This window comes from Arthrobacter sp. NPDC057388 (genome assembly GCF_042668165.1).
Taxonomy (GTDB): domain Bacteria; phylum Actinomycetota; class Actinomycetes; order Actinomycetales; family Micrococcaceae; genus Arthrobacter.
Genome location: NZ_JBHVBL010000009.1, coordinates 1 through 57,671 on the forward strand (window position 1 = coordinate 1; position 57,671 = coordinate 57,671).

Here is a 57,671-nt window from a genome sequence, read left to right on the forward strand (position 1 = left end):
CGCGGCGGACAGATCATTATCAAGACAAACCCTTCGCAAGGCGTCAGTCACACCCAGAGTCACACCGCAACACAAGCCAATTCCATCATTACTGTCAGACCCGGCTGACAAAGTAGTCCCATGGAAGCCATTGGGGAGCATGGAGCGGAAAGCGCGGCGGTAACGGGCGCCGCCGGCCTGCGTGCTGCTGCTCTGCTGCGCGGGCGCGGGCTGCGCAGCGTTCCCGCCGTGGCTACCTCCCCCGGCGCCTCTGTCGAGGGCAATTCCGACGCCGGTGCAGGGCCGGCAACCGCTGACCTGAAGGCCAGCCTGACCCTCCTGGATTCCGCGATCACCGCTGCCCAGGAGGAACTGGCGGCAGCCAACTTCCTGGAAGCAGCCGATTTCGCGGAGCTCACAGAGAAACTCTCACGCCGGATCGAATACCTTCAGCTCCAGGCTGCCGCGGCGGTGGAACGGACCCGGGCCGAGGCGATCAACGCCGCCGAGGCCGCCAACCGCGCCGCCGGCTGGACCACCGGCTGGGGCAATGAACCCGAAACCACCCCTGCCAGTGACACCGGCGAGAACACCCCCGCCGCCGTTCCGGCCGTGCCGGCGAGTGCCGTAACCTGGTCCCCGGCCGATGACGGGGCCCGGAACGCTGCTGATTTCCTCCGCACCCGGCTCCGGATCAGCGCCAGCGAAGCCCGCCGCCGCCTCACCCTCGCCCACGCCACACTCCCCCGCACCGGACTCGCGGGCCGCCCCATGCCGCCTGAACACGAAGAAACCGCCGCAGCCCTCACCGCCGGAATCATCTCCTCCCGCGCCGGAACCATCATCACCACCGCCCTGGACAAAGTCCGCCATATCCCCGACCCCGCCACGATCGCCCAGATGGAACACAGCCTCACCCAAACCGCGATCGACAACGACCACGACTTCCTCACCCGCATCGCCCTCCGCTGGATCGACGCCCTCGACCAGGACGGCACCGAACCGTCCGAAGAGAACCTCCGCCACCGCCAGGGCATCTTCATCCGCCCCAAACGCGGCGGCCTCTACCACCTCGAAATCCACGCCACCACAGACCAGTACGAAGTCCTCACCACCGTCATGAACACCGCCACCAACCCCCGCACCACCACACCCGACACCACCAACACCGAAACCGGCCACACCAGCCCTGAAGAGAGCAACGGCGTGAGCGGCGGCAGTGACAACACCGGCGCGGGTGACAACACCGGCGGCATATCTGAAGGCACCGACCTGGACGCGGCATTCAACAGCACCTACCTCCCGGAGCTGGACCGGCGCACCCTGGCCCAGCAACGCCTCGACGGGCTCGTCGGCGCCGCCAAGGTAGCCCTCGCCACCGGGACCCTGCCCAGCACCGGAGGACTCCGCCCCCAGGTCATGGTCACCGTCTCCTACAAAGACCTCCTCAACGGCATCGAAGCCACCGCCGCCCAAGGCCCCCGCTACCGCCGCAGCAGCCGGCCAGCAGACAGCCCCACACCAAGGACCATCAGCCAGCCGCCAAACACACCCGGCTGGCGGGCCACCGGCCCACAACTCCTCCCAGGCAGCTGGCAGATCAGCAATCCCGAACCGCCTGCAACCCCGGACAGGCAGCCCCTGGAACGAGCCGAACGCGACGGCCATAGCCAGCCAGACGCCGGCTTCTTCGGCAGCCCCACCGGCAGCGGGTCCTTCACCTACACCGGCCCGATCACTGCCTCCACCATCCGCAAGATCGCCTGCGACGCCGACATCATCCCCATCCTCCTCGGCAGCCAAGGACGCATCCTCGACGTCGGCCGCACCACCCGGATCTTCCCACCCCACATCCGCAAAGCCCTCAACGCCCGCGACCAAGGCTGCGCCTTCCCCAACTGCACCATCCCCGCCACCTGGTGCGAAGCCCACCACATCACCTACTGGTCACAAGGCGGACCCACCAGCACCGACAACGGCGTCCTCCTCTGCACCCACCACCATCACCTCATCCATAAAGAACAGTGGAAAATCCACATCAAAAACGGCGTCCCCTGGTTCATCCCGCCACCCCACATCGACCCCCGCCAACAACCCCGACAAAACCACCACCACAAAACATGAACCAGCGGATTGAACGGCCACGGGATTTGGCCTCAAGGAGCGGAGCTGAGTTCAATACGGGAACCAGGGTGAAAACGAAAGCGCCCGGCCCCCAAAAAAGTGGGGACCGGACGCTTCGGGTGAAACGTGGCGTGCACCGCCGCTAGGCGTCCTGCCAGCCACTGCCTTCGGTGAACGTGGCAACCAGTGTGCCCACACCCGCCTGAAGCGAGTTGGAGGGGTCCTCGTACAGGGAAGCCTCCGTTGCCCTGCTGTGCGTGATGAGCTGCTCCGCCTCCAGCTTCGCCTCCGGCACGGTGGCTCCGATGATCCCGGTGCGGGCCGGAAGCGCAGGGGTGTGCACTACCTCGGCGTTGGTTTCCGAGAGCGGGATGGTGGTCCCGGATTGAACCTCGTCGTGCGGGAACTCGAATTCGGCGTCGTCGGGGCCAGCGGGAATCGTGTACTCCAGGAAGTAGTTCATTCCCCCAGCCTTGCAGATAACCGGCGCACCAGAAACCCCGCCCCGCCGCTAACAGGAAATGAAGCGCGGCACTGTTCAAACACGGCGAACAAAAGTTCCGTTCCTACCGTCCCGCCGCGTATCCCTGGGCACCGCGCGGGTTCGCGGCAGCCTGGAGCACGCCCGTCCTGGGATCACGCACGACGGCGGACAGCCGTCCCAGCGTCCAGTCCCCTGCCCTGGTAACGCGGTGGCCCCGCGCCTCGAGCCCGGCGATAACGTCGTCGCCCAACCGGTCCTCCACCACTGCACCGCCGGGTTCCCAAGTGCGTGGCCAGAAGGACCCGGGCATCGACGTCGTATGGAACGCCGGGGCATCGATGGCCTGTTGCGGCGAGTACCCACCGACGATGGTCCGCAGCAGATACAGCAACTGCCACTGGTCCTGCTGGTCTCCGCCCGGCGATCCGAGCGCGGAAACGGCGGCGCCATCGCGCAGCACCAGCGTTGGCGTCAGCGTGGTTCGCGGGCGCTTGCCCGGCGTCAGCGTGGACGGCGTTCCAGTCTCGAGCCACGTCATCTGCAACCTCGTGCCCAGGCAAAAACCGAGCTCAGGGATTGCCGGCGAAGACTGCAGCCAGCCGCCGGACGGCGTTGCCGAAACCATGTTGCCCCAGCGGTCCACAACATCGATGTGGACCGTGTCGCCGCGCATTTCCCCGTTGGATGACACCGCCGGTTCCGCAGTACGGGGCCCGCCGGAACCCGTTTCGCCGAGCAAAGCTGCACCGACTGTTGGTTCGCCTACGCCGGCGGCGGCAGCAGCGGAACGGCCGCGGCTGGAAGCGGCCGGGCCCCCAAAAGCCGACGCCCCGCCGTCGTCATCCAGCGGCACCGGCGGAACGTACTCGGTACGAAGCGCGGGCACGTATGGCTCACGCCCGGGAACTGACCCCGGACGGAACTCGCGCGACGCTTCTTCCGTAATCAGCTCCCGGCGCGTCGCCGCGTACTCTTCCGACAGCAGGTAATCGAGTGGAACGCCGTCGTCACCGTAGTAGGCCTCACGGTCCGCCAGTGCGAGCTTCTGGGCCTCCAGAATCGTGTGCGCACCGAGTTCGGTGGACGGATCGAGGCGCTCGTCGTCGAAGCCGGCCAGGATCGCAAGCGTCTGCAGCAGGGCCGGCCCCTGCCCCCACGGGCCGGTCTTCGCGATCGTGTGCCCGCGGAACTCGAACGTGACAGGTTCCTCGTACGACGCGCGGAATCCGGCCATGTCTGCCATCGTCATGACGCCGCGGTGGTCGGTCCCGGACGAATGGCGGTGCGGTGTGTGAACACTCTCGGCAACGGCACGGGCCACGAAACCCTCGCCCCACTCCCGGCGGGCGGCATCGATGCGCTCCTCCCGGGTGTGCGCCGGCTGTGCGGCGAACGCCTCGCCGAGGCCAGCGCCAGCCTGCACCAGTTTCCGCAGCGTGCGGGCAAGCGCGGGGTTCCGGACCAGGTCGCCTTCCTCCGGGATGCGCCCCTCCGGCATCCACAGGTCGGCAGACGTGGGCCAGTGTTCCCGGAACAGCTCCGCTACGGCCGAGATCGTGCTGCAGACGCGTCCCAGGACCGGATGGCCGTCACGCGCGTACCGGATGGCGAAGTCCAGGACTTCGGCCAGTTCCCATGTTCCGTGATCCCTCAGCAGCAACAGCCAGGCGTCGACGGCGGCAGGAACCGCCGCGGCGAGCGCACCTGAGCCGGGCACGAGTTCCAGGCCTTCCGCACGGAAGTGCCCTACCGTCGCTCCCGCCGGGGCCGGGCCCTGGCCCATCAGGACCACAGGCCTGCCGGGGTCCGCCGCCGTAGTGAAGACGCCGGTCATGTCACCGCCGGGCCCATTGAGGTGCGGTTCCACCACGTGGAGTACGAAGGCGGCGGCTGTGGCCGCATCGAAGGCGTTGCCACCCCGCTCGAGCACGGCCTGCGCAGTGCCGGTGGCGAGCCAGTGGGTGGTGGCGGCCATGCCGAAGGTACCCTGCAGCGTAGGACGGGTGGTAAAAGTCTCCGGCCTCGTGAAACTCATAGGGGCTACTGTAGTCACCGGTTTCCGCCCCGCCCCGGATACGGCGCGCCCGACACGCTCGGAGGGACCAGCCGGTTACCCGCCCCGCACCAGCGCATTTGCCCTGAGTTGGCCTATTTGCGCCGTTAGCCTACTTGCCCAGGCCCGCCCGCCGCAGCGCTTCCGCCATGGCGGTATCGGCAGGAGCCGGCCGCTGGCCGGACTGCTTCGGCTGGCGCCGGTCGTTCCCCTGGTGCGGTGCCGGCTTTCCGCCCGCCTGTCCAGGATCGCCCATCCGGTTGCGTCCGGTTTCCCGGTTCCGGTCGCCGTCGCCGCCTGCCGCGCGGCCGGCGGTGCGGCCGTCTGCCCGCTTCTGGCCACCGCGTCCCCCGGCTGAACGGTCGCCAACGGACCGGTCACCGGATGAGCCGGATTCGTCGTCGAGCCTTAGCGTGAGCGAAATGCGTTTCCGTTCCGGATCAGCCTCCAGCACCTTCACGCGGACCACCTGTCCGGACTTGACCACCTCACGCGGATCGGCGACGAACCGGTTGGCGAGAGCAGACACGTGCACCAGCCCGTCCTGGTGGACCCCGACGTCCACGAACGCACCAAACGCGGCCACGTTGGTGACGGTTCCCTCGAGGACCATGCCCGGCTTCAGATCGGAAATCTTCTCGATGCCCTCGGAGAACGCCGCCGCCTTGAACGCCGGCCGCGGATCGCGCCCCGGTTTCTCCAGTTCGGCGATGATGTCGCGCACCGTGGGGAGCCCGAAGGTCCCATCCACAAAATCCGCAGGGTTCAGCCGTCCGGCGTCAGCCAGCGGAGCGAGCCCGCCCGCCCCACCCGAAGCTCGCGAGCCCGAAGCGCCGGAACCGCCGCCGACACCGGCCGCCGTCAGGATCTTCCGAGCCACCGAGTACGCTTCGGGATGGACGCTGGAGGCGTCGAGCGGCTCCGCTCCCCCGGTGATCCGCAGGAATCCGGCGCACTGTTCAAACGCCTTGGCACCCAGCCGGGGCACCTTCTTCAGCTCGCTGCGCTTGGCGAACGGCCCGTTCTCATTGCGGTACGCCACGATGTTCTCGCTCAGCAGCGGCCCGACACCGGCCACCCGGCTCAGCAGCGCCGGTGACGCCGTGTTCACATCCACGCCCACGGCGTTCACGCAGTCCTCCACGACCGCATCCAGGCTGCGGTCCAGCTTCGACGCCGTGACGTCGTGCTGGTACTGCCCCACGCCGATCGACTTCGGATCAATCTTGACCAGCTCGGCCAGCGGATCCTGCAGCCGGCGGGCGATGGACACCGCCCCGCGCAGGGACACGTCCATGCCGGGGAGTTCGGCGGCGGCGAGTGCGGATGCCGAGTACACGGATGCACCGGCTTCGGACACCACCAGCTTCTGCGGGGCCGGCGCACTGCTGCCGGCAGCCGAGGCAAGCTGTTTGATCAGTTCGCCCGCGAGCTTGTCCGTTTCGCGCGACGCCGTCCCGTTGCCGATCGCCACGAGTTCGACGGCGTGCTGCCGCGCCAGGCGGGTCAGCGTCGCCAGCGCCTCGTCCCACTTGCGCGCCGGTGCATGCGGATAGACCGTGTCGGTGGCCACCACCTTGCCGGTCTTGTCGACCACGGCCACTTTCACACCGGTCCGCAGCCCCGGGTCGAGGCCCAGCGTGGCGCGGTTTCCTGCAGGGGCGGCCAGCAGCACGTCCCGCAGGTTGGCGGCGAAAACGCGCACGGCCTCGTCTTCCGCATCCGCGAACATCCGCCCCCGCAGATCCGCCGTGAGCCGCGCCAACACCCTGGAACGCCACGCCACCTGCGCGGTCTGGAGCAGCCACGAATCGGCGGGCCGGCCGCGGTCGGCGACCCCGAGGAACCGGGCCACGGCGGATTCGTAGCGGGTGCGCGCGGCGGCGAGGGCTTCGTCGTCGGACGGATCAGCTTCGGCGAGGTCCAGCTCGAGGACGCCGTCCTTCTCACCGCGCAGCAGCGCCAGCACCCGGTGCGACGGCATGCCCGACGGCGCCTGCGAAAACTCGAAGTAATCCGCGAACTTCTGTCCTTCGGATTCCTTGCCCTTCTTCACCCGCGACACCATCCGGCCCTGTGTCCACAGCCGCTCGCGCAGGTTCTCCGCCAGATCCGGGTCCTGGGCGACGCGCTCCACGAGGATGGCGCGGGCGCCGGCGAGCGCGGCAGCGGCGTCGTCGACGGCGTGTTCCGTGTTCAGGTATTTGGCTGCCTCGCGCTCGGGGTCGAGTTCGGGGCGGTTGAGCAGGGCGTCCGCCAGCGGTTCCAGCCCCGCCTCGCGCGCGATCTGCGCTTTGGTGCGGCGCTTGGACTTGAAGGGCAGGTAGATGTCTTCGAGGCGGGACTTCGTGTCGGCGGCCACGACGGCGGCCTCCAGTTCAGGGGTCAGCTTCCCCTGGGCGGCAATCGCCTCCAGAACGGCACGACGGCGGTCCTCCAGTTCCCGGAGGTAGCGCAGCCGCTCGTCGAGCTCGCGGAGCTGGCCGTCGTCGAGCGTCCCGGTGGCTTCCTTGCGGTACCGGGCGATGAACGGGACGGTGGAGCCGCCGTCGAGCAATTCCACGGCCGCCTTCACCTGCCAGGGCTTCACACCGAGTTCGCTGGCGATCTGTTCCGCAATCCGGGCGGCCAGCTGGTCAGCCCCCTGGCTGCCGGCATGACCTGGCGCGGGGGCATCCTTCGGCCTGTTTCCGGCGGCTGGGGAAGGGCTGGGCGTGGGCGTGGCAGGGTGCTGCGGCTGTTGGGTCACCAGAACATTTTGCCCTACGGGAGCCCGTCTGGGGCGGCTGCGTGCGCAGGGGGCGGACCAAACCGCACTACCCACGGCCGTCCTTAAGTGGTGTAGTGACTGTATGCAGCGGGGGTCATCGACTGAGGCGGCACATCATGCAGGAATTGCTCATCATTCTTCAGGACGGCTTCAACGAGGATGAGGTCGCAATCACCGTCAATGGCAAGGAGGCCCGGTACGACCGCGACGTCACCACGCGGGAGCTTCTGGGCATGGCCGAGGAAGTCTCCGTGGAACTTCCGGCGAAGGGCGCAACGGTGGGGGTTGAAGTCACCAGCCGCAATCTCAGCGCCGAAATGAAGCTCCACGGCCGGCCGCGGAGCCTGCTGGTGTCCATCGAGGACGGCGAGCTCGTGCTCGAAGAGGGCACCGGCCGTGAGGCGTTCCTCTAGTACTTCCGGCTGGCCAGTTAGTCCGCCAGCGCCAGCGCCTCGTCCAGCACCTTCCCGAAGTTGGCTGCGTCGTGTGCGAACCGGCCGAGGAACAGACCCGATACCCCCTCCAGCGTAGGCAACAGGCCGGGCTTGGCGGAACCGCCGTAGATCACCGGAAGGTCCTGCAGCGCGCGGGCACCGAGCAGCTCCCGCAAAACACGTACGACGGCGGATACATACTCCGCGCTGGCGGGCTCGGCGGCGCCAATGGCCCAGACGGGTTCATAGGCGATGACTAGCCGGGCGGCCAGGTTCCAGTCGCCGCCGACCGCGGCCTCGATCTGTCCGTAGACGAACCGGGCGGCCGCTTCCGCGCCGGCGACGGTATGTTCTGCGGTTTGCGTGCCGCGCGTCTCTTCCCCCACGCAGAGCAGCGGGGTGACGCCGGCGCCGTCGGCCGCCCTGACTTTGAGCGCGATCATGGTGTCGTCCTCAGCGAAGTGCCGCCGTCGTTCGGCATGGCCGATCTCCACCAGTCCCACGCCCAGCTCGGCAAGCAGCGATGGCGACAGTTCGCCCGTCCACGGTCCGTCGGCCCAGCCGCAGTTCTGCGCGCCCAGGACCAGCGGCGACCCGGCGAGGATTTCCCCCGCCGCAGGGAGCACAGGGAAAGAAGGGATTACAAACGGGACCACCCGCCCGGCCGCAAGGGCCGGGCGGGTGTCCACCTGTTGGCGCAGTTCATCCAGCCAGCGCAGGCTGTCCCCATAGCCCAGGTACATCTTGGTGCTGACGCCGACGAAAGTCGTGCCGGGGTTCTTGATGGCCTGGCTGAGCTTGCTCACGGGAGTCCTGCCTTTGCTGGTGGTGCTGCGGCGCTGGTGCTGCGCCTTGGTTATCGTCTGCTGGCTACTTTTCCAGCACCGACTGCCGCTCGGCAGTGCCGGCGGTGCCGAGGGCGCCGGTGTCGAGCAGGTCGTCGGCCTTGTTCTTGAACTTTCGGGTGCCGATCATCATCGCCGCGGCCAGGAACGGCAGCACACCGAGGGCGTACACGCCCATGGTTCCGGTGTCCGAGGCAGTGACCTGGTTGACGGTGGTCCGCAGGATCGGGGCCACGAAGCCGCCCAGGTTGCCCAGCGAGTTGATGAGCCCGATGCCGGCTGCTGCGGCAGTTCCGGTGAGGAACGCCGTCGGGTATGACCAGGCGATGGGGCCGATGGACAGGAAGCTGCACACCGCGAGGGTGATGAACACGATGCCTACCGCCGGCAGGTGGTTGGCTCCTGCCCACGCGGAGCCGAAGATGCAGAGACCGGTCGAGATGAACAGGCCGGTGCCCCAGACGCGGCGGCGGATCACGGTGTTCGCTGCCTTGCCGATGAAGTAGCAGGCGAAGATGCCGAAGAACCACGGGATGGCGGCCATGAGGCCGACGGCGAGGCCCACCTTCTGGCCGGTCAGCTGGGACACCTGCTGCGGCAGGTAGAAGGTCACACCGTACACGGCGATCTGCAGGCAGAAGTAGATGATGGTGAAGTACCAGACACGGCCGTTCTTCATCGCTGCGAGGACGCCGCGCGGACCGGACTCTTCCTTGACGTTGTCCTCGAGGGCCATGACGTCCTGCAGGGCCTTCTTCTCTTCCTTGTTGAGGAACTTGGCCTCCTGCGGGCTGTTGATCAGGAAGAAGAAGGAGGCGATGCCGGCGAGCACGGCGAGCATGCCCTCGACGAAGAACATGACCTGCCAGCCCTGGACGCCGGGAACCTGGTCGCCGATGTTGATCAGCCAGCCGGAAAGAGGGGCGCCCATCATCTGGGAGAAAGGCTGGGCCAGGTAGAAGATGGCGAACATCTTGACGCGGACCTTGTTGGGGAACCAGGCGGCGAGGAACATGATGACGCCGGGGAAGAGCCCGGCCTCGGTCACGCCCAGCAGGAACCGCAGGATGACGAACGAGGTCTCGTCCTGCACGAAGGCGAAGCAGGCGGAGACGATGCCCCACGTGACGGCGATGCGTGCCAGCCACACCTTGGCACCGAACTTGGTCAGCAGCAGGTTGCTGGGAATTTCGAACAGGGCGTATCCGATGAAGAAGATACCGGCGCCCAGCGCGTAGGCGCCCGCGCTGATGCCCTTGTCCGCCTCAAGGGCGGCTTCGGCGAAACCCACGTTGGTGCGGTCCAGGAAGGCCACAACATACAGGATGACGAGCATCGGCATGAGCCGGAAGGACGCCTTGGAGATGGCCGATTTGAGAACCGGCGACTCCAACAGCTCCTTTGTAGCGGATGAGTTAGCGACAGTCATTCAAACTCCTCTTTGAGTAAAAGTGAGCAAATCAGGGCAGAGCAGATGGGTCCGTTCGGGACGAACGGATTCCCGGGTAATTCAGGGTGTTAAGGCAAAAATTCAGAGCCCAAAGGCGATAAGCAGCACCCCGGCGAGGCAGGCGAGGACACCGACGGCCAGGTAGATCTTGCGTTCCTTAGTCCACGAGCTAAGCATTGTGGTCCTTCCTGCTGGGTTTAGGGGGCTAGTGCATGTAGAGGCCGCCATCCACATTCAGCGTCTGGCCGGAGATGTAACCGGCGTCCTCGCTGATGAGGAAGGCGATGGCCGCGGCGATGTCCCGGGTGGAACCGACACGGTTCACCACGAGGTCCTTGACCAGTTCGTCCTTGCGTTCCTGGCTGAGGGTGCCGCCCATGATGTCGGTGTCGATGGGGCCCGGTGAGATGGCGTTGACCGTGATGTCGTACTCCCCCAGTTCGCGGGCGGTGGAGCGGGTCAGGCCGATCACGCCGGCCTTGGCCACGGAGTAGGGGGTCTTGGAGAACGTTCCGCCGCCGCGCTGGGCGGAAACGGAGGAGATGTTCACGATGCGGCCGATGCCGTTCTTCACCATGGACTCGGCGACACGGCGGGTGGCGTAGTGGACGCCGTTCAGGTTGATATTGAGCACGCGGTCCCACTCGGCAGACTCGAGTTCCAGGTACGGGACTGGCGAGCTGACGCCGGCAACGTTCGCGAGGGCCACGATTTGCGGCAGCTCCGCCTCGATCGAGTCGATGGCGGCACGGACCGACGCTTCGTCGGCCACGTTCGCACCCACGCCGTGGGCCTTCACGCCGTACTGGCTGGCGATCTCCTTGGCAGTGGCCTGGCAAAGGGCGTCATCGAGGTCGATGATGCCGATGTTCCAGCCCTGCTCCGCCAGGTAGTTGACGGTGGCCCGGCCGATGCCGCGCTCGGAGACGGCGCCGGTGACGATGGCCGTGCGCTCGGACGGAAAAGTGCTCATAAATGTGCTCCTTGGTGGTCAGGGACCGGTTGCTGCCGGGTGGAATTAGCGGCAGCAGCCGGTGAAATCTGGGCAGCACAACAGAAGGGCTGCTGCTTTGGGGCAGCGCCCGACTGCTGTGGTGCCTGGTTGAGAGGCAGGTGGCTAGCTCAGCTGATGGGCGCTCAGTTAATCGGCGCCGGGCCGAGTTCCTCGATGAGCTTCTGCATGGCAACGTAGGCCTTGTTGCGGTAGGCGATCAGCTCCGGGGTGCGCTCGGCGGGGACGTTCAGGAAGCCTGCACCCGACTTGGTGCCCAGCTTGCCGGCCTCCACGAGGTCCGTGAGGATCTTGGGGGTGGCGAAGCGCTCCGGGAAGTCGGTCTGCAGCGACTTGTAGCAGAAGTTGTAGACGTCCAGGCCGGCCATGTCGGCGATGGCGAACGGGCCGAAGAACGGCAGGCGGAAGCCGAAGGTGGTGCGGACCAGGGTGTCCACGTCCTCCGCCGTCGCGATGCCCTGCTCCACCAGCTGCGCAGCCTCGTGGAAGAGCGCGTACTGGAGGCGGTTCAGCACGAAGCCGGTGACGTCCTTGACCACTGCCGTTTCCTTGTTGGCGGAGTGGACCAGGTCGCGGACCGCGGCAACCGTCTCGGTGGAGGTGCCCTCGTGCGGGATGATCTCCACGCCGGGGATGAACGGCGACGGGTTGGAGAAGTGCACGCCGAGGAAACGCTCCGGGTTGGCCACGGGCTGGGAGAGTTCGGCGATGGAGATGGTGGAGGTGTTGGAGCCGATGATGGCGTCCGGACGGGCGGCCGCGCTGATGCGGGCCAGGGTCTCGTGCTTGATCGCTATGACCTCGGGCACAGCCTCCTCGATGAAGTCGGCGTCGGCAACGGCTTCCTCGATGTCCTTGGCGGCCCACAGGTTCTGCTTCAGGATCTCGGTGGAGCCTTCGGGGAACAGGCCGTCCGCCACGAACTGGTCAGACTCGGTGAGCAGGCGCTCGTAGTTCTTCTGTGCCACTTCGGCGGACACGTCAGCGAGGGCAACGCGGGCCCCGCCCAGGGCGAGGACCTGGGCGATGCCGCCGCCCATGTAGCCGGATCCGACGACGGCGAACTTGCGTGAGCTGGTGGGTGTTTCGGTCATGTTCAGTCGGCCTTCGTGTAGTCGGGTTCGTACGAGCAGATGGCGTCCACCTTGGCGGCGGAGGAGGAGTTCTCATCGAAGCGGTGCCCCAGCCATTCGCCCACGAGCTTCTTGGCAAGTTCCAGCCCGATGACGCGCTGGCCCATGGTGAGGACCTGGGCGTTGTTGCTGAGCACGGAGCGTTCCACGGAGTAGCTGTCGTGTGCGGTTACGGCACGGATGCCGGGGACCTTGTTGGCGGCGATGGCCACGCCAAGGCCGGTGCCGCAGATCAGCAGCGCGCGGTCTGCTTCGCCTTCGGCCACTTTGCGGGCGGCCGCGACCGCGAGGTGCGGGTAGGCGGTGGAGTCGTTGGCGGCGACCCCAATGTCCTCGACGGAGGCAACGCGCGGGTCTGCCTCCAGCAGCGCCTTCAGTGCTTGCTTGTATTCGACGCCGGCCTCATCGTTGCCGATGACAATGCGCCAGCCTTCTGTGGTGCTCATTCTGTTGCTCCGTTTCCGGCCGTCGAGGCCATGTGGGATGCGGCCGGTGTTGAGGCGGCCGTTTCAGATGCCAGGTAGGTGGCCACCCGCTCGGCAATCAGCCCGAACGAGATGGCACCGGGGTCCGGGTGCCCGAGGCTCTTCTCGGCCAGCGGGCGGGCACGGCCCTTAAGCGGGCGGAGGTCCGCGGTCTGCCGGGCTGCCTCGGTAGCCGCGGCAGCGGCGGCGGTGAGGGCCCCGCCCAGGGAGGTCCCGCCGTCGAACGCGTCCTTGAACGCGTCCCGGAACGGCAGGAGGGCGTCAACCATGGTCTTGTCCCCCGGCTCTGCCTTGCCGAGATCGGTGATGGCGTTGCTGAAGGCGGATACCGCGGCGGCCGCGTCCCCGGCGCCGTAGGACTCCCGGTTGCCGAGCGCGAGGCCGGCGGCCATCACGGCCGTCCCCCACAGCGCGCCCGAGGTGCCGCCGGCGCGTTCGCTCCACGCCTCGCCTGCGGCGGTAAGCACGCGCTCAACTGAGGCTCCTGCTTCCGCGTTCTGCTCACCGGCAGCGGCGGCGGCATCGACACCGCGGCGCATGCCGATGCCGTGGTCGCCGTCGCCGGCGATCGCGTCCAGATCACCCAGTTCCGCTTCATGTTCGACGACGACGTCCCGAACCTGGGCGAGGACGGCGGCTGCCAGCCGGCCCAGGTTGGCGGACGCCGCGGTTGCCTTTTCGGTGTCCGCTTCCGCCGACTCGTCGCTGCTGGTCAGTTCGCGGCGGGCGCGCGGCGCGGTGTTGCCCTTGCGGTAGGCAGGGGTGTCGGCGGGCGCGGACCAGTACTGCTCGAGTTCGTCGTCGAGCCACAGCAGGGTGAGGGAGAGCCCCGACATGTCCAGGCTGGTGACGAGCTCGCCGCATTCCGGTTCGACGACGGTCAGGTTGGCCGCGGTGAGGAGTTTCTCGACCTTGCCGAAGAGGAGGAACAGCTCGTCGTACTTGACCGTGCCCAGGCCGTTGACGATGGCAACCACGCGGTCGCCGGCGTCCTCGGGCTTGTCCTCGAGCAGCCGCGACACCAGCAGCTCGGCAAGTTCGGAGGCCGTGGGCATGGGGTGTTCGGAGATGCCCGGTTCGCCGTGGATGCCCAGGCCCAGCGACATCTGGCCGGCCGGAACATGGAACAGCGGTTCGGTTGCGCCGGGGAGGGTGCAGCCGTCGAAGGCCACCCCCAGGGACCGCGTGCGGTAGTTCGTCTTGATGGCGAGGCGCTCCACCTCGTCCAAGTTGAGTCCGGCCTCGGCTGCGGCGCCTGCGATCTTGAAGACCGTCAGGTCGCCGGCGATGCCGCGCCGCTTCTCGATCTGGTCCAGCGGTGCGCTGGCGATATCGTCAGTGACCAGCACGGTCCGCGTTTCGATGCCCTCCGCCTTCAGGCGGAGCTGTGCCTGGCCGAAGTGCAGGACGTCGCCGGCGTAGTTGCCGTAGCTCAGCAGCACGCCGCCGCCGGCGTTGGCTGCCTTGGCCACGCGGTAGACCTGACCCGCGGCCGGGGATGCGAACATGTTGCCGCAGGCGGATCCGGCGGCCAGGCCGGGTCCGACCAGGCCGGCGAAGGCCGGGTAGTGACCGGAGCCGCCGCCCACCACCAGGGCCACCTGGCCGGCGGGGATCTCGGTGGAGCGGACGACGCCGCCGTCCACGCGGGCAACATACCCGCGGTTCGCGGCGACGAATCCGTCCAGCGCCTCATCTGCGAAATCAGCGGGATTGTCGAAGATCTGAGTCATGGTTCCTCATTGAATCCGGGTTGGATGATCGGTTTTGGTCCCTCGCGGGCGGCCTCTAGCGGGCGACGGCGACGGGCTGCTGCCGGCCCTGTGCAACCTGGCTCTGGCCGAGGGCGTAGCCGTCCTTCTTGGGCAGGACGTGGCGGCGCAGGTAGTCCTGGTTGCTGGCCGTTACGGAGAGGCCGTCGCCGCCGTAGTGCTCGCAGCAGATGATGCCCTGGTAGCCGACCGACAGGGCGAACTTGAACGCCTCACGGTAGTTGATGAGGCCGCTTTCCATCGGGGCGGGCATGGCAACGTACATGTCGCGGGCCACGTCCTCGTCGCGGATGTAGTTCTTCATGTGCCAGTAGTTCGAGTACGGCAGGGTCTTGGCCACCATGTCCCGCCAGTCCTCGATGGGCCGGTGCAGGCGGATCAGGTTGCCCAGGTCCGGGTTCAGGCCGACGTTTGACATGCCGATGTCCTGGACAAACTGCACGGAGGAGTCGGCGGTGCCGATGTAGGTGTCCTCGTACATCTCAAGCGAGAGGAGAACGCCCACTTCTGCAGCGTGCCGGCCGAGCTCCTGGAACCGGGCGACGGCGTTGTTCCAGGCTTCCTTGTTGCCGACCGGGTCCTTGTAGCCTTCGACGGTCCAGAACCAGAGCTGCTTCTGCTGCTCAGGGGTGATTGCCTGGTGCAGGCCGAAGGAGACGACCTCACAGCCGAGTTCCGCTGCTGCGTCGATGGTGCGGTGGCTGTACGCCAGGTTGTCCTCCCACTTGCCCTCCTGGATGATGCTCTGGCGGATGGCGGAGATGACCGGGATGCCGATGCCGACGCTGTCAGCTGTCTGCTTGAACTCGGCGAGGCGCTCCTTGCTCAGGTCACCGGGACGGACCCAGCTGTCGGTGAGGTCTGCGTTGGCGAAGCCGGCTTCCTTGACCTCGGTGAAGACCTCGGCCCAGGCGGAGGCGTCGGCGTCGTTGATGTGGGTGCCATTGGCGTCGACGCCCGGGAACTGCAGCAGTGCCGCGGTGATGGGCCAGTTATCGGCGGTGTAAGCCATTCGTGTTCACTCCCTCGTGGAATCCTGTTTCCTATAGGATTTACTATCGAGTAGCAGTTGTCAAGGTCACATCCTCCTTCGGAAGCCCAGAGCATCGAAGATCCTATAGGGAGGACCCTTTGGCCGTGAAGTGCGTCACTACTCAAAGGCTTGGGGTGGGTGCACCTCCCACGCTACGCCACCCCCGGAGTAAGTAGCAGCAGAGGGCACTCCCACGGCTGGGAACGCCCTCTGCTGCAACTTTCTTTGGTGGTGACACTCCTTGGAGCGACGGCGCGCGGCTACTCCTCCGGGGCGTCCGCCATTGCGCGTTCGCGGACCTTCTGGATGTGCGCGGCCATGGCGGCTTCGGCCTTTTCGGGGTCGCCGCTGGACAGTGCATCCAGGACTGACTGGTGCTCAGCGATGGCGTATTCCGCGTCGGTGATGCCCACGCCGCCGAAAAGCCGGAAGCGCTGAACCTGACCACCCAGGGCGGCGTAGGCGCCAACCATGAATTGGTTGTCCGTCTGCTGCGCGATCAGCTGGTGAAAGCGCTCGTCGGCCTCTAGGTAATCCTTGTACTCGGCAAAGGACGGGCCCCGGGGCGCCGACTTCAGGTCCTCGACAGTCTGTTCAAGCGCGGCGAGGCGCTGCGGGTCCAAGCGGGAGCAGGCGATGCGGGCGTTGACCGGCTCGATGGCGAGGCGGGCTTCCATGAGGTCGGCGAAGTCCTCCCGGGTGAATACCGGGGCCACGCGATATCCCTTAAGCGCCACTCTTCGGACCATACCGGTGTGCTCCAAGCGCGCCAGTGCTTCACGGACTGGGGTAGGGGAAACATCCAGTTCGCGCGCAGTCCCATCGATGCTGACGGCTGCCCCGGGTTCCAGCCGGCCGTCCATGAGCGAGGCGAGAAGTTCCTCGTAAACGTGGTCTGCCAGAACCTGGCGGCTGACGGAACGGCTTCCTTTGCGTCCGGTCTGATCCTCGGGCCGGCTGCCGGCGCGGATGCCGTTGGACGCTTTTTGCATGATCAGATCCTATAGGGACCCCTCAGGGAAGGCTGCACGCTGGTCCTGACAATGACGAAGGCTACGCGGCTTACCCTCTCCCAGGGATGCCCCCAGAGACCTTAACCGATGGAACCGCCCGGGCGATCGGGCGGTTCCATCAGTGCTGTGGCCCCACAGAGCCAGGCGAAATCAGGCCGGCTGGTACACCGGGTAGTCGGTGTAGCCCTTCGCACCCTCGCCGTAGAACGTCGACTGGTCCGGTTCGTTCAGCGGCAGGCCTTCGCGCCAGCGGCGGACGAGGTCCGGATTCGCAATGGCGGGCCGGCCCACCACGACGGCGTCTGCGTGGCCATCGGCCACGAGAGACAGAGCCTCCTCGCGGGTGGTGATGACGCCAAAGCCCGTGTTGACCAGGAACGTGCCGTTGAAGCGGGCGCGCAGGTCCTGCACGAGGTCGCCGGTGGGATCGGCATGCAGGATGCTCAGGTAGGCGAGGTCCAGCGGGGCAATGGAGTTGACCAGCACCTCGTAGGTTGCCCGGACGTCGGCGGCATCGGTTTCCTCGATGCCCTGGACGTTGTGTTCGGGCGAGATACGGATGCCGACGCGGTTGGCGCCGAGTGCTTCCACCACAGCATTTACGGTTTCAATCACGAAGCGGGCGCGGTTCTCGGGCGAGCCGCCGTAGCTGTCTGTGCGGACGTTGGTGTTCGGCGCAAGGAATTCGTGGAGAAGGTAACCGTTGGCAGAGTGCAGCTCGACGCCGTCGAACCCTGCCTCAATGGCGTTGCGCGACGCCGTGACGATCTCCTCACGGATGATGGGCAGTTCGTCGGTGGAGAGTTCGCGCGGCACCGGGTGCGGCTGCTTGCCGTTGTAGGTCCGCGTTTCACCTTCGACGGCGATGGCGCTGGGTGCAACGACGGTGTGGCCGCCGTTGATGTCCTCGTGCGAGACGCGGCCGCCGTGCATGATCTGGGCGAAAATCCGGCCGCCCTCGGCATGGACGGCGTCGGTGACCTTCTTCCAGCCAGCGATCTGCTCGGCCGTCACCAGCCCCGGCTGTCCGGGGTACGAGCGGCCCGCGGGGCTGGGATAGGTTCCCTCGCTGACGATGAGGCCGAGCGACGCGCGCTGGCGGTAGTGCTCCACCACGAGCGGTCCGGGTACGCCTTCCTTGCCCGTGCGAACGCGGGTCAGCGGTGCCATGACGAGGCGGTTGGAGAGCTCGTACTCGCCGAGAGTCAGCGGGGAAAACAGCATGCGGAGTTCCTTTCAGAATGCATCAGGTTCACCAGCTGCAACTGCCACGCGTCTGCAACTATTCCGGGTGTGGTGCAGTTCATATGTCCTGATCGCCCGGCGGCGAACGACGCCTAACGCCCCTCTTCGTTGTTCACGAACCCGGGCATCCTTCACCACGCGGGTTGGCGTTGCAATCGTCTGCGTAGTTGCGGGTGACTGAACGCCATACACTCACGGTCTGGGGCGGCGAACTGAACTGTCCTTGGTTTGGAATCGGGAGACCCGGTCCGCCATTTACAGAGTAGGTTCCCTGGAAGTACGTGGTGAGGACAACGCTGAAGTCGCCGGTGGCGCCGTAAGCATGGCTGGTCCGGGTCTTCTCACCCCAACGGGCCTGCGGAAGTGGGCCGCCGGTTGTGGTCGTCGGGCCAAGCGATGCTCCGTCACCAAAGTCCCAACGGTACTGGACAGGCTTGGCGATGATATGGATGCGTTGCGCCAATATTGTGATGTCGAAGGACTGCTCTGTGGCCTCGGCGTAGAAGTTGGTTTCTGCGCCGCGAAGGGTGTGCGGGCTGGGTTGCGTGGTTAGCTTTCCCGGAGCCACAGGTAGATCGTCGAATGCCCTTTGTATACGGGCGGCGATTCGCGGAAGCAGGTCTTCGGGATTCCTGTCATAGAGGCACGTCGGACCGCCACCGTTGCCTGTCCAGTCCGTCCACGTCGGATTCGCAATCTCCCTGGGCGCAACCTTCCAGATGACGGGAATCCCGGGTTTCCCGTCGGCCCTGGGAGGGCACACCCGCTGCTTTGCCAAGCAATCTATGGCTAAGTTGCCGTCGTCCACTTGGCACTGGGGAAAGGCGTTGTACTGGTTCGGGTCGGTACTGACATAACCCGGCGGGGCGGGTAGAAATTCATTCGTGTCCTCATCTCGGATCCAAACGTCCGCTGTGATTCCCGACTCTTCAAACCCAGACGAGCCGCCATAATCGTCGTCCCCGGCGGACGCATCGCTTACTTGCGGAGGCCAGGCAAAGATCGCTATGGCCAGAAGAACCGACCCAAGCGTTGTCCTGTTCATGACTCGTCTTACCTGACAAGGTGCATGTCAGAGACGGCCCACTTACCCTTCGCATGGACAGCAATTACGACCACTGCCGTATTTGTTCCCGGCTCGGGGCTACGTCCCACAGTCTTGTCGGCCTTGTAGTACTTTGTGACTTCTTGAATAACCTGCACAACTACCTGCTGGCTTGCGGAATTGGGCTTGAAACTCGATCGAATAGACGGGGTCTTAAGCCGCCCGCCTACCTGCCAACGTCCATCTCTGTACCCAACCGAGACGCTCGTTTTCACGTTGGAACAGAAGACGCAGGCGTTCGCTGTCAGCTCGGACCACGACGTGAGATCACCCGTCTCATAGCCGTAATTCAGCAGTGCGAACCAGTACTTCGTAAATGCCTCAAGCCCTTCCTTTGTGTTCTTGTCAGCCACAGCCGGTTTGACCGGCACCGGCACATTTTGCGCCCGGCCCTTAGCATCGGCCGGCTTGTACACGGGCTTTGGTTTGGGCGTCGGAGTGCCACTGGGCGTGGCAGAGGCCGAATCGGAAACGGATTGGATTGGCGAGGCGACAACCGAGGCAGTCGGTCCGGCCTGAGGGTCGCCTCCGCCACTGCAACCGGCCAGAGCAAGGACGGACACAGCAACGGCGGAAAACGCGGGCAGGCGGAGACGTTCAGAAATGCAGGTACGAGAAGTCATGCGCTAATCCCCCCGGATAGGTTCCAAGACATCTGTGTCCGAACAGTGGTTAAAGGGTAACCGAGGTCACACTTTTCGGCTCAAAGTTATCCACAGCCACTTCGCCGCCTCAGCCTCCTTACCCTTGAGTTCGGACAAGCTGAACCAATGAGGCAGAACCCATGGCGCAGCACCGCCGTTGCTGGGATGATCTGTCCATACCCCTGGTCATTTTTCTACGCGCTGTAGAAGAATGGAGCACATGATGTTTAACCACGCCGACGGCGACCCCATCCTGATCCTCGATGAAGAGCAGTGCTGGCAGCTTCTGGAGAACACAAGGCACGGCAGGCTCGTGGTCACCGTGGCGGGCGAGCCGGATATCTTCCCGGTCAATTACGTGACCAGCCGCAGGAAGCTGTACTTCCGAACTGCGCCGGGCAACAAGCTCGCCCAGGTGACCATCAACGACAGGGTCCTGTTCGAAACCGACGGCATCATGTCGGACCAGGCATGGTCGGTGGTGCTGCGGGGAACGGCCCGCGTGCTGAGCAAATCAGCGGAGATTGCCGAAGCCGAGGAGCTGGGGCTCGCCTCCTGGGTGCCCACACTGAAAGACTTCTATGTCGAGATCGATCCCGGCTCAGTCAGCGGCCGGCATTTCCAGTTCGGTGAACAGCCGGAGCGCGATTTCTAGCCGGGCTGCCGGCCTAGACTGAAAGCATGGCGGACCGGCTGACACCTGAGCAGCGCAGCTGGAACATGTCCCGGATCCGGGGCAAGAACACCAAGCCCGAACTGCTCGTGCGCCGCCTCCTGCACGCGAAGGGCTACCGGTACCGGCTGCACGGCGCCTCGGGCGGGATCAAGCTGCCCGGCAACCCCGATCTCGTCTTCGCCGGCCGGCGCAAGGTTATCTTCATCAACGGCTGCTTCTGGCACTTCCACGACTGCAAGGTGGGCCAGCACTCCCCCAAGGCCAACGCTGAATTCTGGGAAACCAAACGCACGCGCACCCGGGACCGCGACGCCAACCAACGCCTTCAGCTCGAGAACGACGGCTGGGACGTGCTCACCGTCTGGGAATGCGAGCTCAAGGATCTCTCCGCCGTGGAGAAACAGCTGGAGTTGTTCCTCGCTGCGGGCTGACCCCGGGCGAGGGCGCGGCTCAGTTCTCGGCAGGAGCCAGCCGGTAGCCCACGCCGCGGACGGTTTGCAGCCAGCGGGGGTTTTGTGCGGAATCGCCGAGCTTCTTCCGCAGATTCCCCATGTGCACTTCCACGGACCGCTCGTCCGCCTCGCTGATGTAACTTCCGACGTCGTACGGTTCGTCCCGCAGCCGGCGCACCAGATCAGCTTTGGTGCGGACCATGCGGCCCGCCTCGAGCAGGGCGTGCAGCAGGTCGAACTCGGTGCGCGTCAGGCTCAGTTCCTGGCCGTCGACGGCAACGGTCCGGGATTCGTAACTCAGGTCGAGGCCGTTGTGGGAGTACTTGCGGCCCTCGTTGGCTGCGGCGGCAGGTGAGCTGCCCTCTTCGGCGACATCCGGCGTCGAACGCGGACGCCGCATCATGGCCGCAACGCGGGCACGCAGCTCACGCGGGCGGAACGGCTTGGTGAGGTAGTCGTCGGCGCCCGACTCAAGTCCGATCAGGGTGTCCAGCTCTTCGGCACGGGCAGTGAGCATGACGATGTAAGCGTCAGAGAACTGGCGGATCTGCCGGGCAACTTCGAAGCCGTCGATGTCCGGCAGGCCGAGGTCGAGCGTGATGACCGCCGGGTCAAGTTCCTTCGCGGCAAGAACGCCTTCTGCACCGCTGCTCGCGGCGCGCACCTCAAAGCCGGCCTGCGTCAAAACAACGCGCACCAATTCGCGGATATCGTGGTCATCCTCGATGACCAGTCCAACGCGTGTATCACCCATTGCAGCCCCCTCAGCACGCTACATCCCGTCTGCAGTATAGCTCCCGGCGGATATCCTGCTCCTATGCGTTTCTCACGCCCTGTCCAGCTGGACCATCGCCCATGAGCAGTATCGCCTGGAAAGATCCCTCCGGACGGATCCTGCTCTTCCGGCGACCCTTCCATGAGTATTCCTTGCGGGGCAGGGTGCTGCTGAGCCAAATGCCGCTGTCCGTGACGGCAGGAATCACAGCTTTTCTGATTCTGGCGTTCTTCCCCGAAACGCTTTCGAATCCTCTGTTCATGAGTTTTCTGGTGTCACAGGCAGTAATACTGATCCTCTGTTACGCCGTTCCTTGGCACCGGCTGCCCTACCCCTCCTTCCTGGTCATGCCGCTCCTGGATATGGTCTCCATCAGCCTCGGCAGGGAAGGCGGCCAGGACAGCCTCACGGGCCTCAGCCTCATGGCGGTTTTTCCGGTTATCTGGCTGTGCGCCTCCGGGCTGTTCCCCAGGACCGCCGTGGCACTGTCCTTCCTCGGCCCTCTGGGAATCATCTGGGTGCCGCTGTTTCTCCGTGGCGAACTGTCCGGCCAGGACCTGGCCCGCTCGCTCCTGATTCCGGTCATGATGCTGGGCATCGGCGTCACTGTGTCCGTCATGACGCTCAGCATGGTCCGGCAGCAGCGTGACCTCGAGGAGCAACAGCGTGACCTGGAGGAAAAGGACTCGCAGCTCCGCGGCGTGCTGACCGGCAGCAAGCGTCAGGAACGGCTGCTGAACACAGTCCTGGACACGGTGCACCTGGGCGTCCTCGCCGTCGATGCCGAGGGCCATGACATCCTGATGAACCGCAAGCAGCGCCAGCATCACCAGCTGGCAACGCCGCCAACCATCGACGATCCCAACGAATCCCAGCTGCTGGTGTTCGCTGCGGACCGGACCACGCTGGTGCCGACCGATCAGCGGCCCGTCCGGCGGGCGGTCCTCGGCGAGGAGTTCACCGACTACCTGGTGTGGCTCGGGGCGGGCGCCGAACAGCGCGCGATTTCCACCAGCGCGAGGCCCATGCAGGACCAGGACGGCAATTTCGCCGGGTCCGTCATAGTGTTCAGCGACGTCACCGAGCTGGTCAACGCGCTGGCCGCCAAGGACGACTTCGTCTCCAATGTCTCGCACGAATTCCGTACTCCGCTCACCTCGATTCTTGGGTACGTGGAGCTTCTGTTGGATGACGACGACGACCTCACCGACTCCCAGCGCGGCCCCCTGGAAATCATCCGGCGGAACTCGGAACGGCTTCTCACGCTGGTCTCGGACCTGCTGTCCAGCCGCAACGGCCAACTGCTCGTTACCCCGGAAGCAGTGAACGTAGCCGAGCTGGTCCGGACCAGCGTCACCGCCGCCCTGCCACGCGCCGCGGAATCCGGCATCCGGCTGCGGGCCGACGCACCGGACAGGCTGGAGGCCCACATCGATGCCGCGCGCATCTCGCAGGTGCTGGACAACCTCGTCTCGAACGCCATCAAGTACTCTCCCGACGGCGGCGACGTGGTGGTGGCGCTGCGGTCCGAGGACGGCCATATGGTCTGCAGCGTGAGCGATACGGGCATGGGCATGAGCCAGCAGGACCAGGAGGAAGTTTTCGCCAAGTTCTTCCGGTCGGCAGCCGTGCGCAATTCAACGATTCCCGGGGTCGGCCTCGGGCTGTCCATCAGTAAAGCGATCGTGGAAGCCCACGGCGGCCGCGTCTCGCTCGCCAGCGAAGTGGGGAAAGGCACCACGTTTACGTTTGCCGTGCCGGTGCAGAACTGAGTCCTGGACCCGGCGTCTCAGGGTGTGCCCAACCAAGAGTGCCTATGCCCGGTGGTCCTCAATTAGCCATCGGGCCAGCCGGCTGGCGCGGTGGGCCGCTTCAAGGTCACCCTCTGCGGCGGAGATGATCGAGCCCTTCATGAGGATGTGCCAGGACCGGGAAAAATCGTCGGTCCGCTGCAGCCCTGCCTCGTCCGCGAGCTGCTTCACGTGGCCCCGGATCTTGGCGAGGTAATCAATGCTGGCCCGTCGCAGCGGGTGTGAAGCACCCATCTCCAGCAGCACGTTAATGAATGAGCAGGCTTCATAGTCCGTGCGGTGGAACCAGTCGGTAAAGACGTCGAAGATGGCGAGCAGCTGCTGCTCGGGGGTGTCCGCCCTGCGACGGGCCTCCCCCATGATCGCGTTCATCGTCCAGACCTGGTCTCGCTTCTCAAGGAACGCCAGCACGAGTTCGTCCTTGGACGCGAAGTGGCGGTAGAACGTGGCTTTTGCGACGCCCGAGCTGCTGATGAGTTCATTGACGCCCACGTCGCGGATTCCGCGGCTGGCGAAGAGGTCGTAGGCGGCGTCAACGATCCGTTCGCGCATTCCGGCAGCACCGGACGCCGCAATCTCCTCGCCAAACGTCCGGCCTCCCGCTGGGAGCGGGAAACCTGGCATGGCGGCTGGCTGCGGTCCAGCCTGAAGCGCTCCGGGAGGTACTCCCCCGGCGCTCCACGGCTTGGAGCTGGGTACCTCTGCCACTAGAGATATTGTATCCCCAATGGCAAGACAGACTTGTCTGTCTTGGGATATTCTTCTCTTAAGTCAGTGCAGCTTTCGGGTGCTATGTCTGTTCCTGTTTGAGTGCATGGCCTACAGTTGCAGGCGCCTATGCAAACGGACCTGCCGGCGGCTGCCCCGCAATGGGGTGTACCCGAAAGTTGAACGGTCAGCATGGCAGACTATCTCCGGTGGGATGCCCACAACTTCCTCCATTCCGACGCTTACTTCCATCCGGCTGACTTCCAAGTGGCCCAGCCGCCCGCCGACTCGCCAGACTGTAGGTCTCCGGAACGCCCTCCCGTATCAGACACTGACGTTCGCTGTCCCCAAACCGACTCGTTGCGGGGGCAAGTCCTCAGCATCATCGCCTCCGTCCTCGAGGACACCGATCCGGCGTGCGCCAGCGCCCGAAGCCAGCTCCGGAGTTGTCTTGCGCATAATGCTGGATCCCCGGAGAAGGCCCTCCTGGAGCACTTGGTCTCCCTGCACGGTTCCGGGCTGGATCCAGACGAGCTTCACGGTTCCGAACCGAAGGGTGAGCCGCAGGAGCCGCGGGACTAACGGCCAAGGGCCGCCTGGCGGACAACTTCTCCCCAGGACTGCTGGGCAAGGTCCGCAACCGCTGCGAGAATCTCCGACGGCGGCCGGGAAAGATCCAGCGGGAACTCAACGATGTCGATGTCAGTGTTGAGGATCCGCCGCAGCTTCACTTCACCCGCTCCGGCGTAGATCAGCCATGCCGTGGGCACGCGCAAGGCCGTGCAGTAGGCCAGCATCTGGAAATGGTCCGCTGAAAGCGACGCACCCTGGTCGCTGCCCGCGCGGTATTGGGCGTCGTATACCACCACCGGCCGGCCGCCCAGCAGGTGCACGGCGTCCGGGTTCACGGTCAGCCGGTCGGAGTCCCGGACCGCCTCGTTCAGCAATGCGTTGTACTGCAGCCTCATCTCGCCGGGAAAGGCGCCCATGGCCCGGCGGAGTGCCGCACCGACGAAATCCTCGAAAACCTTGGCCATGTCGACGACGAACGCGGCCGTCTGCTGCTTGCCCTCGCCCGCTTCTGCCGAAGCATTGCGGAGGATCACCTCGGACAGCCGCAGCGCCGGATGATAGCGGAGGTTCATCCGGCTGGCCCGCCACGACGGAAGTGGAGCGCCGGCGTGCAGGCGGGTGACGTCGTCGAGCTTTCCCTTCAGTTGCCGCAGGCGGCTGAGGACGTCCGGGCGAACTCCCGGAACGCGGGACATGCGGTCCAGCGCGGCGCGCAGGATGCGGTTTTCCGGGATGTCCTCGGTGAACTCGTCGTAGGACACTTCCAGCGGCACCAGCATTCCCGGCCGGCGGGATATCTGGTCCGAGATGCGGATGCGGCCCTTAACCGTGCGGAGCGAGTCGTCGACGGTGACGTAGCCCTGCAGGACGCCCCGCTGGAGTGCGCGTTCGGCGAGTTGCGCCAGCGACGCCGCCAGTGCGCTCCAGAGCTCGGCGTCCTCGTCCGCTGCCACGGTATCGTCGCGGAAGCCCTGGTCACCGGCGTAACTCAGCAGGAAGAGCAGCCGGCTCAGCCCCAGCCGGTCCTTGGGCCGCACGTCGAGCTGCACCTGCGGAGTGCGTACCGAGCCCACCTTGCCGACAGGCTCGATCCGGAAGAGCCCCATGCCCATCGGCGTTGCCTTGGCCAGGCCGCTGGAGTTCAGGTAGGCGGCACTGTCCGGGTCGAGCTTCTCCACGGTGCCGCCGGAGAGCTCGTCCAGGACGATGTGCCGCCTGGCCGGGACGGCACCGCGGCTGCCGCGGGCAGCGGAGCCGGCATCCGCCGCCGGGAAACCACCCGCCGTCGGGAAACCACCGGCCTTCGGGAAAGCGGCAGGGGCACCGAAACCGGCGGGGCTAGCGAGCCGCAAGGCGTCCCAGCAGTTGGTCCAGGCCGAAGCGTTCCTCGAGCTGGGCCCGGTTCAGCTGCCCGTGGTAGTGCTCCTCCAGCAGCGGCATGAGCTCGTACTTCCAGATCCGGCGCAGGCCCGCGGGCGTCTGCGCGGCCTTCTTCATGAAGTAGGACGGCCCGATCATGAGGTCGCGGTCCCACTCGTCAATGGCCTGGTTGAGGGCATCGAGCAGCAGCGCGGGAGTGGTGTCCAGCTGCCGGGCCTCGAGGAACCGCAGCAGCGATCCCTTCACCGGCTCGGTCTGCGGGTGCAGTTCGATGAACGCGAAGCGGCGGCGGATCGCGGCGTCCATCATGGCGATGGAGCGGTCCGCCGTGTTCATGGTGCCGATGATGTAGAGGTTGTCCGGCAGCGTGAACGGCTCGTTGGGGCTGTACTGCAGGTAGATCCGGTCGTCGCGGTATTCCAGCAGGAAGTACAGCTCGCCGAACACCTTCGCCAGGTTCGCGCGGTTCATCTCATCGATGATGAGGAAGTACGGCTTCGACTCGTTGCCGGGCTTGGCAGCCTCCTCCGCGAGCCGGCGCAGCGGGCCGGCCACGAGCTTGAAGGAAACCTGGCCCTCGTCCGTCTTATCCGGCCGGTACCCCTCGAAGAAGTCCTCGTAGGCATAGGACGGGTGGAACTGGACGAGCTTCACGCGTTCATCGGTGCTGTCCTGGGCCAGTTCGGCGGCCAGATGCTTGGCAAGGTAGGTTTTGCCGGTCCCCGGCGGACCGTACAGGACCAGCTGCCGGTTCTCCTCGAGAAGGTCGGCGATCTCCTGCAGCGGCTCCGCCTCCATGTGCAGTGAGTCCGCAAACTGCCGGGTGATGGGACGGAATCCGCCCAGCACGGGGAGGGCTACCGTGGCCGGTGACGCCTCGGCGTCGGGCTCGGTTTCCGCTTCGGCGGGCAGCAGCGCCTGCACAGCCTGGACCACCCGGGTGACATCGACGACGATGCCCGAGCTGGCCAGTTGGCGCTGGATGTGCCGCGGCAGGTCGGTGGTTGCGTGGGCTTCGTCGAACCAGCGCACCTTGCGCCGCATCCGCCGGTTGTCGCCGTTGTGGTCCGGCTCCCCGAGCACGACGCCGATCCGGACGACGCCGGCGCTCTGGTACAGCACGAGGTCGCCCGGTTTCATCACGGTCAGGAAGGCGAAAACAGCGGTCTTGGTGTCCTCCCGCTCCACGTAGCCGAGGTGCTTGTAGTCCTCGTCCACGGCGTGCTGCACCAGCCCCGCCGTTACGCCGGGGTCAAGCAGGCGGAGGTGTTCGACGTCGAGCGTCACCTTCTCCTCTGCATGCCAGGCGGCCAGGAGCTCGGCGTTGTCGTGGTGGGTGCGCAGCAGCCAGGCCCGGCGGCCGGGGTCCCCGACCTTGCGCCACTGGCTCACCAGCTGCCGTGAGTACCAGTCGATGCGCTGGCCGGCCTGCTCGTCCAGGTGCAGGCGGATGCGGCGGATGTCAGCGGTGATCTCCTCCTCGCTGTCCCCCTTCGCGCCGCCGACGAGGGAGGCGAAGGCGTCCCTGATCTCCTGGCGTTCGATGTCCGCCACCACCGGTTCGAAGTAACTGGGCCAGGCGAGGTACTCGATGCTGCGCCGGATGGCCGGCTGGTCCTCGGGGGTGCCCGCCGCCAGCTTGTGAAAGGCCAGCGGATCCTTCAGTGCCTGGCCGATGACGGCGGTGGACTGCCCGTCGACGTGGTGCACGAAGCGGCACAGCCATTTCAGGTGGTCCCATATGGTCCAGTTGAACTCCGCAGTCCGGTCACGGATAACGCCGTGGTCCGTCATGCCCCGGTACAGCTCGTCCGGCAGCTCCAGCGGCGGCTCCAGCCAGGAGGCGGCCTCGGCGACGCGGGCCCGCTTGACCTTGAGCGACTTGACCTCGTGCGCCAGCGGCAGTGACTGCAGGAAAAGGAGTTCCACGGCCAGCTGCTTCGCCGAGGGAGACGCGTCCGCGAGGTTGTGGCGCAGGTTGGTCATCATGGGCGCCTTGGCGTCGGCTACTCCCCGCTCAAGCCGCTCCAGCAGTTCCGCCGCGGCCTCCGCCGTCCACGTCTGCGTGCGGCCATCGAGAGCAGACGGCCTGCCCTGCAGACCGGCACCGAGCACGAACCACGCGGCGTCCTCGATCTCTTTGGAGACTCCGAGGGCGCGGTGCATGGCAGGCTTTGGGGCGGGGGTCATGCGTTCAAATTTACAGGCTTAACCTGAACGCCAGCACCATGTCCGAAGGTAAGGTTACTTCCGGGTAGCAGCGGGCAGCCGCTTCCTGCCGAAGGCGAAATAGCAGCTCGGGCCGATGAAATTGATGAGGGTTGCCAGCCGCCAGAACGTCTTGGAGCCGCGGATCTGCTCGGCCGGCCTGCGTGAAAGGTCGCGCTGGGCTGCCGTGAGGTAGGCGAGCTGCGCGGCTCCGATGACGATGGTGCCGATGCGGGCAGCAGGGGGAAGCTCCTTCCAGGACTTCTTCTTCCATGCCATGTTTTTCTTTCCCAGGTTCCGCTTTCCCACGGTCAATGCTCCTTGCGCTCAATGAAGGGCTCCAGCAGCTGCTTCTGTTCCGGCGTCAGCCGCAGAACCCTTCCGGTGGCTTCATCGACGAAGGCCAAATGGCTTGAGGCCTTCACACAATCGTCGCCAGTAACGGGGTCCTGCACAAGGTAGTGAATGTCGAAGCTCGCGCCCTTCACCGCGCCCACCCACACCTGGACCGCCGCCGGAACGTTGCGGTACTCGAGGGTCTTCACGTAGCGGATCCGGTGGTCCACCACGAGCGCCATGGTGCCTTTAGGAACGTCATTGAACAGTGACACGTGGGGGTCGATCCCGGGAAGACCTGCACCTGCGGGCGGGCCGAAGGCGGCGATGCGGGCCTCCTCCAGCATGCGGACGATCTGCACGTTGTTGATGTGCCCGTAGGCGTCCATGTCCCCCCAGCGCATCGGTACGAGCACCTCGATGCGGCCGGAGGCCGGCCTGCCTTCCGGGGTGTGCGCGCTCAGCTCCGCACCGCCGTCGAATCGTCCACCGGGGTTTCCCCGGCATCGGCGCCGGCGAACTGCGACATGTACAGCCGGTGGTAAGCGCCTCCCGCGGCGAGGAGGCTCTGGTGGTTCCCCTGTTCCACGATCTGGCCGTTCTCCATGACCAGGATGGTGTCGGCGTCTCGGATTGTCGACAGCCGGTGCGCGATGACGAAGCTGGTCCGGTCCGTGCGCAGCGCGGCCATGGCCTTCTGCACCAGGAGTTCCGTGCGGGTGTCCACGGAACTGGTGGCCTCGTCCAGGATGAGCAGGGACGGGTTGGCCACGAAGGCGCGGGCGATGGTGATGAGCTGCTTCTCGCCGGCGCTGACGTTGTTGCCCTCTTCGTCAATGACGGTGCTGTAGCCGTCGGGCAGCGCACGGACAAAGCGGTCCACGAACGTGGCCTTGGCCGCCGCCATGATCTGGTCCTCGGTGGCCTCCAGGTTGCCGTACCGGATGTTGTCGTAGATGGATCCGCCGAACAGCCAGGCGTCCTGCAGCACCATGCCCACCTTGGAGCGCAGCTCGGCGCGGCTCAGCCGGGTCACGTCCACGCCGTCGAGTGTGATGGCACCGGAGTTGAGCTCATAGAAGCGCATGACCAGGTTCACGAGCGTGGTCTTGCCTGCGCCGGTGGGGCCGACGATCGCCACGGTGTGGCCCGGCTGCGCGGTGAAGGACAGGTTTTCGATCAGCGGCTTGTCCGGTGTGTAGCTGAACGTGACGTTTTGGAACTCCACATGGCCGTCCGTCTTGGCCGGCAGGTGCTGCGTGGCGGTCTCTGCGTCCTGCTCATCGGCGTCCAGGAACTCGAACACGCGCTCGGCCGATGCCACACCCGACTGCAGCATGTTGGCCATGCCCGCCATCTGCCCCAGCGGCTGGGTGAACTCGCGGGAGTACTGGATGAAGGCCGTGGCGTCGCCCAGGCTCATGCTGCCGGAGGCCACCCGCAGGCCGCCCACCACCGCGATGCCGACGTAGCTGAGGTAGGAGACGAACTGCATCACGGGGAAGATGATGCCGGAGACGAACTGCGCGCCGAAGCTGGCCTTATACAGGGCCTCGTTGCGCTCCTCGAACCGCTCCAGCATGTCGGCTTCGCGGCCGAAGACGCGCACCAGGTCATGGCCCGAGAAGGACTCCTCGATCTGTCCGTTCAGCTCACCGGTGTTCTTCCACTGCGCGGCGAACAGCTTCTGGCTCCGCGCGCCGATGACGCCGGCCGCGGCGCCGGACAGCGGGAGTGCGACGAGGGCGATCAGGGCCAGCTGCCACGAGACGATGAACATCATGATGACGATGCCGAGCACTGTCAGCACCGAGCTGATCAGCTGGGCGAACGCCTGCTGCAGCGCCTGCTGGACATTGTCGACGTCGTTGGTCACCCGGGAGAGCACGTCGCCGCGCTGGCGGGTGTCGAAGTAGTTCAGCGGCAGCCGGTTGAGCTTCTTTTCGGTGTCGTCGCGCAGCTGCCGGATCACCTTCATGACGATCCTGTTGAGGATGTAGCCCTGCAGCCAGAGGAAGATGTTGGCCACGAAGTACATCAGCAGCACGGCCGAAATCAGGACGGTGAGCTTCTGGAAGTCGATGCCGGTTCCGGGCACGAGCTCCATCCGGGAGACCATGTCGGCGAAGTTGCTTTGGCCCTGGGAGCGCAGCCCCTCAACGAACTGATCCTTGCTGACGCCGGCGGGCAGCTGCTTGCCGACGACGCCGCCGAAGATGACGTCCATGGCCTGGCCCAGCACCTTGGGGGCGATGACGTTGAGGATCACCGAGACGATCACCATGCCGACGACGACATAAATGCCGGCCGCTTCCGGCTTCAGCAGTCCCATGAGGCGCTTGGCCGACGGCCAGAAATTCTGGGCCTTTTTGGCCGGCATCGCGCCAAACATCCCGCCGTCGGCCTCGCCCGGCGTGTACTCCTCCTCGACGAAGTCATCGTCCTGGAGAACGGCTGCCTGCTGGGCTGCCTTCGTGGACCTTTCCGCCGGACCCCTGCCCTTCTTGTCGGCGCTCATGCCACTTCCTCCACGCTCAGCTGGGACTCAACAATTTCCTGGTAGGTGGGCGAGGTTTCGAGGAGTTCCTCGTGCGTTCCCCGGTCCACGATCCTGCCGTTGTCCAGCACCAGGATCTGGTCCGCTTCCGTGATGGTGGAGATGCGCTGGGCGACGATGATGACAGTGGCGTCCGCGGTGCTGCGCTTAAGCGCGGCACGCAGCCGGGCGTCGGTGGCGACGTCCAGGGCAGAGAAGGAGTCGTCGAACAGGTAGACCTTGGGCCGGGTCACCAGGGCGCGTGCAATGCACAGCCGCTGGCGCTGGCCGCCGGACACGTTGGTGCCGCCCTGGGCGATGCGGGACGCGAGCCCGTTTTTCTTTGCCTTCACGAAACCGTCGCCCTGGGCGACGCGCAGGGCGACCCAGAGCTCGTCGTCGGTGGCTTCAGGCTTGCCGAAGCGGAGGTTGTGCTCGATAGTTCCGGAGAACAGGTACGGCCGCTGCGGTACGAGGGCAATGCGCCTGGTGATTTCGTCCCGGGCCAGCTGGCTGACGGGGACGCCGTCGAGGAGCACTTCGCCGTCGGCGACGTCGTAGAGCCGCGGCAGCAGCGACAGCAGGGACGTCTTGCCGGCACCCGTGGAGCCGATGATGGCCACGGTCTCCCCCGGCCGGGCGGTGAAGCTGATGTTGCTCAGGACCGGCGCCTCGGCTCCGGGGTAGGCGAAGGTGACATTGCGGTACTCCACCACTCCTTCCAGCTGTCCCGGCGCCACCGGCTGCCGGGGATCGTGGATCGAGGGTTCTACGTCGAGCACCTCGCCGATGCGGTCCGCGCAGACGGACGCCCGCGGGATCATCATGGCCATGAAGGTGCCCATCATCACGGCCATCAGGATCTGGAGCAGGTACTGCAGGAAGGCCGTCAGGGAACCGATTTGCATGTCGCCGGAGTCCACCCGCTGGCCGCCGAACCAGAGCACGGCTGCGGTGGACAGGTGCAGGATCATGCCGATGGCAGGAAACATCAGGACGAACAGCGCACCGATCTTCAGCGAGACATCCGTCAGTTCCTTGTTGGCCTGGCCGAACCGCTCGGTTTCGTAGGGTTCACGGACGAAGGCCCGGACCACGCGGATGCCGATGATCTGCTCGCGCAGGACCTCATTGATGCGGTCGATCTTCTTCTGCATGGAGCGGAACAGCGGCATCAGGCGCACTACGAGATAGCCCACCACGGCAAAGAGGACCGGGACCGAAACCCAGACCAGCCACGAGAGGTTGATGTCCTCGCGGAGTGCCATGATGATGCCGCCGATGCACATGATGGGCGTGGACACCATGAAGTTCAGGCCCATCAGCACCAGCATCTGGACCTGCTGGACATCGTTCGTGCCGCGGGTGATCAGGGTGGGAGCGCCGAACGCGTTGACGTCCTTGGCCGAGAAGCTGGTCACCTTGCGGAAAACGCCGCGGCGGATGTCCCGGCCCACGGCCATGGCGGTCTTCGACCCGAAGTAGACGCCGGCGATGGCCGTGCCCACCTGGAGGAAGGCCACGAGGAGCATGACCGCCCCGGTACGCCAGATGAAGTCGGTGTCGCCGCGGGAGACGCCCTCGTCAATGATCTGGGCATTGAGGCTGGGCAGGTACAGTGCCGCGATGGTGGATGCCAGCTGGAACGCGATGACAGCCAGGATGTACGGCAAATACGGTCTGGAATAACGCCGTATCAGGGTGACGAGCATGCTCACGGATCCTTCGGGAGAGCGCGAATGAGTTAGGAGAAGTAGTAGCAGACGGGTCTGACAGCCAAAGCCTTCCAACTCTACGAAATCTGTTGCCCGGGTGAAACGTCCCGGACGAAGATCATCCCAGCGGACGACGCCGGAACAGAAACCCACATCCAGCGCGAACGTACACTTGTGGCCCCAAGGAAGCGGTTTCCAGGGGCCACAGGTGTACGTTCGCGCTATTGCCGTCCGCGCTATGGGCTGTTCGCCGCGGTTATTCGCCGCGGTGTTTGCCGTGGGAGGCGATGTAGTGCGCGGCGGCGCTCTGGAGCTTCCGCTCCTTGGCCAGCCGCCGGCTCAGCGCCTTCAGTTCCTCGCTCACCCGGGCCTGCTCCTGCGCGATAAGGCGTTGCTGCTCGGCCTGCCCTGCGACGGCGTTCAGGGCCTTGGCCAGCTGGACCTGCTGCTCCGCGAGAAGCCCCTGCGTCTCCTGGATGAGCGGCAGCAGGTCCGCCGGCCGGTTGTGCATTTCCGCGAGCATGGTTCGGGCACGGGCCGGCGGTTCGTTCATGGGCAGAGCGGGTTCCGGTGTCCGCTGCCGGGCCGGGTAGGACGGGGACGTGGCGTCGTCGGCCAGCTGGCGGGTCAGCACTTCCGCGAACTCCCGGTCAAGGTCGTCGTCGGAATACTCCGCGGCGCGCTCCTCCGCGGAATCGGCAGCAGCATCCGCAGCGGCCTCAGGGCGGATATCCACGGTCCGGCGCAGCGGCTGTTCCTTGATCAGGAGCACGGCGATCAGGGCAACCACCGCGATGGCGCCGGCGATGAGGAAGATCTCGGCTGTGGCATCGCCGTAGGCGGCCCGCATGATGTCCCGGATCGGGGCAGGCATGTCGGCGAGGTCGAGGCTGGCACCGGACGCGCCCGAGCCGGCCTTGATTCCGGCATCGGCGAGTCCCTGCGTGGCCAGCTCCTTGACCCGGTTGCTCATGACCGCGCCCAGCACGGACACGCCGATTGCACCGCCGACGGAGCGGAAGAAGGCCACGGACGCGCTGGCCGTCCCGATGTCGCTGGCGCTGACGGTGTTCTGCACAGCGAGGACGAGGTTCTGCATCAGCATGCCCAGCCCGAGGCCCAGGACCGCGGTGAATACGCCCGACAGCCACAATTCAGTGGTGTGGTCCATGGTGCCGGCCAGGCCCAGCCCGCCGATCAGCAGCACGGAACCGGCGATCAGGTAACGCTTCCACTTGCCGGTCCGGCTGATGAGCTGGCCGGACAGCACGGAGCCGATCAGGTTGCCGGCGATCATGGGCAGGGTCAGCAGGCCTGCCTCGGTAGGCGTAGCGCCGCGTGCCACCTGGAAGTACTGGCCCAGGAAGGTCGAGGAGCCGAACATCGCCACGCCCACTGCCACGGAGGCCCAGATGGCCAGGGCGGTGGTGCGCTCGGAGATGATCTTCAGCGGAATGATGGGCTGTTCAACCTTGGATTCGACCACCACCAGCAGTGCCAGGAGCACGACGCCGCCGCCCACCATGAGTGCCGACTGCCAGGACCACCAGTCGTAGTAGTCGGGGTTGCCGGCGAACGACACCCAGATGAGGAGCAGGCTGACGCCGGTGGTTAGGAGGATGGAGCCGAGCCAGTCGATTTTGGCCGGCCGCTTGACGTGCTGGATCTTCAGGGTGATCTGGAGCAGGATCAGGGCGACGACGGCGAGCGGCACACAGACGAAGAACGTCCACCGCCAGCCCAGCGGGCTGTCGACGATGAAGCCGCCCAGCAGCGGACCGCCGGCCGTGCCGACGGCCATGACCGCGCCCATGTAGCCGGAGTACTTACCCCGGTCACGCGGCGGGATCATGGAGCCGATGATCGCCTGGGCCAGCGCCGTAAGGCCACCCATGGCAATGCCTTGGACAACGCGGGCTGTCAGCAGCAGAGGGATGTTTTCCGAAAGACCGGCCATCACCGACCCCGCCACGAAGATCACGATGCTGAGCTGGACCAGGACCTTCTTGTCGAACAGGTCGGCGAGCTTGCCCCAGATTGGGGTGGTGGCCGCGTTGGCCAGCAGCGCCGCCGTGATGACCCACGCGAAGTCCGTCTGCGTGCCCTTGAGTTCGGACATGATGGTGGGCAGCGCGTTGGCCACGATGGTGCTGCTGAGGATCGCGGTGAAGAAAGCGGCGAGGAGACCGGTCAGTGCCTCCATGATTTGCCGGTGCGTCATGGGCGCCTGAGGCGTGTGGGCAACAGGGCGTGACGTGGCCGTCCCGGAGACGGCGGCGTGGCTAGCCATTGATGTGCTCCTTGCGTTTGGTAGTGGTTGCGGTGGGACCGGCCGCCGTTGCCCGGGCGGATTCCCGAAGGGATTCCGAGAGTTTGGAGAGTACTTTCGCCGTCTCCTCGGCGTCCTGCTGGCTCCAGTCCCGCAGGAATTCCTGGAGAGTGGCCACCCGGTGTTCCTCGATGTCGGCCAGCTTTGCGCGCCCGGCGTCGGTGAGGGCCACCAACTGCGCCCGGCCGTCGTCGGGGTCGGGCCGCCGGTGCACCAGTCCGAGTTCCTCAAGTTCCGCGATGTGCCGGCTGAGGACCGGCGCGCTGACGCCAAGCCGGGCAGCGAGGTGCGTGGCGCGCGATTCCTTCTCCCCCACGAACCGCAGGACACCCTGCAGGGCAACTCCCGCTTCGATGCCGCGCGAGTTGGAAACGGTCACACACCGGACCGCCCGCTGCAGGTCGAAGATCTGGCGCACGAGTTCGGCTGCTGTATTTGGCGCAACTGCCATGATGAGAAACCCCTTATTGCTTGCCTTGGGCAACTATAGCAATAAAAGGTTGCTTTGGGAAACTAAGCATCGGGAGGCGGCTTAAAAGCAGAAGCGCGAACTGGCAGCTGATGCCCTCAAAATCGAGATTTGCGGGCGTTAGCTGCCAGTTCGCGCTAGAAAAACGGGGCTTGGCGGGAGGGGTTAGTTGTCCACGTGCGTGGGGGCGAACATCTTGAGCAGGGTTTCAACCACGACGACGTTCGGGCCGTCCGTGGCGAAAGCCGCCTTGAGCGCGTCCCCCACGTTTTCCGGCGGGACACGGGTGGCAGGAACGCCGAACGATTCGGCGAGCTTCACGAAATCCGGCCGGGCGAGTTCGGTGGCGGTGGCCTTGCCGAAGGCGCCCACCATGTATTCGCGCAGGATGCCGTAGCCGCCGTCGTCCACAATGAGCCAGGTGACCGGCACATTGTGCTGCCTGGCCGTGGCAAGTTCGGCGATGGAGTACATGGCCGAGCCGTCGCCGGAGACCGCGAGCACCCGGGCCGAGGCCGCGGACCTGCCCACAGTTTCCAGGCCCACGGCTCCGCCGATCGCCGCCGGAAAGCCGTAGCCGAGGCCGCCGGCGCCCTGGGCGGAGTGGAACTGGCCCTCGCGGGCGTCCCAGCAGCTCCAGCCCCAGTAGGCCGAGATGGTCATGTCCCAGAAGGTCTGCATGTCCGCCGGAACTGCCTCGCGGATGTCGGCCATGAACTTCAGTTCCTTGGCCAGGTCCTGCGATTCCAGCCGCTCCTTCACCTTGCGCAGTGATTCCCGCACCAGGTCCTCCGGCGAGGTCCCGTGCCAGTCGGCCCTGGGCTCGGCGGGTGCCGCCAGCGATGCGTCGAGGGCCGCGAGCGCCTGGCCTGCGTCGGCGCGGATCCCCAGGCCTGGCCGGTTGGACTCCAGGACGCGCGGTTCGGCGTCGATCTGGATGATGCGGCCGCGCGGTTCGAAGGTGAAGTAGTTGGAGGTGACCTCGCCCAGCGACGAGCCGACTACCACCAGAACGTCGGCGTCTTCGAGGAGGTCTGTCATGTGCCGGTCCTCGATCCAGGACTGCAGCGACAGTTCATGGTTCCACGGGAAGGCACCGTTGCCGCCGGGCGTGCAGATGACGGGGGCCCGGAGCTTTTCCGCGATCGAGAGCAGCGACTTCTCCGCCCGGCCCCGGCGGGTTCCGCCGCCGGCGATGATGGCGGGTCGCTCCGCCGCCGACAGCCATTTCACGGCTTCGCGGACCAGTTCGACGCGCGGCGGGTTGTCCGCCGCTTCGGCCAGCGCATCCTCGACGGGCGGCACCACGATGGGGTCCAGCAGCACATTCTGCGGGATCTCCAGCCAGACCGGCCCCTGCGGCGAGGAGATCGCCTCGGTCCAGGCATCCTGGATGGCGGAGGGGATGCCGGAGGCGTGCTGGATCAGCCGCTGGCTCTTGGTGACGTTCGCGGCCGAAGCCTTCTGGTCATCCAGCTGGTGCAGCATGCCCTTCCGGCGTGCCCCCAGGCCCTCAAGAGGGATCTGGCTCGCAACCACCACCATGGGCACACCCGTGGCATAGGCTTCCTGCAACCCGGCGAGTGACGTCAGCGCGCCCGGTCCGGTGGACAGGAACAGCACGCCCACCTCCCCCGTGGCGCGCGAGTAGCCGTCGGCGGCAAAGGCGCTGTTGTTCTCCACCCGGGAGGACACGAACTTCAGGTTGCCGCGGCCCATGGCGTCAAAGAGCCCCAGCGCGTGCTGGCCGGGAATGCCGAACACCGTCTTGGCGCCGAGCGCGTCAAGGGTTTCGACGACGAGGTCCCCGCCGTTGCGGACACCGGCCGGCCCGACACCGGTCACTGGGAGTACTCCCCCACGGCAGCGCGGACGGCGCCATTGTCGGCCGGGGCCGGGGACGCTGCCGCAAACCCTGCCGGCCGCCGTACTTCCCGCCCCAGTGCCTGGGCGGCGTAGCCGGTCTCCGCGCCGAAGCGGTCGCCGGCCACGGTGTTGTCCGCCATGAGGGTCACGAGCTCGTAGGCAACGTGGCTTGCGGCAACGCCGGTGATCTCGGCGTGGTCGTAGGCCGGGGCAACTTCAACGACGTCGGCGCCGACGAGGTTCATGCCGCGGAAGCCGCGGATGATCTCCAGCAGTTCCCGGCTGGTGATGCCGCCTGCTTCGGGCGTGCCGGTTCCGGGCGCATGGGCAGGATCCAGAACGTCGATGTCTACGGAGATGTACAGGGGACGGTTTCCGATCCGGTCGCGCACCTTGGCCACCGTCTCCAGCACGCCCTGGTAGTACACGTCCGCGGAGGTGACAATGCCAAACCCGAAGCGGTGGTCGTCGTCGAGATCCTTCTTGCCGTACAGCGGGCCGCGGGTGCCGATGTGGCTGATGGCCTCCGTGTCCAGGATGCCTTCCTCGACGGCGCGGCGGAACGGCGTGCCGTGGGTGTACTCGGCACCGAAGTAGGTGTCCCAGGTGTCAAGGTGGGCGTCGAAGTGCAGCATGGCGATGGGGCCGCCGGCACGCTCGGCCGCGGCACGCAGGAGCGGCAGCGCGATGGTGTGGTCGCCGCCGAGGGTGAGCAGCTTGCTGCCGGTGGCCGTCAGGTCGAGGGCGTTCTGCTGGATGGTCTCGATGGCCTCATTGATGTTGAACGGGTTTACGGCCATGTCGCCGGCGTCGGCCACCTGGCAGTTCTCGAAGGGGCTGACGTCCCAGGCCGGGTTGTACGGGCGGAGGAGCCGGCTGGCCTCACGGACGTGGTTGGCGCCGAAGCGTGCACCTGGCCGGTAGGAGACGCCGGAATCAAAGGGCACGCCCACCACGGTGATGTCGGACTTGGCCACCTGGTCCAGGCGCGGCAGCCGGGCATAGGTCGCCGCCCCGGCGTAGCGGGGAATACGGGATGAATCGATGGGGCCAAGGTTGCCGTTGGCTTCGATGCGCAGCTCTTCCAAAGGAACGCCTCTCCTTCGAGGATCGAGGGTGGGTTGTGACAGCCATCATACACTCGAAGTTGCCCAATGTGCACCGACTGTTTACAGAAGCACCAGGAATCAGGGCAAGAAAAAACCCGGACCCCCGGCAGGACGGCGGTCCGGGCCCAGGCCGGAAAGCTACCGGCTGGCGGCGGGAACCAGCACCCAGAGAACCTCGACGGGCTCGTCCGTGGGGTTGACCCACGTGTGCGGCTCCCTGCCGGGAAAGGTGACAGTGTCGCCCGAGGCCAGCTCATACTCCTCATTGGTCAGGATGAGCTTGATGGTCCCCTTGATTACGTGCAGCACGTCGACGTCGCAGTCCACGGCATAAAGTTCAGACTCGCCGCGGCCCCTGGGATCGATGACGGCCTGGATGATCTGCACGCGCCGTTCAGAGCGAGCGGTCAGCAGGCGCTCGACGATCCCCTGGCCGCCGAGTGAGATGCGGGGACCCGCGTCCCGCTTGGTGAGGTGGGTTTCGGGGGCGGCAAACAGGTCCCCGATGGAGATCGACAGCACCTGGCACAGCGTCACGAGCGAGGCAACGGAGGGCGATGTAAGGTCCCGCTCCACCCGGCTCAGGAAGCCCTTGGTCAGTCCGGTGGCGCCTGCCACCTGTTCGATGGTGAGCCGCTGGGACTGGCGGGCGGCCCGGATTCTTGAACCGATGGCGACCGGAACATTGCTCGGCTCAACTGGTAGTGCCTTCATTTACGAACCTTTCACGGCCGGCCGCACGGCCCCGACAATGGAGCCATATTATCGGCCCGGCCCTTCTGTGAAGCGGGGCAAACCGCCCCGCGGGCCTTTGCGTCTTGACTGTTACTCGAATCACAGCCTACGCTTCTATGAAACATGTGTTGCTTGTGAAACAACTCCCACGAGGAGGGAAACAGCAAGGAACCCTTCCTTCCCCCAGATTTCCGCACAGTGCAGCGGCCGTCCCGGTAGTCCGTTTTCCGGCCCGGCCCGCAAGCTGCCAAAGCTCCAAGGATCCCCAAATCATGGACGCAAGTTTCGTCAATATCGCCATCGTGGTGGCCTACCTGGCCGCCATGCTGGCCTTCGGCTGGTGGGGCAAGTCCCGCACCAAAAACAACAGTGACTTTCTCGTGGCCGGCCGGCGCCTGGGCCCGTTCCTCTACACCGGAACCATGGCAGCCGTGGTCCTGGGCGGCGCCTCCACCGTCGGCGGCGTCGGCCTGGGCTACAAGTTCGGCATCTCGGGCATGTGGCTCGTGGTGGCGATCGGTGCCGGTGTCCTGCTCCTAAGCCTGCTCTTCGCCGGCACCATCCAGAAGCTGAAGATCTACACCGTCTCCCAGATGCTGTCCCTGCGCTACGGCAGCCAGGCCACCCGGACCTCCGGCATCGTCATGCTCGCCTATACCCTTATGCTCTGCGCCACCTCCACCGGAGCCTACGCCACCATCTTCGTAGTCCTGTTCGGCTGGGACCGCGCACTGGCCATCGCAATTGGCGGCGCCATTGTGCTGGTGTACTCCACCATCGGCGGCATGTGGTCCATCACCCTGGCCGACCAGGTCCAGTTCGTCATCAAGACCGTCGGCATCTTCGTCCTGATGCTGCCGTTCACGCTGAACGCCGCCGGAGGCATCGACGGCATCCGCAGCCGGGTGGAGGCCAGCTTCTTCGAGATTGACGGCATCGGCGTCCAGACGATCATCACGTACTTCGTCGTCTACACCCTGGGCCTGCTGATCGGCCAGGACATCTGGCAGCGCGTGTTTACGGCGAAAACGCCCCGGGTTGCCCGCTGGGGCGGCGCCACCGCGGGCATCTACTGCATCCTTTACGGCGCGGCCGGCGCACTGATCGGCCTCGGCGCGAGGGTGGCCCTGCCGAACATCGACGTCGCCACCGAAGGCAAGGACGTCGTCTACGCCGAGGTGGCACAGAACCTGCTGCCCATCGGCATCGGCGGCCTGGTGCTCGCCGCCGCCGTCGCAGCCATGATGTCCACCGCATCAGGTGCGTTGATTGCGGCCGCCACCGTGGCCCGCGCCGACGTGCTGCCCTTCGTCGCCGGCTGGTTCGGCAAGACCATTAACACCGACGACTCCGACAACCCCGAGCACGACGTCAAGGCCAACCGCATGTGGGTCCTCGGTCTGGGCATCGTGGCCATCCTGATCGCCATCATCACCAAGGACGTCGTCGCGGCCCTCACCATCGCCTACGACATCCTGGTGGGCGGCCTGCTTGTGGCCATCCTCGGCGGTCTCGTCTGGAAGCGCGGCACCGGCATCGCAGCTGCTGCCTCCATGGCCGTAGGTTCCGTCGTCACGCTCGGCACCATGATCGTCCTGGAGGTCAATGCCAAGGAACCGCTGGAAGGCGTCTTTGCCAACGAGCCGATCTACTACGGCCTGCTCGCTTCCGCTGTGGTCTACGTGGCAGTGTCGCTGCTGACCAGGCCCACGGATCCGGCGGTCATGAACCGGTGGTACCTCCGGGTGGCCGGCAAGGAAAGCGAAGAGGTTCCGGTTTCGGCCGGCTCGCTGTAGGCCTTCCGGTGATCTGCCGCCGGCAGATCTGGCAGTAAAACATGACGACGGCGGTGCCTCCCAGCGCGGGGAGGCACCGCCGTCGCGATTTCACGAGTTGGGCGGAGCAGGAGGGAAAGTTCAGTGCTGATAAAGACCCTTCAGTCTTCGTAGCCTTCGTCCCCACGGAACTCGTCGTCCGCGTCCAGCGGAACCACCCGTTCGTCGTCGTCCACGGCCTCTGAGTTGGCGGGAACAACCCTCTCCTCGGAATCAAGGAATTCGTCTTCCGCGTCCCAGTCTTCCACCGGCGTGTCTTCGGCAAAGTCGTAGGCGGGATCGGAGTCGATGCGCGTGTCCGGCTCGGGGTGCGATCCGTTGGTGTTCATCAGGCAGACCTCCGTATGGTTGGACTTCCGTACCCGCCGTCGGCGGGGCACATTTTCATCAGATCACCGCCGGTACGGGCGGTCAAGGGCGTTTGGACAGGCGGGTGGCATCGGCTCGACGGGCCGGGTTATTGAGGTTTCCCTAAACTTCCGGCTAAGGCTTACCGGCCGAAAATCCGCGGAATTCCGCGGTAAAGTGGGCCGTGCAATGGGGCCGCATCACGCCCCAGCTACCCAGGAGTTCCCGTGTCTCAGCACGCCAAATCTGACCACCCCGCCACCGGCGAAGTGCCTGGCCCAACCAAAAGCCCGGCAGCCGGCGCCGCAGAATCCCGTCCCGAGCCCAGCGCCGCCGACATCAAGCGCTGGCGCCAGTACCTCGCCGATGAACGCGCCGAGGCTGCCGTCTACCGTGACCTCGCCCAGAACCGCACCGGCGAAGAGCGCGCCATCCTTTTAGCCCTCGCCGAAGCCGAAGGCCGCCACGAGGCGCACTGGCTGAAGCTGCTCGGCGAGCATGCCGGCAAGCCCCGGCACGCCTCCTTCCGCAGCCGGCTTCTCGGCTTCCTCGCCCGGCACTTTGGTTCCGTGTTTGTTCTTGCGCTGGCGCAGCGGGCCGAGGGCCGTTCGCCGTACACCAAGGAACCGTCGGCCACTCCTGCCATGGCAGCCGACGAACAGATCCATGAGGAAGTGGTCCGCGGCCTGGCAACACGCGGCCGCAACCGGCTGGCCGGTACGTTCCGGGCTGCCGTCTTCGGCGCCAACGACGGCCTGGTCAGCAACCTCTCACTGGTCATGGGCATGGCCGCCACCGGCGTTGGCAGCGGCGTCGTCCTGCTCAGTGGCATCTCCGGACTCCTGGCGGGCGCGTTCTCCATGGGTGCCGGAGAATTCGTGTCCGTCCGTTCCCAGCGCGAGCTCCTGGCCGCGACCCGCCCCACCCAGGTGACGCTGGTGGCAGCACCGCAGCTGGACATCGAACACAACGAGCTCCTGCTGGTCTACCTGGCCCGCGGCATGTCCCGGGAGGCCGCCGAACACCGCGTGGCCGAGCGCATGGGCCTCTTCACGTGCGACTGCGACCCCAGCCTCTCGCTGCATCCTGAACTGCCGGAGACCGAGGACGAGCACGAAGCCGTAGGCACGGCCTGGGGCGCGGCGCTCTCCAGCTTCTGCTTCTTCGCCTCGGGGGCGATCGTGCCGATCATTCCTTTCATTTTCGGCATGACCGGAATCGGCGCCCTCCTCGTGGCGGCGGTTCTGGTGGGCATCGCCCTGCTGGCCACCGGCGGCACCGTTGGCCTACTCTCCGGAACCTCACCCCTGACGCGGGGGCTGCGGCAGCTCGCCATCGGTCTGGGAGCGGCCGGGGTCACGTACCTCCTGGGCATGGCCTTCGGCGCTGTCATCGCCTGACTCGCCCGGCCTGTTCAGCCGGTTTCATCGCTGAGCGGGCGGAACTGTAAAGTAAGCCTGCTTGCTTAATGCTTGTTGCCGCTTGTTTTATATGTGCCTTGTCTGCCCAGCGCCTGATGGATGGCGGGGGCCGCGCGGCAATGGAATGCCGTGAAAGGGGTGCAGTGGAGGGTCAACACCCCGGAGAGAGCCAGCCCCGGCATCGGCACCAGCCGCGCCATTCCGGGCCGGCGACCGCAGCCGGGAAGTTTATCCGCTGGCTGATCATGCTGGCCGCCCTTGGGTGTGCGGCGTTCCTCGCGGCAGGAATGGCCTACGGGGATCCCCGTTTCGCAGATGCGCTGAACTTCCGCATCGGTTCCGGAGACCAGGACGTGCCACGGGAGGACCAGTCCCGGCAGGACCCGGCCGGGAAAAATGACGACGGGCAGAATGACGACGGCCGCAGCCAGGGGGACCAAGAGCAGCCTGGGCAGGACGCGGAGCATGGCAGCCGGGAGAACGGGACCGGCGCGGCCGGAGGCCCGGGCCATACCGTGGGCGCCCCGCCGCCGGGCTTCGGGGAGGCACCCGCTCCCCTGGGCACGCCGGAGCCGCCGTCCGCACCCAGCACCTCCTACAAGTTCCTGGCGGTGAACAGCAACGGCTCCCCCGTGGGCTACTCGCCCTGCCGCCCGCTGCACTACGTGGTGAACGCCGAACTCGCGCCCGAAGGCGCTGCGGATCTGGTTCCCCTGGCGATCCAGACCATCTCCCGCGCCACCGGCATCCAGTTTGTGGACGACGGGGCCACGGACGAACAGCCCTCGGCCCAGCGCTCCCCCTACCAACCCGAAAAATACGGTGACCGCTGGGCTCCCCTGCTCATCAGCTGGACCACGCCGGACGTGGCTCCCAAGCTGGGCGGAAAGGTGATCGGCACCGGCGGGAGCACGCATTACAGCTACGGGAACGGGCCCAAGAGCTATGTCACCGGGAGCCTCGAGCTGGATGCACCGCAGATGGCGGTGGAACTGGGGCGTCCCGACGGCACGTCCTATGCCACCGCCGTCGTCCTCCACGAACTGGGCCACGTGATGGGGCTGGAACACGTGGACGACCCCGCACAGCTCATGTACCCGGAGATCGGTGCCCCCGACGGCTTCGCGGCCGGCGACCTCAACGGTCTGTACCGGCTGGGTCAGGCACCCTGCCGGAACGACCTGTAGGGCACTGCGCCCGGAGTGGCCGCGGGCTCATCCGCCGAGGACCGCGAGCGCCTCGTCCACGGCGTCCACCAGGAAAATGCGCTGCTCCATGGCCCTGCCCGCGGCGAGGCTCTGAAGCATGGGCCAGGCGGGAAATTTCTGCTCCCAGTGCTCCCGGCCCACCAGCACCATCGGGGTCATGGTCTCCGGGACGCCGTAGTAGTTCTCGCAGGCGTCCTGGAAGATCTCCTGCACCGTGCCGGCAGCCCCCGGGAGGAACACGATCCCGCCGTTGCAGACCTCCAGGAGGATGGCCTCGCGCACGGCGTTGGCAAAGTACTTGGCGATGTGGGTGGCGAAATAATTGGGCGGTTCATGGCCGTAAAACCAGGTGGGAATGCCGAGGGACGGGGTCCCGCCCGGAAAGCGTTCGACGGCGGCTGCCGCAGCACGTGCCCAGGCGGACACCGAGGGGCGGAAGCCCGGGACGGCTGACAGGTCGCGGAGCACGTCCTGGAACTCGGTATCGCCTGCGTTGCTGAGGTAAGCCCCCAGGTTCGCGGCCTCCATGGCGCCGGGGCCTCCACCGGTGGCCACCAGATGGCCGCGCCGGGCCAGGAGCCGTCCCAGGGTGGCAGCGGCGGCGAAGCCAGCGGTTCCCCGCTGCAGGGCGTGGCCTCCCATGACCCCGACGATGGACCGGCCCCCGCTGTTGAGGGTGCGGACGAATTCCTCCAGGGCATCGCCGACGGCGTGGTCGTGCAGGGCTGCTGCCAGGGTGGAATCGAGGCGGTTCCGCTGCCCCGGCCGCATGCTCCACTGGTACACCAGCGCGTCCGGGGTTTTCTCGTAGGGCCCGTCAACGATGCCTGCGTACAGCTCCTGCGGTGTGTAAAGTCCGGCGCGGTACGGGTTGAAGGGCACGCCGGTGAGTTTCGGAAAGATCAGGGCGCCCCGGCTGCGGAGTGAATCCTCCACGCCCGGGTCGAAAGTGCAGCCCAGGAAAATCGCGCCCTCGGCGTCCAGCGCCGCCAGGGCTGTGGCCCGGCCGCGGAGGTCAAGCGACTGCGCATGCCAGCCGTGCATCGCCTTCGCCCCTGCCCTCACCAGCCGGTCGAACCTGGCGACGCTGTCCACCTCAAGGGTCCGCGGGCTGGGATTCAGGCTGCCGGAGGGGTTCATGGTGCCTAGCCTAGTGCGGTGCCCCGCCGGGACGTTCGGAGCCGAAGAGACGCGCAGGAAACACCGGCCAAGGCGAAGCGCCCCGCCGGAAGACCGGCGGGGCGCTGCAGGGTGACGCGAACCGTTCGGGAACCGGTCAGGAAACCTGGCTAGGAGACCTGGAGGCCGCCGTTGATGTCGTAGGTGGCGGCGGTGATGTAGCCCGAGTCCGCACCCAGCAGGAAGGAGATCAGCGCGGCCACTTCCTCCCGCGTGCCCACGCGGCCCATCATGATGCCCTCGGACATCTGGGCCTTGCGCTCCTCGGTCAGCGTTCCGCCCATGATGTCGGTGTCGATCGGACCCGGGGCAATGGCGTTCACGGTGACGCCGAACTCACCGACTTCGCGGGCCAGGGCCCGGGTGAAGCCGATGATGCCGGCCTTGGACGCGCTGTAGGCCACCTTGGAGTAGGTGCCGCCGCCGCGCTGGGCGGAGATGGAGGAGATGCTTACGATGCGGCCCAGCTTGCGTTCGATCATGCCTTTGAGCACCCGCTGGGACACTACAAACGTGCCGCGCATGTTGATTGCGAAGACCTTGTCCCACTCGGCAACCGTGGTTTCCATGAAGGGCGTCGGGGAGCTGATGCCGGCCAGGTTGGCCAGTGCCACGATCGGCGGCATTGACTCTTCGATCTCGGTGATCGCCCGGTCCACGGAGGCCACGTCGGAAACATCGGCGCCGACGCCGATCGCCTTCACGGCACGGTTGGACCCGATCTCCGCGGCGGCAGCCTTCGCGTCCTCGGCGTTGATGTCGAGGATCGCGATGGACCAGCCCTCGCTGGCCATGCGGTCGGCCGCTGCCCGGCCGATGCCGCGGGCGGAGGCGGCTCCGGTCAGCACGACGGTGCGTTCTGCGGGGAAAGGGGTGGTTGAGCTCATTGGTGGTATTCCTTCGGGTGGTTCTCGGATGGGTCTTTAGCGGCCGGTCGTGGTGTCTTCGGTAACCTTCACTGCCGGCTCCAGGGCCGCGTCGCCTTCGGGGCGCTTGCGGGCGTAGAGGTAGGTGGCCACTGCCGTGACGCACAGGCAGAAGGAGAGGAACAGCAGGCCGCTCTGGTTGCTGCCGGTGGTGTCCTTCAGGATGCCGACCGCGTACGGTGCCACGAAGCCGCCGAGGTTGCCCAGGGAGTTGACCAGGGCGAGGCCGGAGGCGGCTGCCGCGCCGGTGAGGGCGGCGGACGGCATGGAGAGGAACGGCGCGATGGCTCCGTAGATGCCCATGGCCGAAGCGGTCAGGGCGATGAGGGCCAGGACAGGGTTGACCGGGAGGAGGTATCCGGCGGCGAGGAGTCCCAGGCCGGCCAGGACCATGCTGACGGCGGTGTGCCAGGCGCGCTTTCCGGTCTTGTCGGCACGCTTGCTCCAGAAGTAGACGAAGACTGCAGCGATGGCGTACGGAACCAGGACGATGAACCCGACCTCTGCGGTGGAGAACTTGCCCAGGGCGGCGACGATCGTCGGGAGCCACAGGCCCAGGCCGTAGATGCCGCAGACGAGGCCGAAGTACAGGGCGGAGTAGACGATGGTGCGCTTGTCCTTGAGGCCGGCCAGGAAGTTGTGGTTGCCGCCCTTGGACTTGGCTGCCAGTTCGGCGTCCATGGTGGTGGCCAGCCATTCGCGCTCGTCGGCGTTGAGCCACTTGGCGTCCCGGGGCCGGTCCGTCATGAGGATGGGGGTCAGCAGGCCGAGCAGGACGGCGGGAATGCCTTCGATGATGTACAGCCACTGCCAGCCGTGCAGGCCGAGGATGCCGTCCATCTGGAGCAGCAGGCCCGAGACGGGTGCGCCGAGGGCGTTGGAAATGGGCTGGGCCAGGATGAAGATACCCAGGACGGTGACGCGCTGTGCGGCGGGGAACCAGAGGGTCAGGTAGAAGAGGATGGCCGGGAAGAAGCCGGCTTCGGCGGCGCCGAGCAGGAAACGGATGATGTAGTACGTGGTTTCGCCGTTCACCAGGGCCATCGCGGTGGCGAAGAGGCCCCAGGTGATGAGGATGCGGGCCAGCCACTTGCGGGCACCGAACTTGTACATGCCGGCGTTGCTGGGCACTTCCAGGAGGGCGTAGCCGAGGAAGAAGATGCCCGCGCCGAGACCGTAGGCGGCGGCGGTCAGGCCGATGTCCTCGCTCATGGTCAGCTTGGCGAACCCGACGTTGTTGCGGTCAAGGTAGGCGACGAAGTAGAGGAGCACGATCAGCGGCATGACGCGGCGGCGGACTTTGCGCAGCGTGCGGTCTCCAAGCTCGCCGAGTCCGGAGGACGTTGTGGTTAATGAAGTCATCATCGACCTTCTGTCTGGCGGTTCCCGGCCCGGCGGCTTTGCGGGTGGGTTTCCGCTGCTTGTCTTGTTGGTTCTCAATCCGTTCAGCGTTTATGTCTTATTTATCTGATGTCAGACATCTGACGGAGGAACATGACCAAAAGCATAGGAGGGTGACGGGCGTTACGTCAAGGCGAAAAACTCCGCAGCCGAAAGGCGCGCCTAGGATAGCCGCAGGCCACGAAGGGCAAAGCCCAGGGGCCGGGGCCGGGACGGGGTGGCAGGAGCCCGGGAACTGGCGCCGGAGCCTTAGGAACGGCTGCCGTGGACGTAGCGCTCGTAGTCCTCGAAGGTCTGGTCCATGTGCTCATCCATGGCTTTCCGGGCGAGCTCGGAATCGCCGGTGAGAATGCTCTCGAGCACCCGCTGATGGAAGGCGATGGCGTGGCGCTGGATCTCCTCGATGGCCGACGTCTCGCGGCGGGCGCGGTAGAGGGACTGGCCGAGTTGGGCCAGCAGGGCGCGGACAAACGGGTTGCCGGAGGCCTTCAGAACAGTGTCGTGGAAGGCGATGTCCGCAGCCACGAAGCCGTCGAGGTCGCCGGCCTGGTGGAACCGCTTCATGTCCGCGATGGAGGCCCGCATCTCGTCGGCATGTTCGGGGGTGTGCCGCCTAGCGGCGAGCGCGGCAGCACCAGTTTCCACCATGCGCCGCACCTCGATCAGTCCGCGGGAAACCTGGTCGTCAGCGTTGCCGTGCGACGCGGCCTTGATGATCGCATCGAGGCCGGTCCAGCTGTCTGCAGGGTTTACGAACGTGCCGCGGCCGGCCTTGACGTACAGGATGTTCTGGGCCCGCAGTGCCTTCAGCGCTTCGCGTGCGGTCAGCCGGCTGACGTCGTAGGCTTTGGCGATGTCGGCTTCCGGCGGCAGCGCATCATGAGGCTTGAGCCTGCCGTCGAGAATGTCGTCCAGCAGCCCGTCGACGAGGTCGTCAACAAGTGTCCTGCGCCCCATCGACTGCCCTACTTTCGCCTTGCCTGCTGCTCCCAACACTACCGAAACCGCGGCGGGCGCAGTAAACGGTCCCAAAGTGCGACGTCTTGTGGCTCGCTGGCTGGCCACGCGGAGGGTCCGGAAAACGCACACCCAGCTTAATCGCGGGTATATGGGGCACAATTTGAGGATGCAGGATTCACCGCGGAATTCAGGAACTTTGCAGTCACAGGACGGGACCCAGAACCAGGGTGAAGCACGGCGCCAGGGTGAGACACAGCGCCAGGCCGGGGTACAGGATGCGGCGCCCACCCCCGGGCGGCGGCCGCGGATCGGCATCCCCGTCCGGCTCAGCAGCTCGGCGGACCCGGACCCGCGGGTGGCCAAGGCCAACAGCCTCTTCGGCTTCATTGTCAGCCTCATTCGCGACGTCGGCGGGGAGCCGGTGCTGCTCACCCCGGAGTCGCTGGAGGGCGGACTGAACGGGGCATCCGCCGGTGAAACTGCAGGCACTGGAGCACCCAACAGCGGAAGGGCCGACGGCGGAACCTCCGGCGGCGGGAAGGTGCCGGACGCGCCCGGGGTGCTTGACGGCGTCGTACTTCCCGGCGGCGGGGACGTTGACCCGCGCCTTTACGGCCAGGAGCCCGGGCCCACCCTCTATGACGTCAACGGGGAGCAGGACCGGCTGGACATCGCTGTGGCCCGGCGCGCACTGGACGCCGGCACGCCGGTGCTGGGGATCTGCCGCGGCCACCAGCTGCTCAACGTCCTCTATGGCGGAACCCTCGTCCAGGACATGACCCCCGGCACCGTGCCGCACCGCCAGATCCCTGCAGATGTGAACAGGCCGTGGGTGTGGCACGAGGTGACCATCACCCCGGGATCCAAGGTGGCAAGGATGTATGCCGCTGCCGAAAAACCTGAAGGCAGCGGGTCCGGTCCGGCACACGCAGACAGTAATGCTGCGGCGAGTGCCGCTGCGGCCGCCGGTGAGCCGGGCGCGATTGACGGGGCCGCGGGTGACACCGCCCTCCAGGTCAAGATCGCTTCCGGTCACCACCAGGCCGTCGACCGGGTGGCGCCGGGGCTCGTGGTGACCGCCGTGGCGGATGACGGAACCGTGGAGGCGCTGGAGGACCCGGAGCGGTGGATCGCGTCCGTGCAGTGGCACCCGGAGGCCCTGGAACTGACGGACGAGCAACGGCTGGCTCCATTCCGGGTGTTCGTCGAGGCCTGCCGCCCCTCCTGAGCGCTGCGCGCGTGAGCCCGCCGCGCCCAATATCCCCGGCGCCCAGTATTCCCGCGCGCGTTCCATGACTGGGTTCCTTGACCGGGTTCCTTGACTGCAGGCCGGGCCCTGCTATGATCAAAATCGGAGTATGTCCTAACAAACGGACATGCGCTGACAAACAGGCTTCCTGGACGCAGGAACCTGCGGCACAAAGGGAGCACTCAATGGCGAACCAACTACACCTCAGCATCGACCGCTCGTCGCCGGTGCCGCTGTACCATCAGGTTGTCCAGGGCATTGAGGCTGCCATCCATACCGGCCTGCTGGAACCCGGAAGCCGGCTGGAGAACGAGATCGATCTCGCCGCCCAACTGAACCTTTCGCGTCCCACCATGCGCAAGGCGATGGACGAACTGGTCCGCTCCGGGCTGCTCGTCCGCAAGCGGGGCGTGGGCACGCAGGTGGTGTCGAGCCAGGTCCGCCGCCCGCTGGAGCTGTCCAGCCTGTACGACGACCTGACGAACAATGGCAGCAAGCCCACCACCGAGGTGCTCACCTTTGCGCATGTTGAGGCCGACGCCGCCACCCGGGAGGCCCTGCACCTCGCCGCCGGGGCCAAGGTCTACCACTTCACCAGGCTCCGGAAGGTGGGCGGCAAGCCGCTGGCCCTCATGGAGAACTGGGTCCGGGACGACATCACGCATATCGATGAGGACCTGCTGAAGACGCAGGGCCTGTACAGCATCCTGCGCAGCGGCGGCGTCAACTTCAGGCTGGCCACGCAACGCATCGGCGCCATGGTGGCCAACGACTACCAGGCACCACTCCTTGAAACCCAGCCCGGCTCGGCGCTGGTCACCATGGAACGCACCGCCGTCGATGACACGGGGCGGAACGTGGAGACCGGCCACCACGTCTACCGGGGCGACTCGTACAGCTTCGAAATGACACTGGTCCAGCGCTAGACACCCGCAGCGTCGGGCCGGCTTCTGCCCCCGCTGAGCGGGGGGCTGCCATTGGCCTGCCCTCCTGCCGATTGCTGTACCGATGCTGTACCGACCGCCGTGCCGGTTGCCGGTACCGGCGCCCACTACACACACCTCCGAAAGGGACATGACTTATGGCCGAATGGGTATATCCCCTGGGCAGTGCAGCCGAAGGCTGCTGGGACGTTTCGCTGGGAACGTCGGACTCGAAACTTTCCGTGGAAGGCTGGGAACACACCGGACTGAAGGTGGCCAGGCTGGCCCCGGGCGCCGCCGTCGAACTCCCCCCGGCCGCCGAGGAACGGATTGTCATCCCGCTGAGCGGGGCGTTCACGGCGACGGTCGACGGCCTGGACCACCCGCTTGCCGGCCGGGCCAGCGTCTTCAGCGGCCCCACCGACGTGCTGTACACGGGGACGGACAAGGCGGTCACGGTCTCGTCGTCCGACGGCGGCCGGGTCGCCATCGCGACGGCGCCCGCCAAGGTCCACTACCCCGCCCGCCTGATCACCGCGGCCGAGACGCCGGTGGAGCTGCGCGGAGCCGGCAACTGCTCGCGCCAGGTCCACAATTTCGGCACGCCGGCCGCACTGGAAGCCGACCGCTTTATCGTCTGCGAGGTCATCACACCCGCGGGCAACTGGTCCTCCTACCCGCCGCACAAGCATGACGAGGAGAAGGAGGGCGAGACCCGGCTCGAGGAGATCTACTACTTCGAGACGCGGGTGGCGGCTGCCCCCGGTTCCACGGGGCCCGGTTCCACGGGGCCCGGCGAAAATGCGGACGCCATCGGCTACCAGCGGGTCTACGCGTCCGACGACCGCCCCATCGATGTTTCCGCCGAGGTCCGCACCGGCGATGTGGTGCTGGTCCCCTACGGCTGGCACGGCCCGGCCATGGCCGCGCCCGGCTACGACATGTACTACCTCAACGTCATGGCCGGACCCGGCCGCGTCCGCGACTGGCTCATCAGCGATGACCCGCACCACGGCTGGGTGCGCCAGACCTGGGAGGGCCAGAACGTGGACCCCCGGCTGCCGTTTAAGGCGTAAGCGCGCCCTGGCGCGCAACGGCGGGTTCGACGTCGGCCGGTTCAGCTTCGGTTGAACCGGCCGGTTCCGTCTCCATGCCTTTTTGGGACGCGGCCGCCAGCCCGGCAGCCGGAGCCCGGCGGGCACTTGCCCTGGCCCCGACGGCAGCGCCGGCCATCACCGCAAGGCCCAGCGCCGTGATTACTGCCCCTGCCCAGATGGGCGAGGTGTAGCCGAGGCCGGCGGTGATGGTCACGCCGCCCAGCCATGCGCCGAGGGCGTTGCCCACATTGAACGCGCCGATGTTGGCCCCGGACGCCAGGGTAGGCGCCTTGGCCGCGTACTTCATGACGCGCATCTGCAGGCCGGGTACCGTGGCGAACCCGAAGCCGCCCAGAAGCAGCAGAGAGGCGATGGTGAGTATCTGGTTGCCAGCGCTCAGGCCGAAGGCCACCAGCACCACCACCAGGACGGAGAGCACGGCCAGCAGGGTCCGGTCGACATTGCGGTCAGCCGCCCGGCCGCCGAGGGTGTTGCCGATGAAGAGGCCGACGCCAAACACAATCAGCAGCCAGGGCACCGTGGAGGCGGCGAATCCGGAGACCTCCGTCAGCGTGAAGGCGATGTAGGTGAAGGCGCCGAACATTCCGCCGTAGCCGAGGATGGTCACCAGGATCGACAGCCAGACCTGGCCTGACCGGAAGGCGCGGAGCTCACTGCGCAGGCCGCCCTGGGCCGCCTCGCCGCTGCCGGCCTTGGGCACGAGCGCCAGGATACCGGCCAGTGCCAGCACGCCGATTGCCGTGATGGCCCAGAAGGTGGACCGCCAGCCTGCCGCCTGCCCGAGAAGCGTGCCCAGCGGAACCCCGAGGACATTGGCGGCCGTGAGCCCGGTGAACATGATGGCGATGGCGGCGGCCTTCTTGGTCGGCGGAACCATGCCGGCAGCAACCACCGCACCGATGCCGAAGAAGGCACCGTGCGCCAGGGCGGCCATCACGCGGCCGGCCATCATCGCCCAATAGTCGGGCGCAATGGCGGAGAGCAGATTGCCGGCAATGAAGAGCACCAGCAGGACGGCCAAGACCGGCTTGCGCTGGAAGCGGGAGACGGCGGCGGTGAGCCCCAGGGCTCCCACCACGACGGCGAGGGCATAGCCGGAGATGAACCAGCCGGCGGAGGCTTCACTCACGTTGAAGTCGGCCGCCACCTCGGGGAGCAGCCCCATGATGACGAATTCGGTGAGTCCGATGCCGAACCCGCCGAGGGCTAGGGCTATCAGGCCAACAGGCATGGATGTGCTCCTTCGGAACTGTACTGGGTGGGGAGCGCGGCGTAAGCTAGTAGTTGCAAGCGCGCTATATTTCGTTGCACAAGCAACTATTGCACGAATGGATATACCGCGCAAGCAACTATCTGAACGGGCTCCGCTGCCGGGGTCCAGAGAACTGAAGGAGGATCGCCCAATGGGCATCAAGGACGACGCCGTGGAGGTGCGCGCCCAAGGCTGGCGCACGCTGGCCGCCCTGCACGGGCTGATCGAGGCACAGCTGGAGCGGTCGCTGCAGGGGCAGGCGCAACTTTCCGTCGTCGAATACACGGTGCTGGATGCGCTCAGCAGGCAGGATGGGTGGCATATGCGCATGCAGCAGCTGGCCCGGGCTACCGCACTCTCCCCCAGCGCCACAACCCGCCTGGTGAACCGGCTGGAGGACCGCGGCCTGCTGACCCGCATCCTGTGCGCGGACGACCGCCGCGGCATCTACACCGAACTGACGGACAGCGGAAGCAAGCTGCTGGCCGAAGCACGCCCGGTCCACGACGCCACCCTGGAACGGACCTTGGCCGAAGCCCAGCAGGTGCCGGAGCTGGCATCCCTGGTGGAAGCCCTCCCCCGCCTTCACGCCGGCGTCTAAACCCTCCGCAGGAATGGAGTTTTTGTACAGATAATGCCCCCTCGAGGGCCTCGAGGGGGCATTATCTGGACAAAAACTCCGGATGTTGTTCCGGGTGTCCCGCTAGTGGACCGGGGTGCGCGTTTCGACGTCGGTCCCGGCTTGGGCAGTCTCCGCCTCCGGGGCGGCACCCGCCTGGTGCTTGAAGTAGTGTTCCACGTCCTCGAGGCTCTTGTCCTTGGTCTCCGGAACGTACTTGGCGGCGAACAGAATCGCGCCCACGCCGAGGATGGCGAACACGAAGAACGTGTTGGAGATGCCCACTGCTGCAAGCAGCTGCGGGAAGCCGAAGCCGATCAGGAAGTTCACGATCCACAGCACGAAGGCTGACGCCCCCATGCCCAGGCCGCGCAGCTTCAGCGGGAAGATCTCCGAGAGCATCAGCCACGTGACCGGTGAGATGGCTCCCTGCTGGAACGCGAGGAACGTGACGGTCAGTGCCAGGATCACGTAGCCGCGGCCGGTCCCCTCCGGCAGGACCAGCGAGAACAGGCCGATCAGCAGCAGCGCCGCGGTGGTTCCGACCTGCCCGGTGATGAGCATCCGGCGTCGCCCCACCTTGCCCAGAAGCCAGATTCCGGCGAAGGTGGCCAGCACGGAGATGACGCCGTTGGCGATGTTGGCGCTGAGCGCCGCTTCCCGGCCGAAGCCGGCATCCGCGAGGATTTGCGTGCCGTAGTACATGATCGAGTTCACGCCGGTGATCTGCTGGATCACCGCGAGTCCGACGCCCACAAAGAAGATCCGGCGCAGCCACGGAACCTGCAGGTCCTTCCAGGACCCCATCTTGGACTTGTAGTCCTCCACGGCCATGGCCTTGACCTCTTCGAACTCCGCCCCGGCCTCGGCCTTGGAGCGGATGCGCTGGAGCACACCCAGTGCCTCGCCGAAGCTGCCCATGGAGGCCAGCCAGCGGGGGCTTTCGGGCATGAAGGCCATGCCGATCCACAGGGCGACGGCCGGCAGTGTGGCGATCACCAGCATCCAGCGCCAGATGCCCCCGGCCTCGCCGAACGTGTTGCCAAGGTAGGCGTTGAAGATGAAGGCGAGCAGCTGGCCGGTGACGATCATGAGTTCGTTCTGCGTCACGATCCGCCCGCGGCGGGCCGACGGCGACACCTCCGCGAGGTACACGGGCACCGTCACGGAGGCGCCGCCCACGGCCAGGCCCAGGATGAACCGGGCCGCCACCATGAACTCGGTGCTGGGGGCGAAAGTGCAGGACAGCGTGCCGGCCAGGAAGATGACGGCCAGGACCATGATCATCTTGCGGCGGCCGTTGCGGTCCGCCAGCCGGCCGCCGAAGAGGGCACCGAAGGCGGCGCCGAACAGCAGCGACGATGTCACCATGCCCTCAGCCAGCGGGGTCAGGCCAAGGTCCTCCTGCATGTAGGGCAGGGCGCCGTTGATCACCCCCGTGTCGTAGCCGAAGAGCAGGCCGCCGAAGGTGGAGATGATGGTGACGGTGCGGAGCGCCCGCTTGTGTTTTAAGTCAGCCTTCCCGGACTGCGCCGCCGTCATACGCTGACCTTCTGGACGTACTGCTTCATGGTGTCCAGCTGGAAGCGGGAAACCTCTTCGGCGTTCTCGTTTTCGGCGAAGACGCTGGAAACCATCACCGTGTTGTCCTTGTCCAGAAAGCCGATTTCCTTGAGGCCGCCGAAGAACTCGTCCCAGTTCACGTCGCCGTCGCCGATCTTCAGGTGCTGGTGCACGCGGACGGCGTTGCCTGGCGGGTTGGTGATGTACCGCAGGCCGTGGGAGGCGTGGTGGTCCATGGTGTCGGCGACGTGGACCAGGCGGAGCTTGTCCCCTGCCGCGCGCATGATGTCCAGCGGCGAATTCTTCATGTGGAAGCTGTGCGAGGCCACGTAGACCATGCCGACGTTCTTAGAGTTCAGCCCGCGGATCACGCGGATGGCGGCAAGGCCTTCCTCCACGAAGTCATCCGGGTGCGGGTCGATGAGGAGGTCGATGCCTTCGCGCTCGATGATGGGGAGCAGTTCCTCCATGGAGCGGTAAAACGCGCGCTCGGATTCTTCGGCAAGCTCCGGCCGGCCGCTGAACTCGGTGTTCATGGTGCTGACGCCCAGGTCGACGGCGATCTGGATGGCGCGCTTCCAGTAGCGCACCGCTGCTTCGCGGGCGTCCTCGTCCGGGCCCGACCAGCGCAGCACAGGCAGGATGGACGCAATTTCGATGCCGGCATCCGTGCACGCCTTCTTCAGCTGGCCCACCAGTTCGTCGTCGGCCTTGGGGTGGTTGTAGAAGGGGATGAAATCCGGATGCGGCGTCATCTGCATGTACTTGTAGCCAAGGTCCGCCACCACCTTCGGGAACTCCAGCAGGCTGTGGCTGTGGTGGAACGGGGTGGGGTCAAGGGCGATTTTCACGAGGAACACTCCATTGTGGAAAAGGATCGGGTAACGAAAGGAGTTTTTGTCCAGATAATGCCGTCTTGAGGGCCTCGAAGGGGCATTATCTGGACAAAAACTCCAAGAAACGGGAGGGCCTAGCTGTAGAGGGCAGGCTTGGCGTTCAGCTTCACGGCGACCTTTTCGCCGTTCTTCTGGGCTTCCACGCCGGCCTCGCAGCAGGCGGCTGTCGCATAGCCGTCCCAGGCGCTGGGTCCGCCGATTTCGCCGCGGAGGGCGGCGTCCACCCAGGCCTGGATCTCGACGTCGTACGCTGCGCCGAAACGCTCCTCAAAGCCGGGGGTGACCTTGCCGCCCCAGCGGCCGTTGCTGCGCAGGTACGGGCCGCTGTCGCCGCCGATGCTGACAATGCCGTCCTCGAAGGACGCCTGGGTGGCCACTTCGTAGCCGAACTTCGCGTTGACGTAGATTTCGACGTCGGCCAGGACACCGGACTCGGTCTCGATCAGGACGTGCTGGGGGTCATGCTGGCCGGCCGGGGCGTTCTTCGTGGGCTTGCCGAGACGGACCTGGACCGAGGTGATCTCTTCGCCCGTGAAGAAACGGATGGCATCAAACTCGTGGACCACGGAGTCGTTGATGAGCATCTCGTTGGTGAAGCCGGCCGGAGTGCTGGGGTTGCGGTGCTGGTGGTGCAGCATGAGCAGTTCGCCGAGTTCGCCGTTGCGGATGACCGAGCCGAGGGCGGCGTATTCGGCGTCGAAGCGGCGCATGAAGCCCACCTGGATGCGCTTGCGGCCCAGCTTCTCCTCCGCCTGAACGATCTTCCAGGACGACTCGGCATCCGGCGTCAGCGGCTTTTCGCACAGGATGGGGATGTCCTTGGCAATGGCCTTGAGCAGGATTTCCTCGTGCAGGAAGCCCGGGGTGGCGATGAGGACGGCGTTGACATCGCCGTTGTTCAGCGCCTCTTCGGCGTCAGCCAGGGCAACGGCCCCGGGGATGCCCTCGATGGCGGCCTGGGCGCGGGCGAGGTCAACGTCGACGACGGCGGCAACTTCAGCGCCGTGGATGCGCTTGTTGAGGCGCTGGATGTGGTCCGCGCCCATGCGGCCGGCGCCGATAACGGCGACGCGAAGGGTTTCAGTCATTGTTCTTCCTTTGGATTCGGACGGATCGGGCGTTGCTGGTTAACCGCTAGCTGACCGCGGTGTTAGCTGACTGCGGTGCGGGAGCCGCAGGACAGCAGGTAGTTGCGCGTGCGCTTGGCGATGGGCATGGGGACGTCGAAGGCCACCGGGTACATGTCCTGTTCCACGATGCCAAAGATGGGCCGGTCCAGTGCCTCGACGGCCTCGATGACGGCGCGCAGGTCCGGCAGGCCGTTGGGCGGTTCGGTCATGACCCCGGCCAGGTTGGCTGCTGCCCAGGTCATGTTTTCCTCGTTGACCTTCTTCAGGACGTCCGGGTTGATCTGCTTCAGGTGCAGGTAGCCGATCCGGTCCGGGTAGTTCTTGATGAGCTCAAGGCTTGAGGCGCCGCAGTATTCCGCGTGTCCGGTGTCCAGGCACAGGTTG

At 66.2% G+C, this 57,671-nt stretch carries 49 protein-coding genes (1 of these 49 running past the window's edge); 12 read left to right on the top strand and 37 right to left on the bottom strand.

What is annotated here, in order from left to right; all coding sequences use genetic code 11:
* Positions 1-120: 120 nt before the first annotated feature.
* A complete protein-coding gene (locus ACFUTU_RS06325; protein ID WP_377962112.1) occupies positions 121-2,103 on the top strand; it encodes a DUF222 domain-containing protein in 1,983 nt (660 codons plus the stop codon).
* Between the two features lie 142 nt (positions 2,104-2,245).
* On the opposite strand, the gene ACFUTU_RS06330 is transcribed toward ACFUTU_RS06325, so the two are convergent.
* The 3 genes from ACFUTU_RS06330 to ACFUTU_RS06340 form a co-directional block, all read right to left on the bottom strand.
* Positions 2,246-2,566, bottom strand: a complete 321-nt coding sequence (locus ACFUTU_RS06330; protein WP_377962115.1) for a hypothetical protein — start codon at positions 2,564-2,566, stop codon at positions 2,246-2,248.
* Positions 2,567-2,669: 103 nt separating this feature from the next.
* On the bottom strand, positions 2,670-4,622 hold the full coding sequence (locus tag ACFUTU_RS06335) for a gamma-glutamyltransferase family protein (protein ID WP_377962118.1): 1,953 nt from the start codon (positions 4,620-4,622) through the stop codon (positions 2,670-2,672).
* A gap of 130 nt (positions 4,623-4,752) precedes the next feature.
* Positions 4,753-7,389, bottom strand: a complete 2,637-nt coding sequence (locus ACFUTU_RS06340) for a Tex family protein (protein ID WP_377962121.1) — start codon at positions 7,387-7,389, stop codon at positions 4,753-4,755.
* Between the two features lie 137 nt (positions 7,390-7,526).
* On the opposite strand from ACFUTU_RS06340, the gene ACFUTU_RS06345 reads away from it, so the two are divergent.
* On the top strand, positions 7,527-7,823 hold the full coding sequence (locus ACFUTU_RS06345) for a hypothetical protein (RefSeq protein ID WP_377962124.1): 297 nt from the start codon (positions 7,527-7,529) through the stop codon (positions 7,821-7,823).
* 17 nt (positions 7,824-7,840) lie between these two features.
* Here ACFUTU_RS06345 and ACFUTU_RS06350 read toward each other — a convergent pair whose 3' ends face one another.
* The 11 genes from ACFUTU_RS06350 to ACFUTU_RS06400 form a co-directional block, all read right to left on the bottom strand.
* A complete protein-coding gene (locus tag ACFUTU_RS06350) occupies positions 7,841-8,650 on the bottom strand; it encodes a triose-phosphate isomerase family protein (protein ID WP_377962126.1) in 810 nt (269 codons plus the stop codon).
* Positions 8,651-8,714: 64 nt separating this feature from the next.
* Positions 8,715-10,118: an MFS transporter gene (locus ACFUTU_RS06355; RefSeq protein WP_377962129.1), complete on the bottom strand. Its 1,404-nt coding sequence runs from the start codon at positions 10,116-10,118 to the stop codon at positions 8,715-8,717.
* 226 nt (positions 10,119-10,344) lie between these two features.
* Positions 10,345-11,112: an SDR family NAD(P)-dependent oxidoreductase gene (locus tag ACFUTU_RS06360; RefSeq protein WP_377962132.1), complete on the bottom strand. Its 768-nt coding sequence runs from the start codon at positions 11,110-11,112 to the stop codon at positions 10,345-10,347.
* Between the two features lie 164 nt (positions 11,113-11,276).
* A complete protein-coding gene (locus ACFUTU_RS06365; RefSeq protein ID WP_377962135.1) occupies positions 11,277-12,245 on the bottom strand; it encodes a 3-hydroxyacyl-CoA dehydrogenase family protein in 969 nt (322 codons plus the stop codon).
* Between the two features lie 2 nt (positions 12,246-12,247).
* On the bottom strand, positions 12,248-12,730 hold the full coding sequence (locus tag ACFUTU_RS06370; protein WP_377962138.1) for a ribose-5-phosphate isomerase: 483 nt from the start codon (positions 12,728-12,730) through the stop codon (positions 12,248-12,250).
* Positions 12,727-14,502: a dihydroxyacetone kinase subunit DhaL gene (gene dhaL / locus ACFUTU_RS06375; RefSeq protein WP_377962141.1), complete on the bottom strand. Its 1,776-nt coding sequence runs from the start codon at positions 14,500-14,502 to the stop codon at positions 12,727-12,729. The genes ACFUTU_RS06370 and dhaL overlap by 4 nt, the downstream gene beginning before the upstream one ends.
* Before the next feature lie 55 nt (positions 14,503-14,557).
* A complete protein-coding gene (locus tag ACFUTU_RS06380) occupies positions 14,558-15,553 on the bottom strand; it encodes a sugar phosphate isomerase/epimerase family protein (protein WP_377962144.1) in 996 nt (331 codons plus the stop codon).
* A gap of 281 nt (positions 15,554-15,834) precedes the next feature.
* Positions 15,835-16,566, bottom strand: a complete 732-nt coding sequence (locus ACFUTU_RS06385; protein ID WP_377962147.1) for a GntR family transcriptional regulator — start codon at positions 16,564-16,566, stop codon at positions 15,835-15,837.
* Between the two features lie 171 nt (positions 16,567-16,737).
* Positions 16,738-17,811, bottom strand: coding sequence for an alkene reductase (locus tag ACFUTU_RS06390; RefSeq protein WP_377962150.1), 1,074 nt, complete (start codon positions 17,809-17,811; stop codon positions 16,738-16,740).
* Between the two features lie 133 nt (positions 17,812-17,944).
* Positions 17,945-18,877, bottom strand: a complete 933-nt coding sequence (locus ACFUTU_RS06395) for a hypothetical protein (protein ID WP_377962153.1) — start codon at positions 18,875-18,877, stop codon at positions 17,945-17,947.
* Positions 18,878-18,885: 8 nt separating this feature from the next.
* A complete protein-coding gene (locus ACFUTU_RS06400) occupies positions 18,886-19,560 on the bottom strand; it encodes a DUF6318 family protein (RefSeq protein ID WP_377962155.1) in 675 nt (224 codons plus the stop codon).
* Between the two features lie 241 nt (positions 19,561-19,801).
* Here ACFUTU_RS06400 and ACFUTU_RS06405 point away from each other — a divergent pair, with 241 nt between their 5' ends.
* Together ACFUTU_RS06405 and ACFUTU_RS06410 are read left to right on the top strand one after the other, a co-directional pair.
* On the top strand, positions 19,802-20,236 hold the full coding sequence (locus ACFUTU_RS06405; protein ID WP_377962158.1) for a pyridoxamine 5'-phosphate oxidase family protein: 435 nt from the start codon (positions 19,802-19,804) through the stop codon (positions 20,234-20,236).
* Positions 20,237-20,262: 26 nt separating this feature from the next.
* On the top strand, positions 20,263-20,688 hold the full coding sequence (locus ACFUTU_RS06410) for a very short patch repair endonuclease (protein WP_377962164.1): 426 nt from the start codon (positions 20,263-20,265) through the stop codon (positions 20,686-20,688).
* 19 nt (positions 20,689-20,707) lie between these two features.
* Here ACFUTU_RS06410 and ACFUTU_RS06415 read toward each other — a convergent pair whose 3' ends face one another.
* A complete protein-coding gene (locus ACFUTU_RS06415; RefSeq protein ID WP_377962167.1) occupies positions 20,708-21,463 on the bottom strand; it encodes a response regulator transcription factor in 756 nt (251 codons plus the stop codon).
* Between the two features lie 101 nt (positions 21,464-21,564).
* On the opposite strand from ACFUTU_RS06415, the gene ACFUTU_RS06420 reads away from it, so the two are divergent.
* Positions 21,565-23,256 carry a sensor histidine kinase gene (locus ACFUTU_RS06420; protein ID WP_377962170.1) on the top strand — a complete coding sequence of 564 codons (1,692 nt, stop codon included), beginning with the start codon at positions 21,565-21,567 and terminating at the stop codon, positions 23,254-23,256.
* Positions 23,257-23,298: 42 nt separating this feature from the next.
* Here the strand turns inward: ACFUTU_RS06420 and ACFUTU_RS06425 are convergent, their stop codons facing one another.
* The 12 genes from ACFUTU_RS06425 to ACFUTU_RS06480 form a co-directional block, all read right to left on the bottom strand.
* A complete protein-coding gene (locus tag ACFUTU_RS06425) occupies positions 23,299-23,919 on the bottom strand; it encodes a TetR/AcrR family transcriptional regulator (protein ID WP_377962172.1) in 621 nt (206 codons plus the stop codon).
* A gap of 662 nt (positions 23,920-24,581) precedes the next feature.
* On the bottom strand, positions 24,582-25,784 hold the full coding sequence (locus ACFUTU_RS06430; protein ID WP_377962424.1) for a restriction endonuclease: 1,203 nt from the start codon (positions 25,782-25,784) through the stop codon (positions 24,582-24,584).
* A gap of 130 nt (positions 25,785-25,914) precedes the next feature.
* Positions 25,915-28,146: an McrB family protein gene (locus tag ACFUTU_RS06435; RefSeq protein WP_377962175.1), complete on the bottom strand. Its 2,232-nt coding sequence runs from the start codon at positions 28,144-28,146 to the stop codon at positions 25,915-25,917.
* 54 nt (positions 28,147-28,200) lie between these two features.
* The gene (locus ACFUTU_RS06440; protein ID WP_377962178.1) at positions 28,201-28,473 is read right to left on the bottom strand and encodes a hypothetical protein; all 273 of its coding nucleotides are present in this window, start codon (positions 28,471-28,473) and stop codon (positions 28,201-28,203) included.
* Between the two features lie 2 nt (positions 28,474-28,475).
* Positions 28,476-28,904: an acyl-CoA thioesterase gene (locus tag ACFUTU_RS06445; protein ID WP_377962181.1), complete on the bottom strand. Its 429-nt coding sequence runs from the start codon at positions 28,902-28,904 to the stop codon at positions 28,476-28,478.
* A 56-nt stretch (positions 28,905-28,960) separates the two neighbouring features.
* Positions 28,961-31,018, bottom strand: a complete 2,058-nt coding sequence (locus ACFUTU_RS06450; RefSeq protein ID WP_377962184.1) for an ABC transporter ATP-binding protein — start codon at positions 31,016-31,018, stop codon at positions 28,961-28,963.
* Positions 31,015-32,748 (bottom strand): ABC transporter ATP-binding protein, encoded by a 1,734-nt coding sequence (locus tag ACFUTU_RS06455; protein WP_377962427.1) that lies wholly within the window; start codon positions 32,746-32,748, stop codon positions 31,015-31,017. The genes ACFUTU_RS06450 and ACFUTU_RS06455 overlap by 4 nt, the downstream gene beginning before the upstream one ends.
* A gap of 259 nt (positions 32,749-33,007) precedes the next feature.
* Positions 33,008-35,041 carry an MDR family MFS transporter gene (locus ACFUTU_RS06460; protein WP_377962186.1) on the bottom strand — a complete coding sequence of 678 codons (2,034 nt, stop codon included), beginning with the start codon at positions 35,039-35,041 and terminating at the stop codon, positions 33,008-33,010.
* Positions 35,034-35,531 (bottom strand): MarR family winged helix-turn-helix transcriptional regulator, encoded by a 498-nt coding sequence (locus ACFUTU_RS06465; RefSeq protein WP_377962189.1) that lies wholly within the window; start codon positions 35,529-35,531, stop codon positions 35,034-35,036. Before ACFUTU_RS06465 ends, ACFUTU_RS06460 begins: the two co-directional genes overlap by 8 nt.
* A 183-nt stretch (positions 35,532-35,714) precedes the next feature.
* Positions 35,715-37,394: a thiamine pyrophosphate-binding protein gene (locus tag ACFUTU_RS06470; RefSeq protein ID WP_377962192.1), complete on the bottom strand. Its 1,680-nt coding sequence runs from the start codon at positions 37,392-37,394 to the stop codon at positions 35,715-35,717.
* The gene (gene speB, locus ACFUTU_RS06475; RefSeq protein ID WP_377962194.1) at positions 37,391-38,503 is read right to left on the bottom strand and encodes an agmatinase; all 1,113 of its coding nucleotides are present in this window, start codon (positions 38,501-38,503) and stop codon (positions 37,391-37,393) included. The genes ACFUTU_RS06470 and speB overlap by 4 nt, the downstream gene beginning before the upstream one ends.
* 159 nt (positions 38,504-38,662) lie before the next feature.
* Entirely contained in the window at positions 38,663-39,238 is a 576-nt protein-coding gene (locus tag ACFUTU_RS06480) for a helix-turn-helix domain-containing protein (protein WP_377962197.1), read from the bottom strand.
* 293 nt (positions 39,239-39,531) lie between these two features.
* Between ACFUTU_RS06480 and ACFUTU_RS06485 the strand changes: the two genes are divergently transcribed.
* Positions 39,532-41,055: a sodium:solute symporter gene (locus ACFUTU_RS06485; RefSeq protein ID WP_377962200.1), complete on the top strand. Its 1,524-nt coding sequence runs from the start codon at positions 39,532-39,534 to the stop codon at positions 41,053-41,055.
* Between the two features lie 140 nt (positions 41,056-41,195).
* On the opposite strand, the gene ACFUTU_RS06490 is transcribed toward ACFUTU_RS06485, so the two are convergent.
* On the bottom strand, positions 41,196-41,423 hold the full coding sequence (locus tag ACFUTU_RS06490; protein WP_377962203.1) for a hypothetical protein: 228 nt from the start codon (positions 41,421-41,423) through the stop codon (positions 41,196-41,198).
* A gap of 246 nt (positions 41,424-41,669) precedes the next feature.
* On the opposite strand from ACFUTU_RS06490, the gene ACFUTU_RS06495 reads away from it, so the two are divergent.
* Positions 41,670-42,842: a VIT1/CCC1 transporter family protein gene (locus ACFUTU_RS06495; protein ID WP_377962206.1), complete on the top strand. Its 1,173-nt coding sequence runs from the start codon at positions 41,670-41,672 to the stop codon at positions 42,840-42,842.
* 164 nt (positions 42,843-43,006) lie between these two features.
* Positions 43,007-44,050 carry a matrixin family metalloprotease gene (locus tag ACFUTU_RS06500; RefSeq protein ID WP_377962209.1) on the top strand — a complete coding sequence of 348 codons (1,044 nt, stop codon included), beginning with the start codon at positions 43,007-43,009 and terminating at the stop codon, positions 44,048-44,050.
* Positions 44,051-44,077: 27 nt separating this feature from the next.
* On the opposite strand, the gene ACFUTU_RS06505 is transcribed toward ACFUTU_RS06500, so the two are convergent.
* The 4 genes from ACFUTU_RS06505 to ACFUTU_RS06520 all read right to left on the bottom strand — a co-directional run bounded on the left by ACFUTU_RS06505 (position 44,078) and on the right by ACFUTU_RS06520 (position 48,534).
* Positions 44,078-45,211 (bottom strand): LOG family protein, encoded by a 1,134-nt coding sequence (locus tag ACFUTU_RS06505; protein ID WP_377962212.1) that lies wholly within the window; start codon positions 45,209-45,211, stop codon positions 44,078-44,080.
* 149 nt (positions 45,212-45,360) lie between these two features.
* A complete protein-coding gene (locus tag ACFUTU_RS06510; protein ID WP_377962215.1) occupies positions 45,361-46,137 on the bottom strand; it encodes an SDR family NAD(P)-dependent oxidoreductase in 777 nt (258 codons plus the stop codon).
* 36 nt (positions 46,138-46,173) lie between these two features.
* Complete coding sequence (locus ACFUTU_RS06515; protein ID WP_377962218.1) at positions 46,174-47,541, bottom strand: MFS transporter; 1,368 nt, start codon at positions 47,539-47,541, stop codon at positions 46,174-46,176.
* 285 nt (positions 47,542-47,826) lie between these two features.
* Positions 47,827-48,534, bottom strand: coding sequence for a FadR/GntR family transcriptional regulator (locus ACFUTU_RS06520; protein ID WP_377962430.1), 708 nt, complete (start codon positions 48,532-48,534; stop codon positions 47,827-47,829).
* A 199-nt stretch (positions 48,535-48,733) separates the two neighbouring features.
* Between ACFUTU_RS06520 and ACFUTU_RS06525 the strand changes: the two genes are divergently transcribed.
* The 3 genes from ACFUTU_RS06525 (at position 48,734) to iolB (ending at position 51,785) form a co-directional block, all read left to right on the top strand.
* Entirely contained in the window at positions 48,734-49,765 is a 1,032-nt protein-coding gene (locus tag ACFUTU_RS06525; protein ID WP_377962221.1) for a gamma-glutamyl-gamma-aminobutyrate hydrolase family protein, read from the top strand.
* A gap of 206 nt (positions 49,766-49,971) precedes the next feature.
* Entirely contained in the window at positions 49,972-50,712 is a 741-nt protein-coding gene (locus ACFUTU_RS06530; protein WP_377962224.1) for a GntR family transcriptional regulator, read from the top strand.
* A 155-nt stretch (positions 50,713-50,867) separates the two neighbouring features.
* Complete coding sequence (gene iolB, locus ACFUTU_RS06535; RefSeq protein WP_377962228.1) at positions 50,868-51,785, top strand: 5-deoxy-glucuronate isomerase; 918 nt, start codon at positions 50,868-50,870, stop codon at positions 51,783-51,785.
* On the opposite strand, the gene ACFUTU_RS06540 is transcribed toward iolB, so the two are convergent.
* Positions 51,775-53,058 carry an MFS transporter gene (locus ACFUTU_RS06540; protein ID WP_377962231.1) on the bottom strand — a complete coding sequence of 428 codons (1,284 nt, stop codon included), beginning with the start codon at positions 53,056-53,058 and terminating at the stop codon, positions 51,775-51,777. The two genes, iolB and ACFUTU_RS06540, sit on opposite strands and share 11 nt — an antisense overlap.
* Positions 53,059-53,230: 172 nt before the next feature.
* Here ACFUTU_RS06540 and ACFUTU_RS06545 point away from each other — a divergent pair, with 172 nt between their 5' ends.
* A complete protein-coding gene (locus tag ACFUTU_RS06545) occupies positions 53,231-53,680 on the top strand; it encodes a MarR family winged helix-turn-helix transcriptional regulator (RefSeq protein WP_377962233.1) in 450 nt (149 codons plus the stop codon).
* Positions 53,681-53,782: 102 nt separating this feature from the next.
* On the opposite strand, the gene ACFUTU_RS06550 is transcribed toward ACFUTU_RS06545, so the two are convergent.
* From ACFUTU_RS06550 to ACFUTU_RS06565, 4 genes are all read right to left on the bottom strand, one after another.
* On the bottom strand, positions 53,783-55,240 hold the full coding sequence (locus tag ACFUTU_RS06550) for a sugar porter family MFS transporter (protein ID WP_377962236.1): 1,458 nt from the start codon (positions 55,238-55,240) through the stop codon (positions 53,783-53,785).
* Positions 55,237-56,112 (bottom strand): sugar phosphate isomerase/epimerase family protein, encoded by an 876-nt coding sequence (locus ACFUTU_RS06555; RefSeq protein WP_377962239.1) that lies wholly within the window; start codon positions 56,110-56,112, stop codon positions 55,237-55,239. Before ACFUTU_RS06555 ends, ACFUTU_RS06550 begins: the two co-directional genes overlap by 4 nt.
* Before the next feature lie 119 nt (positions 56,113-56,231).
* Positions 56,232-57,245: a Gfo/Idh/MocA family protein gene (locus ACFUTU_RS06560; RefSeq protein ID WP_377962241.1), complete on the bottom strand. Its 1,014-nt coding sequence runs from the start codon at positions 57,243-57,245 to the stop codon at positions 56,232-56,234.
* Positions 57,246-57,307: 62 nt separating this feature from the next.
* Positions 57,308-57,671 carry the final stretch of a sugar phosphate isomerase/epimerase family protein gene (locus tag ACFUTU_RS06565; protein ID WP_377962244.1) on the bottom strand. 548 nt of this gene lie beyond the right edge of the window, so only the last 364 of its 912 coding nucleotides appear in the window; the start codon falls outside the window, past its right edge; the stop codon is at positions 57,308-57,310.

Coding starts and splice junctions, on each gene's coding strand:
- ACFUTU_RS06325 (WP_377962112.1), top strand. CDS start 121: ATGGAAGCCATTGGGGAGCATGGAGCGGAAAGCGCGGCGGTAACGGGC.
- ACFUTU_RS06330 (WP_377962115.1), bottom strand. CDS start 2,566: ATGAACTACTTCCTGGAGTACACGATTCCCGCTGGCCCCGACGACGCC.
- ACFUTU_RS06335 (WP_377962118.1), bottom strand. CDS start 4,622: ATGAGTTTCACGAGGCCGGAGACTTTTACCACCCGTCCTACGCTGCAG.
- ACFUTU_RS06345 (WP_377962124.1), top strand. CDS start 7,527: ATGCAGGAATTGCTCATCATTCTTCAGGACGGCTTCAACGAGGATGAG.
- ACFUTU_RS06355 (WP_377962129.1), bottom strand. CDS start 10,118: ATGACTGTCGCTAACTCATCCGCTACAAAGGAGCTGTTGGAGTCGCCG.
- ACFUTU_RS06360 (WP_377962132.1), bottom strand. CDS start 11,112: ATGAGCACTTTTCCGTCCGAGCGCACGGCCATCGTCACCGGCGCCGTC.
- ACFUTU_RS06365 (WP_377962135.1), bottom strand. CDS start 12,245: ATGACCGAAACACCCACCAGCTCACGCAAGTTCGCCGTCGTCGGATCC.
- ACFUTU_RS06370 (WP_377962138.1), bottom strand. CDS start 12,730: ATGAGCACCACAGAAGGCTGGCGCATTGTCATCGGCAACGATGAGGCC.
- dhaL (WP_377962141.1), bottom strand. CDS start 14,502: ATGACTCAGATCTTCGACAATCCCGCTGATTTCGCAGATGAGGCGCTG.
- ACFUTU_RS06380 (WP_377962144.1), bottom strand. CDS start 15,553: ATGGCTTACACCGCCGATAACTGGCCCATCACCGCGGCACTGCTGCAG.
- ACFUTU_RS06385 (WP_377962147.1), bottom strand. CDS start 16,566: ATGCAAAAAGCGTCCAACGGCATCCGCGCCGGCAGCCGGCCCGAGGAT.
- ACFUTU_RS06390 (WP_377962150.1), bottom strand. CDS start 17,811: ATGCTGTTTTCCCCGCTGACTCTCGGCGAGTACGAGCTCTCCAACCGC.
- ACFUTU_RS06395 (WP_377962153.1), bottom strand. CDS start 18,877: ATGAACAGGACAACGCTTGGGTCGGTTCTTCTGGCCATAGCGATCTTT.
- ACFUTU_RS06400 (WP_377962155.1), bottom strand. CDS start 19,560: ATGACTTCTCGTACCTGCATTTCTGAACGTCTCCGCCTGCCCGCGTTT.
- ACFUTU_RS06405 (WP_377962158.1), top strand. CDS start 19,802: ATGATGTTTAACCACGCCGACGGCGACCCCATCCTGATCCTCGATGAA.
- ACFUTU_RS06410 (WP_377962164.1), top strand. CDS start 20,263: ATGGCGGACCGGCTGACACCTGAGCAGCGCAGCTGGAACATGTCCCGG.
- ACFUTU_RS06415 (WP_377962167.1), bottom strand. CDS start 21,463: ATGGGTGATACACGCGTTGGACTGGTCATCGAGGATGACCACGATATC.
- ACFUTU_RS06420 (WP_377962170.1), top strand. CDS start 21,565: ATGAGCAGTATCGCCTGGAAAGATCCCTCCGGACGGATCCTGCTCTTC.
- ACFUTU_RS06425 (WP_377962172.1), bottom strand. CDS start 23,919: ATGCCAGGTTTCCCGCTCCCAGCGGGAGGCCGGACGTTTGGCGAGGAG.
- ACFUTU_RS06435 (WP_377962175.1), bottom strand. CDS start 28,146: ATGACCCCCGCCCCAAAGCCTGCCATGCACCGCGCCCTCGGAGTCTCC.
- ACFUTU_RS06445 (WP_377962181.1), bottom strand. CDS start 28,904: ATGCGCTGGGGGGACATGGACGCCTACGGGCACATCAACAACGTGCAG.
- ACFUTU_RS06450 (WP_377962184.1), bottom strand. CDS start 31,018: ATGAGCGCCGACAAGAAGGGCAGGGGTCCGGCGGAAAGGTCCACGAAG.
- ACFUTU_RS06455 (WP_377962427.1), bottom strand. CDS start 32,748: ATGCTCGTCACCCTGATACGGCGTTATTCCAGACCGTATTTGCCGTAC.
- ACFUTU_RS06460 (WP_377962186.1), bottom strand. CDS start 35,041: ATGGCTAGCCACGCCGCCGTCTCCGGGACGGCCACGTCACGCCCTGTT.
- ACFUTU_RS06465 (WP_377962189.1), bottom strand. CDS start 35,531: ATGGCAGTTGCGCCAAATACAGCAGCCGAACTCGTGCGCCAGATCTTC.
- ACFUTU_RS06480 (WP_377962197.1), bottom strand. CDS start 39,238: ATGAAGGCACTACCAGTTGAGCCGAGCAATGTTCCGGTCGCCATCGGT.
- ACFUTU_RS06485 (WP_377962200.1), top strand. CDS start 39,532: ATGGACGCAAGTTTCGTCAATATCGCCATCGTGGTGGCCTACCTGGCC.
- ACFUTU_RS06490 (WP_377962203.1), bottom strand. CDS start 41,423: ATGAACACCAACGGATCGCACCCCGAGCCGGACACGCGCATCGACTCC.
- ACFUTU_RS06505 (WP_377962212.1), bottom strand. CDS start 45,211: ATGAACCCCTCCGGCAGCCTGAATCCCAGCCCGCGGACCCTTGAGGTG.
- ACFUTU_RS06510 (WP_377962215.1), bottom strand. CDS start 46,137: ATGAGCTCAACCACCCCTTTCCCCGCAGAACGCACCGTCGTGCTGACC.
- ACFUTU_RS06515 (WP_377962218.1), bottom strand. CDS start 47,541: ATGATGACTTCATTAACCACAACGTCCTCCGGACTCGGCGAGCTTGGA.
- ACFUTU_RS06520 (WP_377962430.1), bottom strand. CDS start 48,534: ATGGGGCGCAGGACACTTGTTGACGACCTCGTCGACGGGCTGCTGGAC.
- ACFUTU_RS06530 (WP_377962224.1), top strand. CDS start 49,972: ATGGCGAACCAACTACACCTCAGCATCGACCGCTCGTCGCCGGTGCCG.
- iolB (WP_377962228.1), top strand. CDS start 50,868: ATGGCCGAATGGGTATATCCCCTGGGCAGTGCAGCCGAAGGCTGCTGG.
- ACFUTU_RS06540 (WP_377962231.1), bottom strand. CDS start 53,058: ATGCCTGTTGGCCTGATAGCCCTAGCCCTCGGCGGGTTCGGCATCGGA.
- ACFUTU_RS06545 (WP_377962233.1), top strand. CDS start 53,231: ATGGGCATCAAGGACGACGCCGTGGAGGTGCGCGCCCAAGGCTGGCGC.
- ACFUTU_RS06550 (WP_377962236.1), bottom strand. CDS start 55,240: ATGACGGCGGCGCAGTCCGGGAAGGCTGACTTAAAACACAAGCGGGCG.
- ACFUTU_RS06560 (WP_377962241.1), bottom strand. CDS start 57,245: ATGACTGAAACCCTTCGCGTCGCCGTTATCGGCGCCGGCCGCATGGGC.